Source organism: Salicola sp. AFF1 (assembly GCF_056783195.1).
The window spans coordinates 57,672-113,426 of the sequence record NZ_JBXAYL010000010.1 but is presented as its reverse complement, the minus strand read 5'-3'; the positions used below and the strand labels follow the sequence as shown (position 1 = coordinate 113,426).

The 55,755-nt window shown below is 61.1% G+C and carries 56 protein-coding genes (2 of these 56 running past the window's edge); 35 read left to right on the top strand and 21 right to left on the bottom strand.

The features are described from left to right. Window positions 1-117, bottom strand: partial view of a PAS domain-containing protein gene (locus AC1RQI_RS08975; protein ID WP_481904485.1) — the 5' end (the start) only. The gene continues 3,162 nt to the left of window position 1, outside the view; the window shows 117 of its 3,279 coding nt (coding positions 1-117); the start codon lies at window positions 115-117; the stop codon falls past the left edge of the window. Window positions 118-397: 280 nt separating this feature from the next. On the opposite strand from AC1RQI_RS08975, the gene AC1RQI_RS08970 reads away from it, so the two are divergent. The 3 genes from AC1RQI_RS08970 (at window position 398) to AC1RQI_RS08960 (ending at window position 2,541) form a co-directional block, all read left to right on the top strand. Beyond that, a complete protein-coding gene (locus AC1RQI_RS08970; RefSeq protein WP_481904484.1) occupies window positions 398-724 on the top strand; it encodes a hypothetical protein in 327 nt (108 codons plus the stop codon). A gap of 123 nt (window positions 725-847) precedes the next feature. Next, on the top strand, window positions 848-2,173 hold the full coding sequence (locus AC1RQI_RS08965) for a hypothetical protein (RefSeq protein ID WP_481904483.1): 1,326 nt from the start codon (window positions 848-850) through the stop codon (window positions 2,171-2,173). A gap of 98 nt (window positions 2,174-2,271) precedes the next feature. Further along, a complete protein-coding gene (locus AC1RQI_RS08960; protein ID WP_416634788.1) occupies window positions 2,272-2,541 on the top strand; it encodes a CDGSH iron-sulfur domain-containing protein in 270 nt (89 codons plus the stop codon). Between the two features lie 79 nt (window positions 2,542-2,620). Here AC1RQI_RS08960 and katG read toward each other — a convergent pair whose 3' ends face one another. Both katG and AC1RQI_RS08950 read right to left on the bottom strand, forming a co-directional pair. After that, window positions 2,621-4,798 carry a catalase/peroxidase HPI gene (gene katG, locus AC1RQI_RS08955; protein ID WP_481904482.1) on the bottom strand — a complete coding sequence of 726 codons (2,178 nt, stop codon included), beginning with the start codon at window positions 4,796-4,798 and terminating at the stop codon, window positions 2,621-2,623. 276 nt (window positions 4,799-5,074) lie between these two features. After that, window positions 5,075-5,596 (bottom strand): cytochrome b, encoded by a 522-nt coding sequence (locus AC1RQI_RS08950; RefSeq protein WP_481904481.1) that lies wholly within the window; start codon window positions 5,594-5,596, stop codon window positions 5,075-5,077. A 119-nt stretch (window positions 5,597-5,715) separates the two neighbouring features. Here AC1RQI_RS08950 and AC1RQI_RS08945 point away from each other — a divergent pair, with 119 nt between their 5' ends. Then, on the top strand, window positions 5,716-6,465 hold the full coding sequence (locus AC1RQI_RS08945) for a ZIP family metal transporter (RefSeq protein WP_481904480.1): 750 nt from the start codon (window positions 5,716-5,718) through the stop codon (window positions 6,463-6,465). 83 nt (window positions 6,466-6,548) lie between these two features. Then, complete coding sequence (gene bcp / locus AC1RQI_RS08940; RefSeq protein WP_481904479.1) at window positions 6,549-7,010, top strand: thioredoxin-dependent thiol peroxidase; 462 nt, start codon at window positions 6,549-6,551, stop codon at window positions 7,008-7,010. Window positions 7,011-7,034: 24 nt separating this feature from the next. Here bcp and AC1RQI_RS08935 read toward each other — a convergent pair whose 3' ends face one another. Beyond that, window positions 7,035-7,949 carry a glutathione S-transferase family protein gene (locus tag AC1RQI_RS08935; protein WP_481904478.1) on the bottom strand — a complete coding sequence of 305 codons (915 nt, stop codon included), beginning with the start codon at window positions 7,947-7,949 and terminating at the stop codon, window positions 7,035-7,037. 172 nt (window positions 7,950-8,121) lie between these two features. Between AC1RQI_RS08935 and AC1RQI_RS08930 the strand changes: the two genes are divergently transcribed. From AC1RQI_RS08930 to AC1RQI_RS08915, 4 genes are all read left to right on the top strand, one after another. After that, window positions 8,122-8,589 carry a (2Fe-2S)-binding protein gene (locus AC1RQI_RS08930; protein ID WP_481904477.1) on the top strand — a complete coding sequence of 156 codons (468 nt, stop codon included), beginning with the start codon at window positions 8,122-8,124 and terminating at the stop codon, window positions 8,587-8,589. Between the two features lie 2 nt (window positions 8,590-8,591). Further along, complete coding sequence (locus tag AC1RQI_RS08925; protein ID WP_481904476.1) at window positions 8,592-10,937, top strand: xanthine dehydrogenase family protein molybdopterin-binding subunit; 2,346 nt, start codon at window positions 8,592-8,594, stop codon at window positions 10,935-10,937. Further along, a complete protein-coding gene (locus AC1RQI_RS08920; protein WP_481904475.1) occupies window positions 10,934-11,581 on the top strand; it encodes a nucleotidyltransferase family protein in 648 nt (215 codons plus the stop codon). Before AC1RQI_RS08925 ends, AC1RQI_RS08920 begins: the two co-directional genes overlap by 4 nt. Before the next feature lie 72 nt (window positions 11,582-11,653). Next, the gene (locus AC1RQI_RS08915) at window positions 11,654-12,904 is read left to right on the top strand and encodes a M20/M25/M40 family metallo-hydrolase (RefSeq protein ID WP_481904474.1); all 1,251 of its coding nucleotides are present in this window, start codon (window positions 11,654-11,656) and stop codon (window positions 12,902-12,904) included. An 8-nt stretch (window positions 12,905-12,912) separates the two neighbouring features. Here the strand turns inward: AC1RQI_RS08915 and AC1RQI_RS08910 are convergent, their stop codons facing one another. Continuing rightward, window positions 12,913-14,550: a methyl-accepting chemotaxis protein gene (locus AC1RQI_RS08910; RefSeq protein ID WP_481904473.1), complete on the bottom strand. Its 1,638-nt coding sequence runs from the start codon at window positions 14,548-14,550 to the stop codon at window positions 12,913-12,915. Window positions 14,551-14,834: 284 nt separating this feature from the next. Here AC1RQI_RS08910 and AC1RQI_RS08905 point away from each other — a divergent pair, with 284 nt between their 5' ends. Next, complete coding sequence (locus tag AC1RQI_RS08905; protein WP_481904472.1) at window positions 14,835-16,034, top strand: bifunctional alpha/beta hydrolase/OsmC family protein; 1,200 nt, start codon at window positions 14,835-14,837, stop codon at window positions 16,032-16,034. A 24-nt stretch (window positions 16,035-16,058) separates the two neighbouring features. Here AC1RQI_RS08905 and amrS read toward each other — a convergent pair whose 3' ends face one another. After that, the gene (gene amrS / locus AC1RQI_RS08900) at window positions 16,059-16,820 is read right to left on the bottom strand and encodes an AmmeMemoRadiSam system radical SAM enzyme (RefSeq protein WP_481904512.1); all 762 of its coding nucleotides are present in this window, start codon (window positions 16,818-16,820) and stop codon (window positions 16,059-16,061) included. On the opposite strand from amrS, the gene amrB reads away from it, so the two are divergent. After that, window positions 16,769-17,227, top strand: a complete 459-nt coding sequence (gene amrB, locus AC1RQI_RS08895; RefSeq protein WP_481904511.1) for an AmmeMemoRadiSam system protein B — start codon at window positions 16,769-16,771, stop codon at window positions 17,225-17,227. The genes amrS and amrB overlap by 52 nt on opposite strands. Then, a complete protein-coding gene (gene amrA / locus AC1RQI_RS08890) occupies window positions 17,214-17,801 on the top strand; it encodes an AmmeMemoRadiSam system protein A (protein ID WP_416634802.1) in 588 nt (195 codons plus the stop codon). The genes amrB and amrA overlap by 14 nt, the downstream gene beginning before the upstream one ends. 2 nt (window positions 17,802-17,803) lie before the next feature. On the opposite strand, the gene modC is transcribed toward amrA, so the two are convergent. From modC to modA, 3 genes are read right to left on the bottom strand one after another with little or no spacing between them, the layout of a single operon-like run. Beyond that, window positions 17,804-18,865 carry a molybdenum ABC transporter ATP-binding protein gene (modC, locus tag AC1RQI_RS08885; protein ID WP_481904510.1) on the bottom strand — a complete coding sequence of 354 codons (1,062 nt, stop codon included), beginning with the start codon at window positions 18,863-18,865 and terminating at the stop codon, window positions 17,804-17,806. A gap of 2 nt (window positions 18,866-18,867) precedes the next feature. After that, entirely contained in the window at window positions 18,868-19,551 is a 684-nt protein-coding gene (modB, locus tag AC1RQI_RS08880; RefSeq protein WP_481904471.1) for a molybdate ABC transporter permease subunit, read from the bottom strand. Continuing rightward, entirely contained in the window at window positions 19,548-20,303 is a 756-nt protein-coding gene (gene modA / locus AC1RQI_RS08875; protein WP_481904470.1) for a molybdate ABC transporter substrate-binding protein, read from the bottom strand. The genes modB and modA overlap by 4 nt, the downstream gene beginning before the upstream one ends. 128 nt (window positions 20,304-20,431) lie before the next feature. Here modA and AC1RQI_RS08870 point away from each other — a divergent pair, with 128 nt between their 5' ends. After that, the gene (locus AC1RQI_RS08870) at window positions 20,432-20,830 is read left to right on the top strand and encodes a glutaredoxin family protein (protein ID WP_416634805.1); all 399 of its coding nucleotides are present in this window, start codon (window positions 20,432-20,434) and stop codon (window positions 20,828-20,830) included. Between the two features lie 48 nt (window positions 20,831-20,878). Here AC1RQI_RS08870 and AC1RQI_RS08865 read toward each other — a convergent pair whose 3' ends face one another. The 4 genes from AC1RQI_RS08865 to AC1RQI_RS08850 form a co-directional block, all read right to left on the bottom strand. Beyond that, on the bottom strand, window positions 20,879-21,451 hold the full coding sequence (locus AC1RQI_RS08865) for an NnrU family protein (protein WP_481904469.1): 573 nt from the start codon (window positions 21,449-21,451) through the stop codon (window positions 20,879-20,881). A 98-nt stretch (window positions 21,452-21,549) separates the two neighbouring features. Next, a complete protein-coding gene (locus tag AC1RQI_RS08860) occupies window positions 21,550-21,708 on the bottom strand; it encodes a YqaE/Pmp3 family membrane protein (protein ID WP_416634807.1) in 159 nt (52 codons plus the stop codon). Between the two features lie 51 nt (window positions 21,709-21,759). Beyond that, the gene (gene ycaO, locus AC1RQI_RS08855) at window positions 21,760-23,502 is read right to left on the bottom strand and encodes a 30S ribosomal protein S12 methylthiotransferase accessory factor YcaO (protein WP_481904468.1); all 1,743 of its coding nucleotides are present in this window, start codon (window positions 23,500-23,502) and stop codon (window positions 21,760-21,762) included. 63 nt (window positions 23,503-23,565) lie between these two features. Further along, entirely contained in the window at window positions 23,566-24,096 is a 531-nt protein-coding gene (locus tag AC1RQI_RS08850; protein WP_481904467.1) for a DUF2244 domain-containing protein, read from the bottom strand. Window positions 24,097-24,233: 137 nt separating this feature from the next. On the opposite strand from AC1RQI_RS08850, the gene AC1RQI_RS08845 reads away from it, so the two are divergent. The 5 genes from AC1RQI_RS08845 to AC1RQI_RS08825 all read left to right on the top strand — a co-directional run bounded on the left by AC1RQI_RS08845 (window position 24,234) and on the right by AC1RQI_RS08825 (window position 32,857). Further along, window positions 24,234-25,604: a hypothetical protein gene (locus AC1RQI_RS08845; RefSeq protein WP_481904466.1), complete on the top strand. Its 1,371-nt coding sequence runs from the start codon at window positions 24,234-24,236 to the stop codon at window positions 25,602-25,604. A 95-nt stretch (window positions 25,605-25,699) separates the two neighbouring features. Continuing rightward, a complete protein-coding gene (mltF, locus tag AC1RQI_RS08840) occupies window positions 25,700-27,052 on the top strand; it encodes a membrane-bound lytic murein transglycosylase MltF (protein ID WP_481904465.1) in 1,353 nt (450 codons plus the stop codon). 92 nt (window positions 27,053-27,144) lie between these two features. Beyond that, entirely contained in the window at window positions 27,145-28,524 is a 1,380-nt protein-coding gene (locus AC1RQI_RS08835) for an efflux transporter outer membrane subunit (protein ID WP_481904464.1), read from the top strand. Then, complete coding sequence (locus tag AC1RQI_RS08830) at window positions 28,521-29,741, top strand: efflux RND transporter periplasmic adaptor subunit (RefSeq protein ID WP_481904463.1); 1,221 nt, start codon at window positions 28,521-28,523, stop codon at window positions 29,739-29,741. The genes AC1RQI_RS08835 and AC1RQI_RS08830 overlap by 4 nt, the downstream gene beginning before the upstream one ends. Next, the gene (locus tag AC1RQI_RS08825) at window positions 29,738-32,857 is read left to right on the top strand and encodes an efflux RND transporter permease subunit (RefSeq protein WP_481904462.1); all 3,120 of its coding nucleotides are present in this window, start codon (window positions 29,738-29,740) and stop codon (window positions 32,855-32,857) included. Before AC1RQI_RS08830 ends, AC1RQI_RS08825 begins: the two co-directional genes overlap by 4 nt. A 60-nt stretch (window positions 32,858-32,917) precedes the next feature. Here the strand turns inward: AC1RQI_RS08825 and AC1RQI_RS08820 are convergent, their stop codons facing one another. After that, window positions 32,918-34,063 (bottom strand): M50 family metallopeptidase, encoded by a 1,146-nt coding sequence (locus tag AC1RQI_RS08820; protein WP_481904461.1) that lies wholly within the window; start codon window positions 34,061-34,063, stop codon window positions 32,918-32,920. Next, the gene (locus AC1RQI_RS08815; RefSeq protein ID WP_481904460.1) at window positions 34,060-34,245 is read right to left on the bottom strand and encodes a DUF2339 domain-containing protein; all 186 of its coding nucleotides are present in this window, start codon (window positions 34,243-34,245) and stop codon (window positions 34,060-34,062) included. Before AC1RQI_RS08815 ends, AC1RQI_RS08820 begins: the two co-directional genes overlap by 4 nt. Before the next feature lie 90 nt (window positions 34,246-34,335). On the opposite strand from AC1RQI_RS08815, the gene AC1RQI_RS08810 reads away from it, so the two are divergent. Beyond that, window positions 34,336-34,524: a YgaP family membrane protein gene (locus tag AC1RQI_RS08810; RefSeq protein WP_416634817.1), complete on the top strand. Its 189-nt coding sequence runs from the start codon at window positions 34,336-34,338 to the stop codon at window positions 34,522-34,524. Window positions 34,525-34,544: 20 nt separating this feature from the next. Here the strand turns inward: AC1RQI_RS08810 and AC1RQI_RS08805 are convergent, their stop codons facing one another. Further along, a complete protein-coding gene (locus tag AC1RQI_RS08805) occupies window positions 34,545-35,639 on the bottom strand; it encodes a GGDEF domain-containing protein (RefSeq protein ID WP_481904459.1) in 1,095 nt (364 codons plus the stop codon). Window positions 35,640-35,808: 169 nt separating this feature from the next. On the opposite strand from AC1RQI_RS08805, the gene AC1RQI_RS08800 reads away from it, so the two are divergent. Next, window positions 35,809-36,318: a ferric reductase-like transmembrane domain-containing protein gene (locus tag AC1RQI_RS08800; protein ID WP_481904458.1), complete on the top strand. Its 510-nt coding sequence runs from the start codon at window positions 35,809-35,811 to the stop codon at window positions 36,316-36,318. Continuing rightward, window positions 36,302-36,973, top strand: a complete 672-nt coding sequence (locus tag AC1RQI_RS08795; RefSeq protein ID WP_481904457.1) for a ferredoxin reductase family protein — start codon at window positions 36,302-36,304, stop codon at window positions 36,971-36,973. Before AC1RQI_RS08800 ends, AC1RQI_RS08795 begins: the two co-directional genes overlap by 17 nt. Here AC1RQI_RS08795 and AC1RQI_RS08790 read toward each other — a convergent pair. Then, window positions 36,956-37,243, bottom strand: a complete 288-nt coding sequence (locus tag AC1RQI_RS08790) for a hypothetical protein (protein WP_481904456.1) — start codon at window positions 37,241-37,243, stop codon at window positions 36,956-36,958. The two genes, AC1RQI_RS08795 and AC1RQI_RS08790, sit on opposite strands and share 18 nt — an antisense overlap. 224 nt (window positions 37,244-37,467) lie before the next feature. Here AC1RQI_RS08790 and AC1RQI_RS08785 point away from each other — a divergent pair, with 224 nt between their 5' ends. Next, entirely contained in the window at window positions 37,468-38,487 is a 1,020-nt protein-coding gene (locus AC1RQI_RS08785) for a fatty acid desaturase (RefSeq protein WP_481904455.1), read from the top strand. A gap of 17 nt (window positions 38,488-38,504) precedes the next feature. Here AC1RQI_RS08785 and AC1RQI_RS08780 read toward each other — a convergent pair whose 3' ends face one another. Further along, complete coding sequence (locus AC1RQI_RS08780) at window positions 38,505-39,101, bottom strand: LysE family translocator (RefSeq protein ID WP_481904454.1); 597 nt, start codon at window positions 39,099-39,101, stop codon at window positions 38,505-38,507. A gap of 355 nt (window positions 39,102-39,456) precedes the next feature. Here AC1RQI_RS08780 and AC1RQI_RS08775 point away from each other — a divergent pair, with 355 nt between their 5' ends. Together AC1RQI_RS08775 and AC1RQI_RS08770 are read left to right on the top strand one after the other, a co-directional pair. Further along, window positions 39,457-41,106, top strand: a complete 1,650-nt coding sequence (locus tag AC1RQI_RS08775; protein ID WP_481904453.1) for a putative bifunctional diguanylate cyclase/phosphodiesterase — start codon at window positions 39,457-39,459, stop codon at window positions 41,104-41,106. 64 nt (window positions 41,107-41,170) lie between these two features. Beyond that, window positions 41,171-42,025 carry a M90 family metallopeptidase gene (locus AC1RQI_RS08770; protein WP_481904452.1) on the top strand — a complete coding sequence of 285 codons (855 nt, stop codon included), beginning with the start codon at window positions 41,171-41,173 and terminating at the stop codon, window positions 42,023-42,025. On the opposite strand, the gene AC1RQI_RS08765 is transcribed toward AC1RQI_RS08770, so the two are convergent. Then, window positions 41,970-42,194 carry a hypothetical protein gene (locus AC1RQI_RS08765; protein ID WP_481904451.1) on the bottom strand — a complete coding sequence of 75 codons (225 nt, stop codon included), beginning with the start codon at window positions 42,192-42,194 and terminating at the stop codon, window positions 41,970-41,972. The genes AC1RQI_RS08770 and AC1RQI_RS08765 overlap by 56 nt on opposite strands. Window positions 42,195-42,471: 277 nt before the next feature. Here AC1RQI_RS08765 and AC1RQI_RS08760 point away from each other — a divergent pair, with 277 nt between their 5' ends. The 8 genes from AC1RQI_RS08760 to AC1RQI_RS08725 all read left to right on the top strand — a co-directional run bounded on the left by AC1RQI_RS08760 (window position 42,472) and on the right by AC1RQI_RS08725 (window position 50,655). Continuing rightward, window positions 42,472-44,424, top strand: a complete 1,953-nt coding sequence (locus AC1RQI_RS08760; RefSeq protein ID WP_481904509.1) for a TonB-dependent receptor domain-containing protein — start codon at window positions 42,472-42,474, stop codon at window positions 44,422-44,424. An 86-nt stretch (window positions 44,425-44,510) separates the two neighbouring features. Then, window positions 44,511-45,341 carry a siderophore-interacting protein gene (locus tag AC1RQI_RS08755; protein ID WP_481904450.1) on the top strand — a complete coding sequence of 277 codons (831 nt, stop codon included), beginning with the start codon at window positions 44,511-44,513 and terminating at the stop codon, window positions 45,339-45,341. 15 nt (window positions 45,342-45,356) lie between these two features. Next, a complete protein-coding gene (locus AC1RQI_RS08750; RefSeq protein WP_481904449.1) occupies window positions 45,357-46,271 on the top strand; it encodes an ABC transporter substrate-binding protein in 915 nt (304 codons plus the stop codon). Beyond that, the gene (locus AC1RQI_RS08745) at window positions 46,271-47,293 is read left to right on the top strand and encodes a FecCD family ABC transporter permease (RefSeq protein WP_481904448.1); all 1,023 of its coding nucleotides are present in this window, start codon (window positions 46,271-46,273) and stop codon (window positions 47,291-47,293) included. Before AC1RQI_RS08750 ends, AC1RQI_RS08745 begins: the two co-directional genes overlap by 1 nt. Beyond that, window positions 47,290-48,369, top strand: a complete 1,080-nt coding sequence (locus AC1RQI_RS08740) for a FecCD family ABC transporter permease (protein WP_481904447.1) — start codon at window positions 47,290-47,292, stop codon at window positions 48,367-48,369. The genes AC1RQI_RS08745 and AC1RQI_RS08740 overlap by 4 nt, the downstream gene beginning before the upstream one ends. After that, window positions 48,366-49,187: an ABC transporter ATP-binding protein gene (locus AC1RQI_RS08735; protein WP_481904446.1), complete on the top strand. Its 822-nt coding sequence runs from the start codon at window positions 48,366-48,368 to the stop codon at window positions 49,185-49,187. Before AC1RQI_RS08740 ends, AC1RQI_RS08735 begins: the two co-directional genes overlap by 4 nt. Before the next feature lie 10 nt (window positions 49,188-49,197). Further along, a complete protein-coding gene (locus AC1RQI_RS08730) occupies window positions 49,198-49,971 on the top strand; it encodes a 2,3-dihydro-2,3-dihydroxybenzoate dehydrogenase (RefSeq protein WP_481904445.1) in 774 nt (257 codons plus the stop codon). A gap of 27 nt (window positions 49,972-49,998) precedes the next feature. Further along, entirely contained in the window at window positions 49,999-50,655 is a 657-nt protein-coding gene (locus AC1RQI_RS08725; protein WP_481904444.1) for a 4'-phosphopantetheinyl transferase family protein, read from the top strand. Window positions 50,656-50,712: 57 nt separating this feature from the next. On the opposite strand, the gene AC1RQI_RS08720 is transcribed toward AC1RQI_RS08725, so the two are convergent. Then, window positions 50,713-50,988, bottom strand: coding sequence for a hypothetical protein (locus tag AC1RQI_RS08720; RefSeq protein ID WP_481904443.1), 276 nt, complete (start codon window positions 50,986-50,988; stop codon window positions 50,713-50,715). Window positions 50,989-51,182: 194 nt separating this feature from the next. Here AC1RQI_RS08720 and recQ point away from each other — a divergent pair, with 194 nt between their 5' ends. Both recQ and AC1RQI_RS08710 read left to right on the top strand, forming a co-directional pair. Then, window positions 51,183-53,042, top strand: coding sequence for a DNA helicase RecQ (recQ, locus tag AC1RQI_RS08715; protein ID WP_481904442.1), 1,860 nt, complete (start codon window positions 51,183-51,185; stop codon window positions 53,040-53,042). Window positions 53,043-53,045: 3 nt separating this feature from the next. Continuing rightward, entirely contained in the window at window positions 53,046-53,309 is a 264-nt protein-coding gene (locus AC1RQI_RS08710) for a hypothetical protein (protein ID WP_481904441.1), read from the top strand. Here the strand turns inward: AC1RQI_RS08710 and AC1RQI_RS08705 are convergent. Next, window positions 53,306-54,652, bottom strand: coding sequence for a DUF445 family protein (locus tag AC1RQI_RS08705; RefSeq protein WP_481904440.1), 1,347 nt, complete (start codon window positions 54,650-54,652; stop codon window positions 53,306-53,308). The two genes, AC1RQI_RS08710 and AC1RQI_RS08705, sit on opposite strands and share 4 nt — an antisense overlap. 322 nt (window positions 54,653-54,974) lie before the next feature. On the opposite strand from AC1RQI_RS08705, the gene hmpA reads away from it, so the two are divergent. Next, window positions 54,975-55,755, top strand: partial view of an NO-inducible flavohemoprotein gene (gene hmpA, locus AC1RQI_RS08700; protein WP_481904439.1) — the 5' portion only. Its footprint extends 398 nt past the window's final position; 781 of the gene's 1,179 nt are visible here — the first part of the coding sequence; it begins with the start codon at window positions 54,975-54,977; the stop codon falls past the right edge of the window.

The following is a 55,755-nucleotide window of genomic DNA, read 5'->3' as shown; positions in this document are numbered from 1 at the left end:
TTTTGCAAGACGGGTTATACGATCAAACCGCTCTTCTCTGCCCTGATCAAGCAGCCCTGTACTCAAGAGCGCCTTTTGCCGCTCATTTTCACCCTCTGGGAAAGGCGCTTGTTTCATGCCACGGCTCCTATTAGAAGGGAATGCTTTGAGGCGGCTTTCGGAACAGGCTCTTCAACGACAGTCCGGTCCCCGGGACACTGGCGCTATTAACAAAGAGTCTGGTGCACTTTGGCGCTGCTTTGATAGAGGCTAGCAGCATTTCAGCGGCGCGACTACTTGGTACGAGTTGATGCCCCGGGGTGGTTTGGTGGTTACCCTGAGCCTTCTGGTCAGGACTGGGAACGGATCGCCCGGGTTTTCTGCTACCCTCCCCCTGAATCATGCTCAAGGAGTTCCCATGGCCGAAGACCCCCTGCAATCACTGTCCGACCTGGCCAGCGAGGCCCATGCCCGCATCCAGCAGACCCACGAACACATCAATCCGGTCATAGAAGTACGCCAGGGAATGCGCAATAGCGGCATTCCAGCGGACGTGATGACCATTGACTGTCTGCGCACAAGACGCCGCATCGTACTGATCCTGCACGATGAGGACCCCGGCACCCTGCTGTTCGAGTTTATCGGCCTGGATGAGGAAGCGGGTGGTCCCTTCCGCCGCATGCCCCTGACCGAGGTGGGCTCGGATACACTGTTCTCCTGGATGGAAGATTACTTTTCCGATTGAGCACCGGGATGACCGTCTGTATCGGATTGTATTTTGTAATCAACGCTTTCCGGGATTTCCTTTATACTGCGTCCAACTCTGCTGGTCCCAAACCAGCCCATGGTCCAGTATGCTTGCGCTCTCATGACACCAAGACCTGCTCCCACATCGCTGGCACTGTTCCTTCTGGCTGCCGCATCGCTCTGCCAGGCGGGAGCCCCCCGGGAACTGAACCTGGTCGCTTCCAAAGGCGACCTGGGGTTGGGCGGCATCAAGGCGTGGGATTTACGCTTACGGATGGACGCGGTGGCCGAACCCGCCGAGGCTCCGGAATCAATACTTGCGAACGCTCACTCCAGCGATGAACTGAACCTGGATCACTTCCTGCTGTCTGGCCAGACGGACACCATCAGCGTTCAGCTCGGCCACCATCAGGCTGCCCGTGAAGGCCTTCTGTTTGACGGCGAGACCGATTGGGGTCTCTCCGCCTCCAGCAAGCTTGATCCACTGAACAGTAGTGTGTCCGTATTCGCCGTCAACACAGGTGACCTCTCCAGTACCGAGCGGGCTTTGCAGGACGCCGGGCGCACCCCCTATTACACGGGAGGTATCTGGGAATCAACGCTGCCTATTGGCGCCACTGATGCCACCCTGTGGGCGGGCTATGTCAATGGTGATCAGGATTCCTTGCAGTACCGGCAAGGCTATTCGGTTGGAATGAGCAGCACCTGGCTTGACGAACGGCTGGGCCTGGAACTGGAACAGGCGACCAGCCTGCTGTCCGCGAACAGCGAGCGCCCAGGACTGGGGGCCTCGGATACGGCGTACAACGCCTCACTGCTTTACCGCCCCCGCGCTCAGCTGCCCTTTCTGCAATGGGAGATCGGGGCCGAAACCCGTTACGCTGGCAGTGGCTTTCACTCCCCGGGGAACCCATCGGTGAACCAGGGCTATTCGTCAGAGCGGATCTACCTGGACCTGGAACCCTTTGAGGTGGGCTCCCTGGGTTACAGTTACCGCGAGCTCAAACACCTGCATGGCCAGAACCGGCTCAACAGCCATGGCAACAGGATTGTGGCCGACCTGACCGTCTCGCCCTGGGGATGGCTGAGTCTCCAACCCTACGGAGAGTTCGAGTATCGCCAATACGAGGACCTGGACGTGACCGGCTACCAGAGCCTCTTCCGGCTTACCGCCGACACCTGGCTGATCCCGGACGAGCTCGCCTACCGCAACACCTTCAAGGTCAGCCGCACCTACGGGCCGGGCGACTCGCTTCGGATAAGGGATGAGAACCGGCAGTCCATCAGTGGCGAACTGCAATGGCAGCCGCTTACGCCCACCCAAAACCGCACGGGGCTGGACATCAACCTCAGTTTCAGCGCGGACCGCCACAGATCCCGCCTCGACTCCAACGCCGGCCTGGATGACTACCAGGTGCTGCTGTCCATCAGCTCCGGCAACGACTGAACAAGCCGCGTCTGGTGAACCCTGGACCCAATTCAACCGTAAGCGTTAAACAGGGAGTGCAGGAAGCAGCCCATCATTCAACAAATGGGAGGATGACCATGACCCAACCTGTTGTAGCCGATAACAAACCCGCCAAGGTGAGCCTGACGGCAGGCGAAAGCTATTCATTCTGTGCCTGCGGACGTTCACGGAATCAACCTCTGTGCGACGGTTCCCACAAGGGGACGGGGCTGGCGCCCCAGCGCTTCACACCTGAACAAAGCGGCGATGCCGTTCTGTGCTGCTGCAAGCACACCAATAACCCGCCCTACTGTGACGGTACGCACAAGCGCTTCAGTGCCGAGGACGTGGGCGTTGAGGCGAGCTGAACCAGGCTCCTGAAACGAAAAAACCGGGTGCGGCTCTCGCCACACCCGGTTTTTTTCATCTCGCCTCAGGCTCTGAGGATCACGCCAGATCGAACCGATCCGCGTTCATCATCTTGTTCCAGGCCTTCACGAAGTCGTGAACGAACTTCTCCTGGTTATCGTCCTGGGCATAGACTTCCGCATAGGAGCGCAGGATCGAATTGGAACCGAACACCAGATCCACCCGCGTTGCGGTCCACTTCGTCTGGTCCGTCTTGCGGTCACGGATCTCGTACAGGTTGTCGTCGGTGGGCACCCAGCGGTAGTCCATGTCGGTCAGGTTCACGAAAAAGTCGTTTGTCAGCTGACCTTCTCGGTCGGTGAAAACACCATGCCGGGTGCCACCATGGTTAGTGCCAAGCACGCGCATGCCGCCAACCAGAACCGTCATTTCAGGTGCCGTAAGCCCCATCAGCTGGGTGCGATCCAGCATCAGGTCTTCCGGCTTAACGTCATAATCCTTCTTGAGGAAATTCCGGTAAGCGTCAGACAACGGCTCCAACCAACCGAAGGAGTGCTCATCGGTCATCTCCTGGCTGGCATCACCGCGACCAGGCTTGAATGGCACGATGATGTCATGGCCTGCTGCCTTGGCAGCTTTTTCAATCCCCACATTACCGGCCAGAACAATCACGTCGGCTACACTGATGCCGTTCTGCTCGGCAATCGGCTCAAGCACCTTGAGGACACGCTGCAGACGTTCCGGTTCGTTAGCAATCCAGTCCTTCTGGGGCGCCAGGCGGATGTGCGCGCCGTTGGCACCGCCACGCTTATCGGACTGGCGGAAGGTGCGGGCACTGTCCCAGGCGGTGGCCACCATGTCACTGATGCCAAGACCACTCTCGGCGATCTGCTTCTTCACCACCTCAACGTTGTAATTCCTGTTGCCCTCGGGAACCGGATCCTGCCAGATGAGGTCTTCGGTGGGCGCCTCAGGGCCGATATAGCGGTCTTTCGGGCCCAGATCACGGTGGATCAGCTTGAACCATGCCCGTGCAAAGGCATCGTCCAGCAGCTCAGGGTTCTGACGGAACTTTTCGCAGATCTTGCGGAACTCCGGGTCCACCTTGAGCGCCATATCGGCGTCGGTCATCATCGGTTTGCGCCGGATGGAGGGATCCTCCACATCCACCGGCATGTCCTCTTCCTTGATATCAACCGGCTCCCACTGATTGGCGCCAGCGGGGCTCTGCACCACCTGCCATTCGTGGTCCAGGAGCATCTCCAGGTAACCATGGTCCCACTGCGTGGGGTTGCTGGTCCACGCGCCTTCAAGACCACTGGTCACCGCATCACGGCCAACACCCCGCGTCACCTTGTTGTTGAAGCCCAGGCCCTGCTCTTCCACATCAGCGCCTTCGGGAGCCTCACCAACGTTGTTGGGGTCACCATTGCCATGGCACTTGCCGACTGTGTGCCCACCGATTGTGAGCGCGACCGTTTCTTCGTCGTTCATCGCCATCCGCTGGAACGTCACACGAACGTCCTCGGCGGTCTGAGCCGGATCCGGCTTGCCGTCCGGCCCCTCGGGGTTCACATAGATGAGGCCCATCATCACGGCGGCTAGCGGATCCTCCAGTGAATCGGGGTTACGCTCCTCATCGTAGCGGCTGTTTTCGTTGTCACTGGTCGCAAGCCACTCTTTCTCACTGCCCCAGTAGGTTTCCTTTTCCGGATGCCAGATGTCCTCGCGGCCGAAAGAAAAGCCAAAGGTCCTGAAACCCATGGACTCATAGGCAACATTGCCGGCAAACGCGATCAGGTCAGCCCAGCTGAGCTTGTTGCCGTACTTTTTCTTGATCGGCCAAAGCAGCCGGCGTGCCTTGTCCAGGTTGCCGTTATCCGGCCAGCTGTTGATCGGCGCGAACCGCTGGTTGCCAGTCCCAGCACCACCTCGGCCATCAAACACCCGGTAGCTGCCTGCCGCATGCCAGGTCATCCGGATCATCAGGCCGCCGTAATGACCCCAGTCAGCGGGCCACCAGTCCTGACTGTCGGTCATCAGGTCCATGACGTCCTGCTTGAGTTGGTCGAAATCGAGCTTGCGGACTTCCTGCTGATAGTCAAAGTCCTCGCCCATCGGGTCTGTCTTGCGGTCATGCTGGTGGAGAATGTCCAGATTGAGGCTGTTAGGCCACCACTCCATCACATCATTGCCGACTTCGGTATTGCCACCGTGCACGACGGGGCACTTGCCAGCACCTTGGTTTGCACTCATAAAGATCTCCGGTGATGCCTGTTTTGTTGATTCACGGGTCTGCAAAAGCAAGCAGCGACGCCCCCCTCAGCAGGAAGACGCGACGCCATTGCTGATTGAGACACTATAAGACATACAGCATAGGGATTGCCTAAGACTATTCAGTTGCATTTGTTCACCACCCTCATAGTCTTTATGCATGAGCAAATGCCAGAACAAGGACTTTTCCCCACCATCAGCCGTTTACGCACGCCACCTCAATATACCGCGATTATTGCCCTGTGGTCGTAAACGCAACTAGGCCATACGCTTCAGGGTTCCATCACGCCGCACGAACTGGTGAAAGAAGGCCATGGCAATATGGGCTAGAGTCAGCGCCAGTAGTGTCCATGCGAGGATCCCATGCAGCTCGCCCAGCGTGTGCATCCAGGCGACCTCGTCACCTTCGCCGACCAGCGTGAGACCAAAGGCCTCCACGCCATACCCCTCGCCAACCATATAGAGCATGCCCGTGATTGGCATCAGAACGAGCACCCCATAGATCAGAATATGGCCTGCCCGCGCGAGGTACTTGATGGGCGGCTCATGAGTGGGCCGTTGCGAAGCCTGCGACAGGGCCCAGGCCACGCGCACGACAATCAGCACCAATAGCAGAACGCCGATCGAAACATGCCAGGGCACCAGCGTCTCGCCGATCCAGTGCTCCCCTTCCGCGATACGATCAAAGAACTTCATGAACTGCCAAAGCACCAGAACAGCGAAAAGCCAGTGCAACGCACGGGTTATCACACCATAGCGTTCAGGATTATCCTTGATCATCCGCTTCCTCCTACATAACTTGCTGTTTATCATCCTAGGATTGATGATGGTTGAGCAGAACGCAACCAACAATATCAATACTTGGAAACCCTGGACCCAACCATGATCGGAGATCCCCCATGAACAGCCTCTGGCCGGTCCTCGTCATGTCGACCCTGGCCGGCGCCGCCATTCCCGCCGGTGCCTTTCTGGGCCAACTTGAGCCCCTTTTTCAGCGGTGGTTGCATACCGAATTCCGCCACAGCGTCATCGCCTTTGGGGGTGGTGCGTTGCTCGCGGCTGTGGCACTGGTACTGGTGCCCAAGGGCCTGGAACCCCTTGGCGTGCTCATGGTGACGCTGAGCATCATGGGCGGTGGAGTGGCCTTCGGGTTTCTGGATGCGGTACTGAGCCGGACCAAGGGGTCAGCCTCCCAGCTCATCGCCATGCTGGCCGATTTTCTCCCTGAGGCCATGGCGCTGGGCGCGCTTTTCGCAGCCAATGGCAACGGGGCCTATGTTCTGGCATTGCTGATCGCGCTTCAGAACCTGCCCGAAGGTTTCAACGCGTTCCGTGAATTGACCGCCGAGGAACGACCTACCCGCGAACACCGTGGCCGCACCGCCCAGGGCATGGCGCATTGGCCGGTACTGGTTGCGTTCCTGTTGCTGGTGCCGCTGGGCCCCCTGGCAGGCCTAACCGGGCATATCTGGCTGGCGGATCACCCATCGGTGCTTGGTTTCATCATGTTGTTCGCCAGCGGCGGCATCCTCTACCTGGTCTTCCAGGACATTGCCCCCCAGGCGCGCCTTGAACGACACTGGGCTCCATCACTGGGCGCCGTCGCCGGCTTCCTGTTCGGCGTTGTGGGGCATATGACCGTGGCGTGAGGGGATGATCCATTGGCCGGTTTTATCGTAGCCTTTCCGCACTACCCACTGACCGACCACTAATACCGAAGGAGGAACCAGCCATGAGTTGGGAAGGACAACAGGCTCCGGATTTCCGGCTTGAAGATCAGGACGGCAACGAGCATTCTCTCGCGGATTACCGCGGGCACAAGGTTCTGCTCTATTTCTACCCCCGCGACAACACGCCGGGCTGCACAACCGAGGCCCAGCAATTCCGTGACCGTCTTGAGGAACTGCGGGCCCATGACGTACAAGTGCTCGGCGTCAGCCGCGACACCGTCAAGTCCCATCGCAAGTTTGCGGACAAGGAAGCGCTCAACTTCCCCATCCTCGCGGATCCGGAACACGAGGTCCTTAAGGCCTACAACCTGCTCAAGGAAAAGACCATGTTCGGCAAGCCAGCCCTGGGCGTAAACCGGGAGTCATTCCTGATCGATGAAGAGGGCGTCATCCGCAAACACTACGCCAAGGTCAAGCCGCAAGAGCACGTTGACGAGATCCTGGCAGACCTCCAGAGCGAGTGAGCCGGAACTCGGCGGATCCGTTGTTCAGGCTTGCCGCAACTGGAACCCCGCCCTCGGGAAATGGACGTGGAACCGACCAAGGTCACCGCTTTCCCGGGACAGGATGAGCTTATGCTCACTGGCCGCAACCAGGGTTCCCGTCACGGGATCCCGGGCATAATCATCCGGCGCCACCGAAACCATCCTGCCCAGCAGTGGATCTTCCCCCGGTGCGTCGATTTCCTTTGGTTCGGCCTGACGGGCCTGCTCCAGGGCGCCCTCCTCGCTGAGGTCGCGCCTTGTTCCGTGACCAAACGCCTGGATCCGATCCATCCAGCCATTCACTTTCGGGTAGTCCCGTATGACGGCACGCTCAGCAAGTTCCCTGACGTACCAGAGACCGTGATACGCCGAAAAATCCGCAACACAGGGTTCTTCCCCAAATAGAAAATCTCTTTCCAGCATGTCTTCAAGCCGTTCCAGATGCTGCTCGATCCGGGTACGGGCCTGTTTGGGCGACATAGCGGACACCTTGGCCGTACGGCCAATGGATGCCCGGTCCCACAGGAAGCGCAGCGCATTGGTCACAGACGTCTCTTTTGCCAGCTTGGCCAGCATCCCGGGCCCGCTGGCACCAATAACGCAGGCAAGAAAAAGCTCCAGGTCCGCCTCCCGCACAAAGGTTTGAACTGCGTCGCTGTTGTTTTCCAGAGCCAGCTCTGGTCGCTCCGCCCGGGCAGCAATCTCACGGGCAATCTCACGCGTATCGCAATGAATATCGGCCCCATCCTGTGCGACCGGAATCTTGCGGTAACCGCCTGTGAGGGCCTCCAGCTTCGGGCGTGGCGCCATCTCGCGCACTGTGACGGACTGCCAGTCCAGTCCTGTATAACCCAGCATCGCGCGGATTTTTTCAGAGAACGGCGACATCGGATAGTTGTGCAGAATAAGATCAGCCATTAAGAGCCCATCCAGTCCATGAGTGTGCTCAGGACGCTACCGGAGATGAGGTGGCCTCGCCATGACTGAATCGGCAAAAGCTAATAGACTGCTTAATTTGACCCTTATCAAACAATAACGGGGCAGCCGCCCTGTGGGGCTGGCGCACGGGCTATCAGCAGAGAGGAACACCATGGCAACACTGACCATCAACGGCCAGAAACACGAACTCAGCATCCCGGATAACATGCCACTGCTCTGGGCCCTGCGGGATATCGTCCAGCTTACCGGTACCAAGTTCGGCTGCGGCATGGCCCTGTGTGGCGCCTGCACCGTGCACCTGGATGGTGAGGCGATCCGCTCCTGCACCACCACCGTGGGCCACGCTGACGGGGGCAACGTTACCACCATTGAGGCCATGAGTGAGGATGCCGTTGGGCACAAAGTACAGACGGCCTGGCTGGAGCTGGGAGTGGCCCAGTGCGGCTACTGCCAGGCGGGCCAGATCATGAGCGCCACGGCCCTGCTCAAGCAGAACAGCACCCCTTCGGAGGCCGAGATCCAGGACGCCATGAACGGCAACATCTGTCGTTGCGGCACCTATAACCGCATCCGCAACGCCATCCATAACGCCGCCGAGTCGGTGCAGGAGGAGGCCTGACCATGACACACGACAATGACCCCCTCCTGGTCGCGAACGTCAGCCGGCGGCGTTTCCTTGGTGGCCTCGCCGGTGCCTCGGCGCTGGTTGTGGCCGCACGCTGGGACATGGCGCTGGCCAGTGGCGATGAACAACAGTATGGCGCTGCGGGCATGCCCGGCGGCTGGGTTGATAACCCGAACGTCTTTATCCAGGTTGATCCCGATGGATCAGTAACCATCGTCAACCATCGTTCCGAAATGGGTCAGGGCATCCGGACCAGCCTCGTCATGGTGGCGGCGGACGAGCTCGGCGCGGACTGGGATCGTGTGGCCGTCCAGCAGGCGACGGCCGACCAGGACCGCTACGGCAACCAGAACACAGACGGCTCGCGCAGCATGCGTCACTGGTACGACCCCATGCGCCGGGCGGCGGCCGCCGCCCGCATGATGCTGGAACAAGCTGCCGCCAATGAGTGGGGCGTGCCGGTTTCGGAATGCGAAACAGGCGTGCATGAAGTCACGCATACCCCCTCTGGCCGCACCCTCGGCTTTGGCGCCCTGGCCAACAAGGCGCGGGAACTGGATGTCCCCGAGCGCCGCGTTATCCAGCTCAAACCCATCAATGAACACCGCTACATCGGCCAGCAAGCCGATCCCCTCCGCAAGCAGGAACCCCGTACCACCAACCGCCCCATGGCGATTGATGGATCAGACATCGTTGAGGGCAACGCCACTTTCGGGGCAGACATCCAGTTCGATGACATGATCTATGCGGTCATCGCCCGGCCTCCGGTGCTCGGGGCGACCATCGCGAGCGTCGACGACACCGAGGCCCTGAAGGTGGCCGGTGTTGAAAAGGTGGTCACTCTCGATACCAACAGTCAGCCGGCGGGCTTCAAGCCGCTGGGGGGCGTAGCGGTGATCGCGAGCAACACCTGGTCCGCCATGCAGGGGCGCGAGGCCCTGGTCATTGACTGGGATACCGAAGCAGTCGGCGATAATGCCCAGTACGACACCGAGGCGTACCGCGAGGCCCTGGAGGAAGCTGCCCAGGATCCAGGCAAGGTTATCCGGAGCCATGGTGATATCCAGAAGGCACTGGCCAATGCCGAACACACTCTGGAAGCAACCTATTACATGCCGCACATGGCCCAGGCTCCCATGGAGCCGCCGGTGGCAGTGGTCCAGGCCAGGGATGGCAAGGCACAAGCCTGGGCACCGGTCCAGCACCCGCGAGCTGCGCGTGAGGGGCTGGCCAGCGTGCTTGGCCTGGACAAAGAAGCGGTCACCGTGAACGTCACCCTTCTCGGTGGCGGCTTCGGCCGCAAATCCAAGCCGGATTACGTCCTGGAAGCCGGCCTTCTAGCGAACGAGGCAGGGGGGCGGCCCATCAAGGTACAGTGGAGCCGCGAGGACGACGTCCACCACGCCTACTTTCATGCCCTGTCCGTGGACCGGCTGGAAGGCGGTCTGGACGCGGACGGCAGTGCTACCGGATGGCGTCACCGCACGCTATCGCCAACCATCACATCACTGTTCCGGGAAGACCCTGAACACAAGGGCGGCTTTGAGCTGGGCATGGGCTTCAACACCATGCCCTTTGATGTTCCCGCCATCCAGCTGGAAAACCCGGAAGCGACCACCCATGCGCGGATCGGCTGGTTCCGTTCGGTCTACAACCTGCCCCATGCCTTCGCCATCCAAAGTTTTGCAGCCGAGATGGCTGAAGCGGCCGGCAAAGACCACCGGGACTTCCTGCTGGAACTGCTGGGCCCCGCCCGCCAGATCGATCCTCGCGACATTGGTGAGCAATGGAATTACGGTGAGGATCCGTCCGTCTACACCATCGATACCGGCCGCATGCGAAACGTGATTGAGCACGTAACGGCCAAGGCGGACTGGGGCCGTGACAGGCCCAAAGGCCGGGGGCTTGGCCTGGCGTTCCACCACAGCTTCCAGTCCTATACCGCCATCGTGATCGACGCGGAAGTGGCCGAGGACGGTAGTGTGACCATCCATAACGCGGATATTGCCTTTGACTGCGGCTTCCAGGTCAACCCGGAACGCATCCGCTCGCAACTCGAGGGCGCCTGCGTGATGGGCATCGGCATCGCGCTTCATAGTGAGATCACCTTCCGTGACGGAGAGGTACAGCAGAACAACTTTCACCAGTACAGGGTCCCGCGCATGGAACATGCGCCCAGGCAGGTACGCACCCACCTGGTGAACAACAACCCTGAACTCCCCATGGGAGGTGCGGGAGAACCCGGGCTGCCGCCCGTAGCGCCTGCGGTCTGTAACGCGATCCATGCCGCCACGGGCAAGCGGATCCGCCGCCTCCCTGTAGCGGACCAGCTGGCCGGATGACGCTGACGGTGGCTTCGCCGATAGAGGGCCCCGCACCCAGCAGGGTAACCGCCCTGGTGCTGGCAGCTGGCGCATCCCGGCGTTTTGGTGGCATGGATAAACGCCTTGCCCGCCTTCCCGGGGGTGGCCCCCTTCTGGCAACAACCGTGGAGACCCTGCGTACAGGGTTCAGTGATGTGCGGGTCGTGATCGGTACCGGGGACTGCCCAGCCACCCTCAAACTGCCCGCTGGCATAACGGTGATCCGGGCCCCTAACGCCGGCCTTGGCATGGGCCACAGTATCGCGGACGCCGTTCGGGCTCTGGATGGCGAACCAGTGGACGCATTCGCCATCTGCCTGGGCGATATGGCCTGGGTTGGTGCGGACACCCTGGCCCAGCTGACCCGAGAGGCAACGCCGACTGGGATCGTACGCCCGGTCCACTGCGGAACCCCCGGCCACCCGGTGCTCTTCGGCCGTACCTATGCACCGGAACTGATGCAGCTCAATGGCGACCAGGGGGGCCGACGGATTATCCAGAGACACCAACGTTACTACCAGCCGGTTCACCTCGACGACCCCGGTGTCCTCGCCGATCTGGACCACCCAACAGGTTTTGCGAACCCGCTCACCCCGGACCACGACCGTGGCACGGGTGTATAGCCAGAGCCCGGGCTCAGCGGGTATCCTTTCCGGCTGATGAACCGAAACCCGGAACAGAGGACAGAGACCCCGATGACCGACTCGAATCAGCCCTGGAACAACCCCATGCCCGATGACCAGTTTGAGCTGATGCGCGAAATCCTGGCCGCGCCCAGCCCGATCGGCATCGAAGCCGCCATGACCTATGGTGTTCTCAAACCCTATCTTGAGCGTGTCACTCCAGAGAACTGGCATATCCACCAGTTCAAGGGTCATGCGGGCATTGTGCTGGACAGCCATCCGGGGCGGGACGACCTGTTCAAGGTCATGATTATTGGCCACGCGGATAAGATCCGGATGCAGGTGCGCAGCATTGGTGATGACGGCAAGATCTGGATCAACAGCGATTCCTTCCTGCCCACCACGCTCATCGGCCATGAAGTCAAGCTGTTCAGCGAGGACCCCGAAAACCCTGGCAGCTACAGGGTCATTGAAGGCGGTACGGTAGAGGCGCTGGGTGCCATCCACTTCGCGGACCCGAATGTGCGCAGTGGTGACAAGGGCATCAAGAAGGAACAGCTTTACCTGGAGCTTCAGGTCCACGGCGACAACAAGAAGCAGCAGATCGAAAACCTCGGTGTGCGCCCGGGCGACTCCATCCTGCTCGACCGCCCGATCCGCAAGGGCTTCAGCCCCAACACCTTCTACGGCGCCTATCTGGACAACGGGTTGGGCTGCTTCACGACTGCGGAAGTGGCACGCCTGATGGCCGAAGCCGGCGGCACCGAGAACATCCGTGTGCTGTACACCATGACGACCTATGAGGAAATCGGGCGCCTGGGCAGCCGTGTTATGGCGGGCGAGCTCAAGCCCGATGCGCTGATTGGCGTTGACGTAAACCACGATTACAAGGCCGCACCTGGCATTGGCGACCGGCGCATGAACCCCCAGGAAATGGGCAAGGGCTTTACCATGTCCGTGGGCGCCATTGCCAGCGAGCAGCTCAACCGCTTCTTTGAGACCACTGCCCGCGAGCAGGCGATTCCTTTCCAGCGTGACGTGGTCGGCCCCGATACCGGTACTGACGGCATGGCCGGTGTGCTGGCAAGCGTTGACTGCGCAGCCACCTCCATTGGTTTCCCGATCCGGAACATGCACACCATTTCCGAATCCGGCAATACCCAGGATGTGCTGGCCGCCATTCATGCCATTAAAGGCACGCTCCAGAAGCTCGATACGCTGGATAACCCTCACCGCGAGTTCATGGATAACCATCCGCGCCTGGATCAGGCAAGCCCGCTCTCTCACCAGGGCAGCGACAAGCCTGACGACTCAAGCGCCTGAGGCGCCAGTCACACGCGGAAGAAACGGACCTTTTCGGTAAGATTGTCCGCAAGAGTGGCAAGATCCCGACTGGATTTTGCCACTTCTTCCGAGCCGGAAGCGGTTTCGCCAGTGGCGTCCCGGATGCGGGTGATGTTGCGGTTGACCTCTTCGGCCGCCGTACTCTGTTGCTCGGCCGCGCTGGCGATCTGGGCGTTCATGTCGTTGATCGACCCCATCTCCTGGCGGATGCGCGCCAACGCTGACTCCGCCTCGCTGGTCTGCTCGGCCGTATTCTGGGCCAGTTCCCGGCTGGTCTGCATGACCTGTGTGGCATTCGTTGCGCCTTCCTGAAGCTTGTTGATCATGCCCCGGATCTCCTGGGTAGACTCCTGGGTACGCGACGCCAGAGAGCGGACTTCATCAGCCACCACCGCGAACCCTCTGCCGTGCTCACCTGCCCTGGCTGCTTCAATGGCCGCATTCAGGGCGAGCAGGTTGGTCTGGTCCGCAATGTCGTTGATCACCTGCGTTACCTTCTCGATTTCGGCGCTGTCATTGGACACCGCTTCCACCGTCTGCCCGGCATTTTCCAGTGTTTCCGCCAGATTATTCATGCTCGACGCTGTTGCCTGGACCACACTGTTGCCGCTTTCCACCTCGTGATCCGCGTTCTGGGTCGCCCCCGCCGCATTGGAGGCATTGCTGGCCACTTCTTCCACCGAGGCAGCCATTTCATTGACCGCGGCCGCCATCTGCTCAGCCTCATGGGACTGGACCTGGATCTGTTCGTTGTTGCGGTCCGACGTTTCACGCAGGTCCGCCGAGGACTGAGTCAGCTGGTCAGCGGTGGCCCGCACATCACTGATGATTTCGGCAATGCGTTGCAGCGTGGTGCTCAGCGTCCCCATCACGCTGTTGGGGTAATCCGTAACAATCGTCTGATCCAGCTTACCGTCCGCAAGCCCCTGAATGGCCTGCGAGACCTCAGTCGGCTCACCACCGAGCGTCGACTTGAGGTTGCGGATGATCATCACTGCCACCAGCACACTCACCACCAGCGCCAGCCCGGTTACAGCGAAAATGAAAAACTGGAATCCATGCGCTGTCTCTCGTACCGCGCCAACATCCTCGCGAATGAGTTCTTCCTGGTGGTCAATGAAGGCGTTAACCCGTTTAAGCCACTCTGAATAAGCGGGCGACACCTCATCGAGCAGGAACTGCCGCGCCTGCTCCAGGTTGCCCGATTGGCGTTGCGCCAGCACTGTGTCCGTGGCGTCCAGAGCCCGCTCCTGAATTGCCTCGATCCGCTCCAAGAGCGCACGTTCACGGTCTGTCGTTTCCGTTTCCGCAAACAGCTTTTCCATGGCGTTGGCGGATTCGGCATAGTAATTCTTGAGTTCACGGATATCGGCCAGGTGTTTTTCCAGCCCCGAATCATTCCGGACGAGCACCGCATCCCGAATCGCGATCGCCCGGTCATGAACGCTGCCCCGGAAGTTGATCGCCTGACGCTGTTTCGGGGAAGCCCCCTCGTTGACGGCGGTCAGGGTCCGGTCAATGAAGTTCACCCGCATCACGCCTGTTACGGCAATGAGCAACATGAGAACGGCGACGGCCCCAAATCCCAGACTGAGGCGCTGAGCCATGGACAGATTGAAGGTCATTGAACAGTCTCCAGAGTGACACGGTTTGTTGTTGTACCAGTCAAGGGATACGACGCCTTTCCACAAACCGATTCCACAACCACGTAAAGCTTTGTAGCCCCAGAACAGCATCCGGCCATCAACGCGGGCCCGGCCTGAGGCAATAATCACGGTCATGCTCTTGCGCGAGACTCTGTTAACCTTGTAGGACGTCAATACAACCTGGGGCGGGGTCAACACCACCTGCCCCATCAGACGGACACGTCGTGCTGCGGCCTCATTCCGGATCTGCCAGGAGTTCCACCATGCCCACCACCGAATTCCAGTCACGCAACGGCCTCACTCTCAAGGGCACCGTCGAGTTACCGCCAGGCGGTATCTGGCAAGCCACCGCCATCTTTGCCCATTGCTTCACCTGTGGCAGCCAGGTACGCGCCGCGCGCACCATCACCACCGCCCTTGCTGGCGCGGGCTTCGCGGTTCTCCGGTTCGACTTTACCGGCCTGGGAGAAAGCGAAGGCGAGTTCGCGGATACGAACTTTTCCAGTAACCTGGACGATCTCGAAGACGCTGCGGCCTGGCTTAGCGAACACTACGCGGCGCCCCAGCTGCTGGTTGGGCACTCACTGGGCGGCTCGGCAGCCCTGGCCGTGTCCGAGCGACTGGATAGTGTCCGGGCTATTGCCACCATTGGCGCGCCCGCAAGCCCGGATCATGTGCTCAAGCAATTCGGCAACGACCTGGACCGTATCGAGGAAAACGGCAGCGCAGAGGTGGACCTTGCCGGCCGTCCCTTCCGGATCCGTAAGGACTTCATAGACGATGCCCGCAACCACGACCTCACCGACAGGCTCCACAGCCTGAGACGCGCCCTGCTGGTAATGCATGCCCCGCATGACCGCACTGTGAGCATCGACAACGCTGAACAGATCTACACTGCCGCCCTGCACCCCAAGAGCTTCATCAGCCTGGACGATGCGGACCACCTGCTGTCGCGCCGCTCGGACGCCCAATACGCAGCCCAGGTTGTCTCCGCCTGGGCTGCCCGCTTCCTGGAGCCCGAAACCACGCCGGTCCCGGAAGGCGCGCGCGTTACCGGTCGCACCGACGACGGGTTCCTGTGCCGTGTCCAGGCGGGCCTACACGAAATGGTCGCCGACGAACCCAGAGACAACGGCGGCACCGACAGTGGACCCGATCCGTACGGGCTTCTGGCGTCATCACTGGGTGCCTGCACGGTCATGACCCTTAATAGGTACGCACGCCACAAGCAGCTGCCCGTCGAGCGCGTCACCTGCGACGTCAGCCACCGCAAGATTCATGCTGAAGACTGCGAGGCGTGTGAGACGGCCTCCGGAAAGGTGGACGAACTGGTGCGCCACATCACCATTGAAGGGGACCTGACCGAAGAACAACGCCAGCGCATGCTCCAGATCGCCGAGCGTTGCCCCGTGCACCAGACCCTGAAGAATGAGATCCGGATGCACGACGAGTTGGTGGAATAAGTCCGGATTTGGCCCCGGGTACCGCTAGCGCCACTCGGCAAGCCGCACAGGCACCCGCCGCGCTCCCCAGCGCCCGGGATCGCCATCAAACACTCCGGCGCACTGTGTACCACAATTCGTGCAGTGCCCATCCGGTGTCAGATTCCAGTCACTGAGCACGAACCAGTCGCGGCCAATCAACTTCTGGCCGCAATGGTGACAGTAGGTGCTGCCCCCTTGCTCGTCGTGCACATTCCCCGTATAGGCATACCGTACCCCATTGTTCATCGCGATTTCCCGTGCCCGTGTCAGGGTCTCGGGAGGCGTTGACGGGTAATCCATCATCTTGAAATCCGGATGGAATGCCGTGAAATGCATGGGCACATCGGGCCCCAGGTGTTCCACCACCCACTGGCTCAGCTGCTCAAGCTCCTCGTCGGAATCGTTCTCCCCTGGAATCAGCAGCGTGGTGAGCTCGAACCAGATATCAGTCTCATTGCGCACATATTCCAGGGTATCCAGAACCGGCTGGAGCTGACTGCCGGTGATTTTGCGGTAGAAACGCTCCGTGAACGCCTTGAGGTCGAAATTGACCGCATCCATGTAACGGAAGAACTCGCGGCGCGGCTCCTCGCAGATGTAGCCCGCTGTCACCGCAACCGCCTTGATGCCACGCTCATGGCAGGCCTGGGCCACATCAATGGCGTATTCATGAAAAATGATCGGATCATTGTAAGTGAAGGCGATGCTGCTGCATCCAAGATCCTCAGCGGCCCGACGTTGTCTTCCGCGACGATGCCCATCAATGGGAACATGGGCTTGAGGTCCACCTCCCCTTCCTGCAGGCCCTGTTGGATGATTTCAGGGTTGTCCCCCTGGTGGTGGGCGACGCCTCCCCCGAAGAGGTCGGTACGCTGCTGGATGAGCTCTGGGGCGGGCCGGAAACATTGATCGCGATCAGCTCGGACCTAAGTCACTTCATGGATTACGACAGCGCCGTCCGCCGGGATCGGCGCACGTCCGAAGCCATTGAAACTCTCGCGTACGAGAAGGTCCGGGATGGTGACGCCTGTGGCCGCCATCCCATCAACGGACTTCTATGGCTGGCCCGGCAGAAAGGCATGGAAGGCCGTATTCTGGATCTGCGTAATTCCGGCGATGCAGGCGCCTCGAAAGACAGTGTAGTTGGGTATGGTGCCTATGTTTTCCACTGACACACAGCTCGCCGCGGAACACCAGCGGATGCTTTTGAAGCTGGCGCGGGACAGCATCCGGGAAGGGATTGAAAACGGCCGTACCGGCGCTGTTGACCCCCTGCAATGGCCCGAGGAACTGCAGCGCCATGGGGCAAGCTTTGTCACGCTCAAGCGCCGGGATGGAAGCCTGAGAGGCTGTATCGGGACGCTGGAAGCGCGCCAGCCACTGGTGGCGGATGTTGCGGAGCACGCTTACGCCGCCGCTTTCCGGGACCCCCGCTTTCCGCCGCTGACAGCCCAGGAGCTGGACGCTGTCACGGTGGAGCTGTCCATCCTCTCCATCCCGGAGCCTCTTGCCGTCACGTCCGAGGCGGAGCTTCTGGCAACTGTTCAGCCTGGCGAGGACGGGCTCATCCTTGAGGAACGTGGGCATCGCGGAACCTTCCTGCCCAGCGTTTGGGAGTCCCTTCCCGAACCCCGGGATTTTGTGCGCGAACTCAAGGGCAAGGCGGGCCTGCCCGCGGATTACTGGTCCCCAACGCTGACCGTCAAGCGTTACCGCACCCAATGCTTCAGCGAGCATGAGGACTGACCCTACCCCAGCAACGCCACGCTCTTGACCTGGGCATGAACATCCAGTCCCGGTGCCAGCCCCAATTGTCGCATTGAACGGTGACTGACCCTGGCCAGGAGCACCGTCGTGCCCACCCGTAACCGGAGCATGACGTGGCCACCCTCCTGATGGGCGATCGCCTCGATCCGTGCCGGCATTACATTCAGGATACTGCTGTCGCGGGGCGCACTGAGGGCCACACTGACATCCCGGGCCTGGACCTGGAGGCGCACCGGTTGCCCCACCGCCAGATCGCCCAGAACCGCGTACATAGGCCCCGCATCCGAGGCCACGCGTACCACGCCGTCCTGCGTGTCGCAGTCGTCCACAACACCCTCAATCACGGTTTCCGCCCCCGGTTGCGCTGCCATGGGCAGGTCCAGTCGTGTGAACAACTCTGCCAGGCTTCCCTCCGCCTGCACGCGGCCGGCTTCCATCAGTACCAGGTGATCCGCCAACCGCGCCACTTCTTCCCGGGAATGGCTGACATAAAGCATGGGCAGCGCCAGTTCCCGGTGCAGACGCTCCAGGTAGGGCAGGATTTCCTGGCGCCGATCATCATCCAGCCCCGCCAGGGGCTCATCCAGGAGCAAAAGAGCGGGCTCGACAGCAAGCGCCCGGGCAATGGCCACCCGTTGTTGCTCCCCACCCGAAAGCTGGTGTGGACGCCGGTCCAGGAGGTGGCGAATCGCCAGCAACTCAATGGCCTGCTCCAGGCGGGTACTGGCTGCATTACCCTGGCTCCGGCGCAGCCCGTAATGCAGGTTGCCTTCCACGCTCCGGTGGGGGAACAGGCTGGGCTCCTGGAACACATAACCAACGGCACGCCTGTGGGGAGGCAGGAACCGGTTGGCGTCCTGCCATACCTGGCCATCCACCCACAGGTGGCCCATCGCAGAGCGCTCCAGCCCCGCGATGATCCGCAGCAGCGTGGTCTTGCCACAGCCGGAGGGGCCGAAAATGGCGCTCACGCCGGCAGCTGGCAGCTCCAGGGCAAGGTCCAGACTGAAGCCGTCCCGGTCCAGCCGGAATGCCAGCTCCATGCTCACAGTCGCACCACCCGGAAGCGTCTATTAAGGGCGTAAACCGCCATCAACATCAACAGCGACATCAGAAGCAGCCCGCCCGAGAGCCAGTGGGCACTGGTGTAATCCAGCGCCTCGACATGATCATAGACGGCGATGGACACGACTTGGGTGCTGCCGGGGATATTGCCGCCAATCATCAGCACTACGCCAAACTCGCCCAGCGTATGGGCGAATCCCAGTACCGCCGCGGTCAGGAACCCGGGCGCCGCCAACGGCACCGCTACCGTGAAGAACCGGTCCAGGGGAGAGGCCCGCAGCGTGGCAGCCACTTCCAGAGGCCGGTAACCGACCGCCGAGAAGGCATTCTGCAAGGGCTGGACCACGAATGGCAGCGAGTAGACCACCGAACCGATCACCAGCCCGGAGAACGTGAAGGCAAGAGGCCGCCCACCGATCATCGCCATTAATCCCCCAATGGGCCCTTCCGGGCCCAGCGCGATCAACAGGTAAAAGCCAAGCACCGTGGGCGGCAGAACCAGGGGCAACGCCACCATGGCTTCCACCACAAACCGGAAGCGCCATTGCGTACGCGCCAGCCACCAGGCAAGGGGGGTGCCCAGAACCAGCAGTATCACAGTGGTTAGGGTGGCCAGCTTGAGGGTTACCCAAAGCGCCGTCAGGTCAGCCTCGGTCAGGATCATGGCACCTCATACCCGAAATCCCTCAGAACAGCGCGCCCCTTGTCACTGGCAATAAATGACAGGAAAGCCCTGGCGGCCTGATTCTCCTGGAGAAGTACCGCCTGCTGCTCAATCGGTTCATGGAACGACTCTGGCACCCGCCACTGGGAGCCCCCGGCTGAAGACCCCATCGCCTTCAGCTGGGAAGCGGCCACGAATCCAAGCTGGGCGTTCCCCGTCTGGACAAAGTGGAACGCCTGGGCAATGTTCTCGCCCATGACGCGGCGCCCTTGGGTGGCCGCCCATAGGCCCCGTGCTTCCAGAACCTGGCGCGCGGCCCGCCCATAGGGCGCCAGCCTGGGATTCGCCAGCGCCAGATGGCGATAATCGCCTGTTTCCAGAACCCGCCCCTTGGGGTCCACATAACCGGCTTCCGGACTCCAGAGCACGAGCGCCCCCTGTGCATACGTAAACCGGCTGCCCGCAACGGCAATCCCCTGGTCTTCCAGCTTCCGGGGCCTTTCAACGTCCGCCGCCAGGAAGGCCTGGAACGGCGCGCCATTGCGGATCTGGGCGTAGTGCTTGCCGGTTGAACCGGTCGCCAGGATCACGCTGTGCTCAGTAGCCGCTTCAAACCGCTCTACCAGCACCCTGGCTGCTCCCGCGACATTGCTGGCCACGGCCACCCGGATCTCGGCAGCCCCGACGGATACGGAACCAGCGACAAGCAACAGAATACACAACCACAGCGGCGCACGAGCAGCACGATGCAACGCGAATTCTCCCAACAATCCCGATGACGGGCCGAGTCTACCAGACGCGACCCTTACGCAGGGTCCCAGACATGGTAGGCTGAGAGCCATCCCGGAAGCGATCATCCCCGCAATCAATAAGGCTGTCTATGCGCGTTATTATCCGTTATTTCTTCCGTACATTGCGTCTGGTTCTTACCCCGGTCGTGCTGATCAACGAGAAGTTGAGCACGCCACGAGCGGTCAGCCGCGGCGCCGAAGAGCAGGCAAGGGTGGAACAGGCCACAAGCAATCTGGCGCTCTACCAGTTCAAGGCATGCCCATTCTGCATCAAGGTGCGCAAGGAAATGGCGCGCCTGGGGCTGCCCATTGAAACACGGGATGCCCAGAACGACCCGCAACACAGGGCCGATCTGGAAGCCGGCGGCGGCCGCGTCAAGGTGCCCTGCCTGTTGATTGAACATGACAATGGCACCCAGCAGTGGCTGTACGAGTCCGATGACATCAACGCTTGGCTGCGCGAGCAGTTCGAACCCGCGTCAAGCTGATGGTTCCGGTGCAGGTGGTGCAGGTGGCCCACCTGCACCGCCCGCTCCTCACCCGACCACGGGAACCCCGATCCAGGCTGGATGCAGCCAGATGGCGAAGACCCCATAGAGGGCCAGCCCGACCAGGACCACGATCGCATCATTGAAGCGCGTGGCCGGCAGGCGCGGGATAGCCCGCGGCGTACGGCGTTTGAGCGATATGCGGTCGGCCACCGCCCATGCCAGAAAGCCCCCGAAAAGAAGCACATCCGCCAGCATGCCATTGGCCAGAAGGTGGCCGAGTGCCCATGCCTTCACCGCCACCAGCATGGGGTGCTTCAGCGTGCTGCTGATCTTCCCCGGGAAATAGGTTGCGATCAGCATCGGGAACGCGATCAGAACCAGAAGCATGGTGATGTGGGAGGTCCAGGCCGGCGTTGTGTAAAGCACCACCGGATCCATGCGCGCGGCGCCGTACCCCTTGATGATGAGTACAAGGCCAATGGCGGCTATAACCGAGTACAGGCCCTTGAAGGGCCATTCCCCGAGGCGCCGCGCCATGGCATTGCGCTGTGCCGGCGCCACGATGGACAGCGAATGGATGCCCAGAAAAAGCACCAGGCCGAGCAGAAGCAGCGTCATGACTCCAATCCTTTTTGTTGTTCATTCATTGATGGTCGTCACCACCCTACCCCCAAATACAGCATCGACAACCCCTCGGCCTGGCTCCGAGCTGAGCGTTACCGGCGAGCTATGATATAGACCGCGTGGATGATGCCCGGCAGATAGCCGAAAAGCGTCAACACGATGTTGATCCAGAACTGCAGTCCCAACCCGACCTGGAAGAAGACTCCCAGCGGTGGCAACAGTATGGAAAGAATGAGGCGAACAACGTCCATGGGCAATCACTCCTGTCAACAGTCACCGAAACGACGATCGGACCAGCTCTTCTAGGCCATGGCGGCCTGCTGTCCGTCCAGAACCTTACGATAGGCCTCCATCAGGCGACAGTGGCCCTCGGTGGGCGCCTCCGGGTCCAGCTTCTCCAGTCCCGGGAAGCGCGCCTCGCCGCGAGCCCAGCGCCGTGCCCGGCTCACCAGTTCCGGGCCATGATAAAACTGCAGGGCCCGCTCGTAAGGCGTTGCATCGTCCGTGCAAAGATCCAGCTCCAGAGCCTGATACAGCGCCGCAAAAGCAGCCCGCTCCTCATCACTCAGGTCACCAGAGGCGAGAATCGAAGGCAGTGCTTCCAGTGCCTGCTCGCGCTCGCCGAGCGCCAGCAACAGCCATACCCGGAACTCCCCCATCCTTAACCGTCCCCAGGGCCCGGTTTTACCGACAATGCCGGCCCATTCAAAGACCCGGATCTGGTCATTCACATGCTGGCCATCAATCACGTCCAGAATCCGTTGCCATCCTTCCTCACCAGCGGCTTCCAGATCAAACAGCAGGGGCCGGATGGGAAGGCAGGCGTTGTTATTCTGCAGCAGGAGTTCGTCCGGCAGGTAGATGTCCGAGAACCCGGGCACCAGGATGCGGCAGGCATAGGCACCGAGCTGGGTGTGCTCGGCAATGTACACCTCGTAGCCCTCCTCCGCGAACTGCGCCAGCATCTGCTGGTGGGCCGTAGCGTTATCATGGGCCCAGGGACTGTTGGCATCCCAGTCGTAGAAGGCCACGTCCGGCTCATCACCGACCATGGCCCAGGACACATAGCCACTGGAGTCAATGAAATGCAGTTCCAGGTTATGGGGTTCGTTCACCAGCTCCATATCCGCCGTTGGCGCCGGGAAGCCTTCAAGTTCATCCAGGGCCCGCCCCTGCAGAAGCTCCGTCAACGAACGCTCCAGCGCCACCTGGAAGGTCGGGTGGGCACCGAATGAGGCATAGACACCACCGTCAGGGTGTTTCAGAAGGACGCACATCACCGGATACTGCCCGCCGAGGGAGCCGTCCAGGGCCCGGATGCCAAAGCCCTCGTTGCGCAGCGCCTCAATCCCCTCCCGGATATGCGGGTAGCGGTCGATCACCTCCGCCGGGACTTCCGGCAGCGTGATCGCCTGACTGATGATGCGCTCCTTGATGCCGCGCTCAAACAGCTCGGAAAGCCCCTGGACGATTGCCTCATCCCGATTGTTCCCGGCGCTCATCCCATTGGACACAAACAGATTCGCGATCATGTTCACCGGCACGTAGACCGTTTCCCCATCGCTCTGGCGCGTATAGGGGAGCGCACACAGGCCCCAGCCGGTACCGCCACCATTCAGGTCCTGCAGCTGGGCTGGTGTAACCCCCTGGGGGCGGATGTAACGCGCCAGCCAGGTCTCATCCAGCAGCCCCTCGGGCCATTGTTCAGTGTCCACCGGGAACCAGCGTTCCTCCGCCTGATGCACGAATCCATACTCCGGCCCCGCCGCGTCGAGCATGAAATCCGCCCACAGATAACGGGTCGACAGGCGCTCTATGAGCTCGCCATAGGCGCTGGCCAGGGCCGCTTCACGGTTGGCGCCCTTGCCATTGGCGAATACCTGGGGGCAGTCACGGTCACGGATGTGCACGGACCAGATGTAAGGCGCCGGGTTCAGCCAGCGGGCCTGTTCAATCGTGAAGCCGAGGCTGGCAACGGCGTCGCCGATACGCTGGATGGAGTCTTCCAGGGCACGGTCCTTGCCGGGAATATAGGTCTTGCTCATGGGATGGGCTCGGATGGTGGTTTTACAAAGGGGGTTATTATCGCACGCCGCGCTTCCCCGGGACTACCAGACCTTGCTGGGGTAATGACGCTCAATCCGGATACCGGACGCTTCCAGGAACGCCATGAATTCCTGAAGATCCTCTGGATTGAGGAAACGGGCCACCGGTACACGGGTATCGTGGTAGGCCAACACCAGCCTGGGCACCTCAAAGCCATGGCGGGGCATTTCCATGATCACGCGCACCCAGTACCGGGGCACGGTCCACTCGGATTCCTTGCGGTTAATCCCCTTCTCGAGCCGTACTATATCCGGCGTCACCACCAGCACCTCCTGGCGGTGACACTGCCGCGATGTGTAGTACAACCCGTAGGCAACCACCGCCAGCTCCAGGCCCGCGAACGGCAGGATCATCCAGGCGCCAGCCAGGGACCAGCCAATGGCTACGATCAGGGTCACCACGGCGATGAGACCAAAGAAGGCAATGTTGCCGTACCAGCTCAGGGAGCGGTTGGGTGTCAGGCGCAGGGCCCTCCCCTCTTCGTGGTCCAGGTACTCAAGCATCAGGGAAACCCGCTTGTTGCAGACAGCCATAAAACAACAACGCCCCCATACTACCCACCCAGACCAAAGCCATCACGGATCCGTCACCGAATAACACCATTCAGGCTAAAGTTCTCCCACTACCTGCCGTTCAAATAATATACAACCCATGCCTTGGTGCCTGAATCATGATCAGTGGAAGCAGCATCCAATTAAGCCAAGCCAATGCCCAGAGCATGACCCGGATCCACCACCAGAACGCGCAGCTGCAAGCCCATAGCCAAGGCTCAAGCGCTCAGGATCCGACCCGAAGCGGCGAAGATCGGGAAATCGTTCTCAGCCGGGATGCCCGCTACCAATACCAGAACAGCGAGCAACGCCAATACGTCAGCACCAGCACCGTCCAGGGGCCCCATGGTGACAGGTCGGTATCCGCCAGCGCGCAGCTGGCACAGACCGCCTCCAACGTAATGCTCGAAGGCCAGGAAGCACTCAGGGTCGGCCTATCGGCCATGAACACCAGTGCCGACCAGAGGGTGAGCACCAACGGTTCCGTTCGGATGCAGGCAAACCGCTTCACCTTTGTTTCCGAAACCCAGAACCGCCAGGTGGCCGCCACTGGCTCCATCGAACTGGATGACGGCCGGCATGTGGATTTTACGCTCGGTATCAACCAACAACAGTCCCAGCAGTATGCGTTCAGCGAAAGCGTACGCATTGAAGAGCGGGCGATGACGGACCCACTGGTCATCAACTTTGACAGCCCTTCAGCAACCCTGGGCGACACCGTTTTCGAATTTGACCTCAACGGTAACGGCGATCCATCCGAATACGCCACCCTGAGCGCCGGCAGTGGTTACCTGGCCCTCGACCGCAACGATAACGGCAAGGTGGATGATGGCAGCGAGCTTTTTGGTCCCGCCTCCGGATCCGGTTTCAAGGAGCTGGCAAGCCTGGACAAGGACGGCAACAAATGGCTCGACCGGAATGACCCGGCCTTCGATCGGCTCCAGGTGATGGTTCAGGGCCGGGATGGCGAGCAGCAACTGCGTACGCTATCGGAGGTGGGGGTGGAAGCCCTCTACACCGGCAGCACCCAGGACCGTTTCAGCCTGACCAGCAGCCAGGGCGTTCCCCTGGGGGAAATCCGGGCCACAGGCCTCTACCTGAGTGAGGGCGGAGAGGTGCGAACGCTTGAGGAACTCGATCTGGCGCGTCAGGAAGAGTCCGAAACGCCGGAACAGGAAACAGTGCTTGCTGAGGGAATGCCAACCCCAAGCGACACTGGCAGCAACACGGCGCCCCGGATGGCTGTGAGCGACTCGGTGCAGGAACGGGTCCAGAGCATCCGTGAGGCACTGGGCAAGCTTGATGCCATCCACAGCCAGCAGCAAGCGTTCATCGACCAGAGCCAATCTCCGGAGGACGCCAGCAAGACGGACCTGGATCGCTTCATGGAACAAATGGACCAACTGCGCGTCCGCCTCCTTGAGGATACGATGAAACGACGCGAGGCGGCTAACGAATACGCCCGGGGACTGGCGCTCAACGCCGAATGATCGGCCCGGGCCACGCGCACGTATCTACCTCGGTAGAATACGAGCATGGCTTTCCTGTGTCATGCTTGCGCCGGTTCCCCCCTAAGGACGTTGACATGCAAATGCGCGACACCCTGACCCTGTTGCTGGCAACGGTTTTACTGACCGCATGCGGCGACAGTCCCAGGGCACCGGTTTCCATGGACTCCGTGGAAAGCGACGGAGTGCTCAAGGTGGCTACCCGCAACGGGGCCACGACCTACTACCTTAACCGCCACAAACAGCCGTCAGGCCCAGAGTATGAGCTGGTGATGGAATTCGCGGACGCCCAGGGATGGGAGGTGGAATGGACCATGCACGACTCAACGGCCAACGTTATCCAGGCCCTGAAGCGAGGCACCGCCCACCTGGCCGCCTCCGGGCTGACGCACCGACCGTCCCGTAATGCCCGTTTTACCCGGGGCCCAGCCCACAGCGAGGTCACCGAACAGCTGGTATGCCACCGTGAGGGCCGCCCATTACCGCGCCTGCCGGAAGACATGGCGGATCTCGATATCCGTGTGACCGCCAGCTCCAGCTATGTCGAGACGCTCAACGGACTGGCCGCCGAGCACGAAGGCATCACGTTCAGTACCAGTGAGCTGACCACGGAAGTCCTGCTCTCCCATGTTGCCGAGCAACGTTTCGACTGCACTGTTGCCGATGCCAACATCGTCCAGGTCACGCGCCGGCACTGGCCGCACCTGGAAGTCGCCATGAACCTGACCCGTGGCCAGAACCTGGGCTGGTACTTGCCGGAGGGAGCGGAAAAGCTGGCGGGGACGGCCCGCGAGTGGATGAACAGCCGCGCCGGCGATGAAGCCATCAGGGCCATGGAACGCACGTATTACGCCTACATCGGGGAGTTCGACTTCGTGGACCTGCGGGCCCTGAACCGTCGCATTGATGAGCGGCTTCCCAGGTACCGGCAGGCTTTCATCCAGGCGGAAAACAAAACCGGCATGCCAGCCGAGCTGCTTGCCGCCCTCGCCTATCAGGAATCGCATTGGGATCCCAAAGCCGTTTCACCCACCGGGGTTCGTGGCATCATGATGCTGACCCAACGCACCGCCAGGTCACTGGGTGTAAAGGACCGACTTGATCCGGAACAGGCTATTGATGGCGGCGCCCGCTACCTGGCGGACCGCCACGCGCGATTGCCGGAAACCATCCCCGAACCCGACCGGACCTTCCTGGCCCTGGCCAGCTACAACATCGGGCGAGGTCATCTTCTGGATGCCCGCCAGCTGGCGAGAAATCTGAAGCGTGATCCCAACTCATGGGAGGACATGCGTCAGGTCCTCCCCCTCAAGGCGGATAAACGCTATTACCCCAGCACCCGCTATGGCTACGCCAGAGGGTACGAGCCCGTGCATTACGTCCAGCGAATCCGGAATTACAAAGACATAATCAGCAAGGAATTTGAATGACCCCCATAGCCAGCGCTGGAATGGTCATACCCATGCCAGCCTGATAGGCTTGCCGAGGTTACTAACGACCCCTGAAAAAGATGTTGGGATTCATGCCTGAACGCCTGATGGCACTGATGCTGGCCGTTCTTGTAACCGGATGCGCGTCGCAACCGGAAGACAGGCCGCAACCCCCGGTTACCATCCCTGATAGCTTCTCCAGTTCCGGGGATGAGCCAACCCCCAAACGATGGTGGCAAAGCTTTGGCGATGAACAGCTCAACCAGCTCGTCAAGGAGGGCCTTAATGCCAACCCGGATGTGCTCAGCGCCTGGCAACGCTTGCGGCAATCCCGCGCAGCCGTGAATCAGCAAGCCGCGGATCGCTTCCCCAACCTGGATGCCACTGCCAATGGCGAGCTCAGCAAAAGCGACAACAGTAACACCACGGAAAGCCTGAACCTTGGACTCAGTTCCGAGTATGAGGTGGACCTGTGGGGCCGGATAAACTCCCGGGTGGAAGCGGAACAATTCCGGGCCCGCGCCAGCCGGGCGGACTACCAGACCGCCGCCCTCACACTGAGCGCTGAACTCGCGCGCACCTGGTACCAGCTGCGCGCCCAGCGGGCCAAACTTGAGCTCACGGACGCCCAGATCGAAACCAACCGCAACGTGATGACATTGCTGGAGGCCCAGTTTGGCAACGGCCAGACAGGCAGCGCGGATGTACTGCGCCAACGTCAGCTCCTTGAATCCACGGAGGAACAGCGCCTTCAGGTGGCGTCGCAACAACAGGTCCTGGCAAACCAGTTAGCGGTTCTGCTTGGACGCGCGCCGGCCAATAGCCCGCTGCCAAAAGGTCGCGGGCTGCCCACGGAGCTGCCCCCTCTTCCGGAAACAGGTGTACCGGCTGATCTTGTCCAGCGCCGTCCGGATGTCCGCAAGGCGTTCCACCAACTCCAGGCCGCCGATGCGGAACTGGCCGCCGCCATCAGCAACCAGTTCCCGCGCTTGACCCTCTCGGCCTCCGCCTCAACCCGGGAAAACAGCGTCGAGGATCTTTTCGACAACTGGGCCACAGCGCTCGCGGGCAACCTGGTCGCTCCCCTTATCGACGCCGGACAGCGCGATGCCCAGGTTAACCAAGCCCGGGCCAAACGCCGCCAGCGCCTGTACGAGTACGGCCAGACGATTCTTACCGCCTTCGAGGAGGTGGAGAACGCACTGGTTCAGGAGCGCAAGCAGCGCCAGGCCATTAGCCGCCTCCAACGCCAGCTGGAACTGGCCGAAACCACCTATGACCAGCTCCGCCAACAGTATTTTAACGGGCAGGTAGGCTACATCGAGGTACTGAACGCCCTGACCGACCGCCAGGACCTGGAGCGCAGCCTGATCAGCGCGCGGCGCCAGCTGGTGGAATACCGGATCGCGCTGTACCGGGCGCTGGCCGGCGGTTTTGCCCCCCGTGACAACTCTGCGAGTGAGACAGGATGAACGAACCGATCAACGACAGCGCAGCACGCCCGGAGACTGGCCGCGCCGGCCGACTCAAGACGGCGTTCATCACCCTGGTGATACTGGCGTTGGGCGCCGCCCTGATATGGCTGATTTTCCGCACGGAACCAACCGCCACACGCGGCCCTGAAAGTACCCGGGAAACCGCCATGCTGGTGGATGTAATCACCGCCGAGCGCGCTGACTACCACCCCACAATCACCGCCATGGGCCAGGTTCGCGCCGCCCGGGAGCTTACGCTCCGCCCCCGTGTGAGCGGCCAGATTATCAAGCGAGCTCCCGACTTCTCACCGGGAGGCAAGGTCGAGCAAGGCGAGATGCTGGTACGGATCGATCCCGCTGACTACAAGGCCACGCTCCAACAGAGACGCAGCGAATTGCGCCAGAGGCGTTCTGAGCTGGCCATCGAACAGGGCCGCCAGAACGTGGCCCAACAGGAATTTGAGCTGCTTGGGGAAGACCTCGAAAAGCCCAACAAGGCCCTGGTTCTGCGCCAGCCCCAACTCAAGCAGGCCCGGGCCCAGGTTGAATCCGCGCAGGCCGCGCTCAACCAGGCCCAGTTGAACCTGGACCGCACACGCGTGACCGCCCCTTTTGACGCCCGGGTATTGAATCGTGAGATCAGCGTGGGCTCTCAGGTCAGCACTGGCGAAGCGTTGGGGCGCTTGGTGGGTGTGGATAAGTACTGGGTCGAAGCAACAGTACCCCAAAAGCATCTCCCGAGGCTCCGCTTCGAGCAACGCAACGGCGAAGCCGGCGCACCGGCCACCATCCGTAACGACACCGCATGGCCCAATGGCCAGCACCGCAAGGGTCACCTCCAGCGCCTGATCGGCGAGCTGAATGACACGACACGACTGGCCCGGGTACTGATCACGGTCAAAGATCCATTGGCCCTCAAGCCCGAAGCCCAGGGCAAGCCTCGCCTTCTGCTTGGCTCCTTTCTTAACACGAGGATCAAGGGCCGCGAGATCAAGAACGTGGTGCGGGTTAAACGCAACCATATCCGGCGCGACGACACCATCTGGGTTATGGAGGCGGGCAAGCTTGCCATTCGGTCCCCCGAAATCGTCTTCAGGGACAGCCAGTACGCCTACCTCAGAAGCGGCGTTGAGGCAGGCGAATCCGTAATCACCAGTGACCTCGCCACCGTGGTGGAAGGCGCCGACCTGCGCACCGACGAGGATAACGGATGAGTCGCGGCGACCAGGAACCAACTACGTCGGGCTGGACCGGCCCCATCGCCTGGATGGCGCGCAACTCCATCGCCGCCAATCTGCTGATGATCCTGCTTCTGGCGGGCGGTCTCTGGATGGCCTTCGAACTCCAGAAGGAAGTATTTCCCCAGTTTGAGCCGGATATCGTCCAGGTATCGGTCACCTACCCCGGCGCTGCCCCGGAAGAAGTGGAACAGGGCATCCTGTTACCGGTTGAGGAAGCGGTTCAGGGGCTGGAAACCATCAAGGAGATGACCTCCACTGCCCGTGAGGGATCGGGCACTGTCACCCTGGAGCTGATCAACGGCGCTGACCGGATGAAGGCGCTTCAGGACATTGAACAGGAAGTGGACCGCATCCGCACCTTTCCGGACGAGGCCGAAGAACCCCGTGTCCGTCTTCAGGGCCGATCCCACCATGTTATGGAACTGGTACTCTACGGCGACGTCGATCCCTGGACCCTGCGCCAATTGGGCGAGCAGGTTCGCGACCGGTTGCTGTCGGAACCAGGCATCACCCAGGCCACGGTCAGCGATGTGCCAGACTACCTTACTGAGGTAGCCGTGCCCCAGCAAAGGCTCCGGAAATACGACCTGACCCTCCAGCAGATCGCCCAGCGGATTAAGGCATCAGCCAAGGACATCCCGGCGGGCTCGGTGGCCACCGAGGGCGGTGATATTCTCCTGCGCATGGAAGAACGCCGCCTGTGGGCCGATGCCTACAAGGACATCGTCCTGAAAAGCGACGACTCCGGAAGCACGGTCACCCTCGGCGACCTTGCCACGGTTCGGGACGGCTTCGATGAAACCGGCTTCCATTCACGGTTTAACGGCTTGCCCTCCGTTGAAATCGAGATCTTCCGGACCGGCACGCAGTCACCGTTAACAGTCGCCGCCGCGGGCAAGAACGTCATGGCGGAACTGGAAAAGACCCTTCCTGATGGGATCAAGCTGCGCGTTGACAGCAACCGCGCGCGGCACTTCGAGGACCGCATGAGCATGCTCCTCGAAAACGGCCTCCTGGCGATGGTGATCGTGCTGGTTCTGCTCAGCCTCTTCCTCGAATACCGGCTGGCGTTCTGGATCATGATGGGGATGACCATCTCCTTCGTGGGCGGCATGCTGTTCCTGCCGGTGATCGGGGTCAGCATCAACATGATCTCGATGTTCGGCTTCCTGGTGGTGCTCGGGATTGTAGTGGATGACGCCATCGTCGTGGGTGAGAACATCTACGAGTACCGCGAACAGGGCATGGACTTCATGAGTGCCGCGATCCAGGGCACCAGGGACATCGCCGGTCCGGTCACATTCAGCATCCTCACCAACATCGTCGCCTTCCTGCCATTGTTGTTCATCCCTGGGGTCATGGGCAGTTTCTGGTGGCCCATGGGCGCTGTGGTGATTGTCGTGCTTGCCATATCCCTGTTTGAGGCGCTGTTCGTGCTGCCTGCTCACCTCGGCCACAGCGGCCGGGGAACGGTCACTGTCTATGGACACTGGCTCCATGGTCTCCAGCGTGTTTTCTCCCGGGGCTTCGAGAGCGTGATCAACCGACTCTACCGGCCGCTTCTCAATGCCAGCCTGCGGTTTCGCTATGTGACCTTGAGCCTGGCCATCGTTGTGACGGCCGTGGTGGGCGCCTACGCAGCCAGCGATCACATGGGCATGCTCATGATGCCGGAGGTGCCCGCCGATGAAATTGAAGCGGGGGTAACCCTGCCGGTAGGCACAACGACCCGCCGTGCCGGCGAAATCGCCATGGCAATCACGGAGTCCACCCAACGACTTTTTGATGAGCACAACCTTGATGAGCAAGCCGAAGGGATCAAGACCAATGTCCGGGGGCAACGCGCCATCGATGTCGAACTCGTCCTGCGCCCAGAACATGAGCGCAGCATGACGGTCCAGGAGATCGTGGACCTATGGCGGCGGGAAATTGGCGATTTCCGCGGTGTTGACCAGATCACCTTCGAGGCGGAACAGGGGCCTGGCTCATGGCGGGACGACATCGCTGTGGACCTGAGTCACTCCGATATCGATGTGCTCTCCCATGCCAGTGAAACCTTGCTCGAACGCATGGAAGCATTCAGCGCCACTCGGGATGTCTCGGACAGCGACGCCGCCGGCAAACCGCAACTGGACCTCACCCTCAACGCCCAGGGCCGGGCCCTTGGGCTTACCCCGGCGGAAGTGGGCGATCAGGTCCGGGATGCGTTCTATGGCGCCGTGGCGTTGCGTCAACTGCGTGGCACCAACGAGAATGAAATCCGGGTGCGCCTACCGCAGGAGCAGCGCCAGGACTTGCGTCATCTGCAGCAGTTCGTGATCCAGATGCCAGAGGGAGGCGAGGTGTCCTTGCTCGACGTGGCGGACGCCACCATGGGCTCCGCTTTCCGCTCCATCGACCGGCGGAACGGGCGGCGCGTGATCACGGTCGGCATGGACGTGGAACCCAAAAGCAAGATTTCAAGCGTTCTGGCCTCCATCCAGTCCGAGGTGCTTCCCCAGCTTAAGGCGGATTTTCCGGGCATCACCTGGAGCTTCGAGGGTAGCCAGGCGGACCTCCGGCAATCCACCAGCACGCTTTTCGGCGCCTTCATGCTTGCCATGGGGGTCATCTATGCGCTATTGGCCGTTGCTTTCCGGAGCTACATCCAGCCCGTCATTGTCATGCTGGCCATCCCCTTTGGCGCAATTGGCGCCATTATTGGCCACATCATCCTGGGTCTCGATATCTCGCTGGTCAGCATGATGGGGATCGTGGCGCTGTCAGGCGTGGTGGTGAACGACTCGCTGATCATGGTGGACTACGCCAACCGCCAGCGTAGCAACCATTCCGCGTTCCAAGCCATCTATGAGGCCGGTGTGCGCCGTTTCCGCCCCATCCTGCTTACCACCATAACCACATTCGGCGGCCTCACGCCCATCATCCTGGAAACCTCCCTGCAGGCCTCCTACCTGATCCCGATGGCGGTTTCCCTGGGCTTCGGCATCATTTTCGCCACCGCCCTCATCCTGTTCCTGGTGCCGTGTTTCTACCTGGTCCTGGAAGACCTGAAGAGCGCCTTCCGACGGTTTGCCGGGCTTTCCCAATAGCACGGGATTGCGTTGCCCTGCCGGGGAAAGGCGTAGTACTGCTGACCCCTGGCCAGACGGTCAGGCCTTCAGTTCCATGTGCAGGTTAACGGTCTTCAGAAGGCGCTCCCGGTCGATCCAGCCAACCACTTGCTCGCCTTCCATGACCGGCAGCTGATTCAGGCTGTGCTCGGTCATGGTGGCAAGCACTTCCGCCGCTTCTGTATCAGGCGTCACGGACATAACCCGTTCAATGGGCGTCATCAGATCCGCTACCTGGTAGTCAGGCCAGCGTTGCCGGTCGGTCTCGCTGGTATCACTGAGGCTGACCAGCCCCAGGGCCCTTCCGCCGTCAGTGACGATGTAAGCACGCTGGCCTTCCGGCAACACCCGGGTGTGAACCCACTCATCAATGGTGGTGGACGATACCACAGAAGGCACATGCTGATCTGCCAGCTCCCGGGCCCGTATCCCACTGAGCTGTTTCTGCAGGTTGAACGTCTGGCCGTGGCCTTCCGCCACATTGAGCAGGAACCAGGCCAGAAGCATGATCCAGAGACCGCCAATGGCGTTGCCTTCAACCAGCAGCCGCCACAACCCCAGGGCAAAAAGGCCATAGGCTACCAACCGGCCCCCCGCCACGGCGGCACGGTTGCCCTTGGCGGCATCACCAGTAACCTTCCAGACCAGAGCCCGGAAAACGCGGCCCCCATCGAGCGGAAAGCCGGGAATCAGGTTGAAAACGGCTACCATCAGGTTAATCACGGCCAACCAGCCCAGACCAACAGCCCAGGGCTCAGAAGCCGCCATTGTTGACAGCAGCGAGAATCCCACCGCCAGCACAAAGCTGACCACCGGACCCGCAATGGCGATCCAGAATTCATCCACCGCGCTTTCGCTGTCCTTATCCAGCTGGGCGACACCGCCAAAAATGAAAAGGGTGATGGCATTGACCGGTACGCCACGACGGATCGCGACCAGACTGTGGCCCAGCTCATGCGCCACGATGGAGGCGAAGAAAGTGACTGATGTGAACAGGGCCGTTAGCAACGCCTGGCTGAAGGACCAGGACGCGTACTCATTGCGGAGCCCTGTGGTCATGGTGATCATCAACAGAGCAAAGATGATCAGCCAGCTCGCGTGAACCTCGATTCGAATGCCCTGGATATGCCCCAGGGTCAACACGGAACGGAACATGCCCTGCTTTTCACGGGCGGGTTGATTCATCCGGAGCCTCCTGTATGCGTTGACCAATCGCTGTGCCGTTTCCCCGGCATGGGGGCGAACCAGCCCACCAACAACAGCAGACCGCCCACGCCCAGGCACGATACCACACGGGCAAGGGGGACCGTCCCGGCGATACCCATCAGAAACAGCTTCAGCACAACGACGATGGATACCATTGGCATAACAGCGCCCTTGGTTACTCCAATCTGAACCTTTAAGCTCCCAAAAAGCAGATGACGGAGTGTTCATAAGCCGGGACAAGGACTTTGATCATGACCAAACGCGAGCTGCATGACGGCATCATCGGCCTGATCCTGACGGTCACCGTGGGCCTTGGTTTTTACGGGGACCCTCTCTGGCTGCTGATTCCAGCTGTTCTGGGACTGACTCTGCTCCAGAGTGCGTTTACCGGTTTCTGCCCCCTTTACTACACACTGGATAGGCTCTATCCGGGCGAATAACACCGCAACAGGAGCCCCAGTCAGGCGCATTCGTACCGGTTACGCCCATTGTCCTTGGCGGCGTACATGGCAACGTCCGCCCGACGTGCCACCATACTGGCCATATGCTCACCATTGAACACAGCAACGCCAAGGCTGGTGGTTATCGGGATGGAACCCGCAGAAGTCACAAAAGGTTCCTGCGCAACGGCACGACGGAGTTTTGACGCGACGGTGCAGGCGGGACTCTTGCTGGCACCAGGCAGGAGTACCATGAACTCCTCCCCACCCCATCGTCCCACTTCATCTTCGGTACGCAGTCCATCACTCAGCCTCTGCGCCAGCTCCCTGAGCACCTCGTCCCCAACCTCATGGCCATAGGTATCATTAACGTCCTTAAAGTGGTCCAGATCGATCATGATCAGGGCATAGGGGGTACCAAAACGACTGCACCGAGCATGCTCCGCCTCAAGCCGTGAATCAAAGGCGCGCCGGTTACTCAATCCTGTAAGCACATCGGTACTGGCACTCTGAGCCAATTGTTCCCGTGCAACAAAGGCCTCACGCCGAATCCGGTAGAAAAGCTCCGACAGCACCACGCCCATCACCATCATCATCAATGGGTGAACAAACACCAGGAACGCCTTAAAGAGGGATACCGGGGCATAAGCCAAAAAAGCAATCACCGTGATCAGCGGTGGGCCATAAATCAGGAGGAGATCCCGAGCACCCGCTGTCGCCAGTACCGCTACCAAAGCGATAACGACCACCAGACCATTGGTCATCAAGGACTCAATATCGCTTGGCTGCACCAGATGCTCCGCGACCATGCCGGTCACCATGATCATGCCAGACAGCGCGAATGCAATCAGTACAGGCCGGGGCCAGCGTCCCTCCGGCACACGCCAGCGCAGCACCAGAATGCCGATAGCCAACACCATCGGTGGTAGTCGCCATCCCAGATGACTCCACCAGTGGGTGGTTATTCCGGATAACGACCAAACGTCAACCAGTTGGAAGAACGGAATGACAATTAGCGCCATGACGGCACAAACCACGGTCAAACGGCGTGCCACCAGCCGCTGGTATTCCCGGAAATCTTCACGCCACTCGGGCGGCACGGAAACAGTCCTCATCCACTTTGCCATGCTATCCATTACCTTAACGATGGACTAATACACAGGATAACGCACTTTTCCCCTCCAAGACCCTGAACGGATTCAGATTCTACTGATATAACGCATTACGTGCCTGGCGTTTTCGCCTTACGCTGGGGCACTACTTGCCAACCAGGCTTTCTTCCCCATGACGCCCATAAGAATCGCTCTCGCCGCGGCGCTGGCCCTGCCCACCGGGTTGTGGCTTGCCGCGGGATTCATGGCCCCCGCCGTGGCGCGCAGCCTTCACCCCTTGGTGACCCAATACACGGGCAGTATGGCATTGACGCTGATGAGCCTGGCCATGATCCTTGCTACCCGCCCTAAATGGCTTGAACACCCTCTGAATGGGCTGGACAAGATGTATCGCCTGCACCGGTGGCTGGGCATTACCAGCCTGGGGTTCATGATGGTTCACTGGTGGGTCTCCGCCGGTGACCGATTGCGGCTCCGCAAGGGCTGGCAGGAAGAAACACCTGGCGGACTCCAGGGCTGGCTCCAAAAACAGCAAGGCATTGCCGAACCAGTTGGTGAGTGGACTTTCTACGCCGTTGTGGTTCTGCTGGCCCTGGCGTTGCTCCGCTGGTTTCCCTATCACCTCTTCCAGAAAACTCACCGGCCGTATCGGCCACAAACGCAAAGTGACTGGCACCATTGAGTCACTTAATTTCTACTCCCGGCCCCAGGTCCTTGAAGGCACCGTTCACCTCGATGCTGGATGGCCAGGCCACAAGCCCGGTCAGTTCGCATTCATCACCGATGCCAGGCGCGAAGGCGCTCATCCCTATACCATTGCCTGCGACTGGGTTCCCGAGCAACGCCGCCTTATGTTCCTGGTCAAGGAACTTGGCGACCACACCAGCGAGCTCCCCGGAACACTCCAGGAAGGTATGACGGTCACCGTTGAGGGCCCTTACGGCTGCTTTGACTTTGAGGACAACCGCAGCCGCCAGATCTGGATCGCGGGCGGGATCGGGATCACGCCCTTTGTGGCGCGCATGAAATACCTGGCACACAACCCGGGTAACCACCGACGGATTGACCTGTTTTTCTCAACCGAGGAATACGACCAGGAGGCAGCGGATAAACTCATCGCCGATGCCCACGCCGCCGATGTTCAACTGCACCTCTACTATACGCCCAGGGATGGCCTGCTCACTGGCAGCCGAATCCGGTCAGAAGTCCCTGAGTGGCGCGAGGCGAGCATCTGGTTCTGCGGCCCGGCGGGGTTCGGCCACTCCCTCAGGCGCGACTTCATTGCCCATGGTCTCCGGAAACGGGACTTCCACCAGGAGCTATTCAGGATGCGATGAGTGGAAGAAACAGCCTGTATCGAACGAGCCGATCGTCCAACCTTTTACCGGCTTTTCGCAAAGCGCAATCTCGCGGCGGCGCTCGGCTTTGGCGGCGCCCTTGGGCTGATTGTTGTCCTCGGCCTCAATATCGAATCCGATACCGACGGCAATGACTGGACCGGGTTCAAAATAGATAGACACCAGCAGGAACTGCGCGTCAAACCGCACCCAGAGCAAACTGAACGGCCTGCTCTGCGTGTATCCCTGTCGTGTCGTAAAGCGGGACATCTGTATCAGAGCCCAAAACCCATAATGCAGCCGCCTTCACCGGCACCATCAGTGGTTTGGTGCTTTCCCAACGAATGCCGGCCACCGCACATACAAAGCCTGTTTTATCCCTCAGGATGATCGTATCCAGGGCAGATCAGACAACGGATGCCTCACGCCCCTGAAATACCCGGCGCCGCCCCTTCCCCGGTGAAGCGGGTCGCGCCCCGCACGAGAATCGCAGCATGAGCCAAGCCGAGACACAGAACCATACCGCCGAGCCACGCGCGTTGAGCCACCGTTTGAACCACTACCGGAAACCACGCCGCAGCCGCAGTATCATGGAAATCGCTGTCACGGCTGTGCCTTTTGCTCTGACCTGGATCCTGATGTGGGCGACCCTGGGGCTCAGCTACTGGCTGACCCTGTTGCTGTCCGTCCCGGCCGCGGGTTTTCTGGTACGGCTGTTCATGATCCAGCACGATTGCAGCCACATGTCGTTTTTCCACTCCCGCAAGACCAATCACTGGGTGGGCCGTGTCATCGGCGTATTCACACTCACTCCCCATGACCTTTGGCGCTACACCCACATCCAGCATCACGCCAACTCGGGCAACCTGGACCGCCCCTCTATCGGCGGTCTTGAGACCCTCACAGTCCGCGAGTTCCACGCCCTCACATTCTTCCAGCGGCTGCGTTATCGCCTGTATCGCCACCCCATCGTCCTGTTCGGTTTCGGCCCGGCTTATATCTTCCTTCTGAGCTACCGCCTGCCATTCGGCTTCATGCGTAACGGATGGATGCCCTGGATGAGCACCATGGGCACCAACCTGGGCATCGCGACGCTCGTCGCCATCCTGATCGGCTCGGTTGGCCTCGGCCCCTTCCTGCTCATACAACTTCCCATCACGCTGGTAGCGTCCACCATCGGTGTATGGCTGTTTTACGTGCAACACCAGTTCGAGACAACCTACTGGGAACACGACGACCAGTGGACCTCTCAGGAAGCAGCACTGCACGGCAGCTCCCACTATGTTTTGCCCGGGGTTCTGCGCTGGTTCAGCGCCAATATCGGCGTACACCATGTGCATCACCTGTGCAGCCGCATCCCGTGCTACCGCCTGCCCGAAGTCCTGCGCGACTTCCCCGAGCTGCAAGAGGTCAGCCGCATCACACTGTGGCAAAGCATCGAGTCGGTTCGCCTGGCGCTGTGGGACGAGAACAAGAGGCGGCTGGTTTCCTTCAGCGAGGCAAACGCCTGCTGAGCCGGCTTGCCTCAGCCTCAGTGCATCATGGGGTACAAACAACCGATCAGCAGTAGCGCCATCAAGCGGTTGAACCACAACAACCGCTTGCCTTGCTGGAGCCAATACTTCAGCACCTGGCCGCTTACATTCCAGGTTACGATCAGGGGTAAACTCACCACTGCCAATACCAGACTGGTCCAGAAGGCTGTCATCGCCAGTTGCTCTGGATCCGTGTAAGCAGCCACGATTGCCATGCATATCATCCACGCCTTGGGGTTGATCCACTGGAAGAGCAACGCCTGCCAGAAGCTGATGGGCCGCTCGGGCCGGCCCGAGGTGTCCCCCAACCGGCCACTACCCGCAAGCAACCAGGCGATGTAAACCAGGAAGAAGGCGCTGAGGATCTGCAGGAGGGTCTGCACCAGAGGGTACGTCTTCAGGAGCTGACCAAGGCCCAGCATCATGGCCAGGAGAAGCGTCTGGCAGCCGGCAATAATGCCAGCCACATGAGGCAGCGAACGCACAACGCCGAAATTAACGCCGGAAGCCATCAGCATCAGGTTGTTGGGACCAGGGGTGCCAACCATCACCAGCACTAATCCTGTTAACGATATCAGCTGCTCGGTCTGCATGAGTCCATCTCCTTTGTGGTGACTCCATGCTAGAGCGGCGGGGCGCAAAGGCACAGACTCAGAAAGCCAGTCCTGAACCGGTACAGTTGAAGGTACACCTATTCTGTGCCGATTGATGTCAGTCCATCTGTACCGAAACCCGGAGGCCACTGAGGGCCGGGCTCAGGTCTTGTCATTGGCTGGGTTCCGGCATGCTTTTCACCGTATTGCCCCTGCTGCAACAGCACACGTATCGAGTTCCGCCAGATTGAATTGGAAAGATCACCAGAACCTGACAGCGACATGAACAACTACAAATCAAGCAATCCTCCGCTACACTTCAGGTCAGGCCATCCCCTGTTCAATGAGGCGCTCCATGCGAGCTCAAAGGATCCTGAACGCCACCCCTTTCGGCTCTCTGCAGTCACTGCTTTCCCATGCCCTGCGTAGCGGTATAACGCTTGGCCTGTTTGGCGTCACTGCGGCGTTGGTGTTTACAACAGGCGGCGCTGACGGCGCCTATACCTACATCATGGTGCTCCCCATTCTTGCCGGCGCCTACACGTATGGCCTGGCAGGTGGCATCGGGACAGGCGCGGCGGCAACATTACTATTGACCCCCTGGATGCCATTCAGTGCCTTCTCCGGCGTCGCTCCAACCACGGAGCAATGGGTGATTGGCGGCTTCACGTTTCTCCTGGTGGGTGGTGTCGCGGGTGGCCTGCATTCCGCACTGTACCGCCACAACACCATCAGACTCAGCATGGCGCGTACCGATCCAGAAACAGGGCTTCCCAACCGGGGCGCGCTCAAGCAGGACCTTGAGAGCCGTCTAGCCGCATTCTCCGAAGACGCCCCCACCCGTCTGGGCGTCGTGCTCGTCCGGGCTACCGACCTCGAGGATCTGGTGGACGTGGTCGGCATTGATGGCGGCGACGAGGTCATACAGGAATTGGGCAGCCACCTCAGTACTGTCTCGCCCAAGGTCATCGGCCCCTATCGTTTTTCAAGCGCAGAAGTGGCACTGATCCTGGCCATTGACGACGATTCCGCGGTCCGCCATCTGGCCCGCAGCATCCACAAGGCCGCGAGCGCGGCATTCACGGTTGACGGGGCGCCCCTTCGCATCGAGCCGGCCATCGGGGTGGGACATGCTCACGTCGACACACCGGTGGACGCGTGCGAGCTCATCCGTCGTGCCCGGATTGCCCTTCGCCGCGCCCTGATCCTGGAGCAAAACTGGGTCGACTATGAACCCACGCTGGATAGCGATAACAAACAAACGATCCAGCTGATCAGCCGCGCCGAAGACGCCCTGGAAGGGGGCGAATTCGAGCTTTTCTACCAACCCAAGATCCGCCTCAGAACCCGTGAACCCCATGGAGTCGAAGCGCTTATCCGATGGCGTACCGCGGATGGCGGGTTCATCGCGCCGGCCACCTTCATGCCCAAGCTTGAGCAAACCAGCCTGATCGAGCCCTTCAGCCGATTCGTGATCCGCGAAGCCATCGAATTCGCCCGTTCCGGGATCTCACTGCCGGTCAGTATCAATCTTGCCCCCCGCAATCTTGCCGATTCGGCCGTAACCAGTTTCCTCATCAATACATTGCTCACCACTGGTATTCCCGGCTCCAGCATCCAGGTCGAGATGACCGAAGGCGCCCTGATGCGCGACCCGGACACCACGATTGGTCTGCTTGTTCAGCTGCGCGAGCACGGCGTAGGCGTTAGCATCGATGACTTTGGTACCGGGTATGCCTCCTTCGCCTACCTGCGCCGACTGCCCTGCACCGAGCTCAAGATCGACCGGGCCTTCATCGCCCCCATCGTGGGCGACGAACGGGCTCGGCGCTTGGTGCTCGCAATGGTGGAGGTTGGCGAAGCGCTGGGGCTTACGGTCACGGCCGAAGGGGTCGAAACCGAAGGCCAGGCTGCCATTTTGTCGGAACTGGGGTGTCACCTGGGACAGGGCTTTCTCTGGAGCCCGGCATTACCGGCGGAAAACCTGCGCAACTGGTTGGCCTAACCCAGGGCCAATGCCCCAAGATAATCCAGTTACCCAGGATCGCTCCGTTTGCTGAGATGCATCAATGCTGATCTATGCCCTCTGTGCGCTGGCGGGAATTACCGCCTTCATCTTCTACCTGTTCTTCTATCAAGACTGGCGCCGGAACCGGCAACTGCGACACCCATTCCCAAGCCACTGGCGGGCATTACTCAATACCCAGGTGCCCCTATACCGCCAATTACCCCCTCAACTCAGGAACCAGCTTGAACAGCGTGTACAGATATTCCTTGCGGAAAAAACCTTCTACGGCTGTGATGGATTTGAGGTGGACGAGACCGTACGCCTGACCATCGCCGGCCATGCCTGCCTGTTGATTGTTGCCCGTAACATCTCGGATTTCGATGCAATCCACAGCATATTGGTTTATCCGGACCAGTATTACGTCAGGAGCGTTGAAAGCGACGGCATCACGGTAAGCGCCAGCAACCAAATCCGTGCCGGCGAAGCCTCAAACCGCGGCCAGGTCGTACTCGCCTGGACGGACTGTGAGGAAGGCGCCATCCATCCGGATGGGGCCCATAACGTAATCCTTCACGAGTTTGCCCACCAACTGGATTACCTGGACGGTACCGCCGATGGCGCGCCACCTCTGAGTGGCGAGCAGGCCCGTCATTGGCAGGAAACCATGAGCCATGCCTACCAGGACCTGCGCCGGTCAATCCGCTTCCACCGAAAACCCTGGCTGGACGCCTACGGCGCAACCGAGCCGGCAGAATTTTTCGCCGTTCTGACGGAAACCTTCTTCCAGCAGCCAGGTCACCTGAACGCCAAACAGCCCGACGTCTATCAAACGCTGTGTGGTTTCTTCCGGTTGGACCCGCTCAAGCTCTCGCTACACCCAGCCGATCCAGGTAGAGGTAAAGCTCCGCCTCACTGAACTGAACGTATTCCAACACGCGTCCATAGAGCATAACCGTCGGCACAGCTCCCCCATTGAGTTCACGCCGGCTCTGCTCCAGCACATGGAGAATGAGCCGTTCCGTTCTTGTGAGCCCATCCCGGGCATCGGGCATGCCATCAGTCTGTGCATCCACCCCCTCCACCATGGCGATCTCCAAACCTCCTTCAGCGGCCAAAAGCTACGGTCAATATCGTGGACCAGCGTATAAGGGCTCATCCAACGATAGCCAGCATCCTTGGGCCATTGTCTGTTTCATCTTGACACAGCTCTCAGAAACAACGTAACTTCTACCACGAAACGAGATTGATTTGCATCTGCTTTTGCAATTATCAATTCAAACCATTGGGAGAAGCCAATTGAAAGACGCAACGACCCAGGGCGTTCGTACACGTCCCGCCCCGTTTCAGCGACACACGTTGACGATGATGCTCGCACTGGCCGCAAGCCCCGGATTGCAAGCGGAAACCAGTGAGACCATCTCTTTGGAGCCCATCACGATCTGGAGCACGAGCGTCTCCAGTGACTCGCTTTATGTGGGCGATGGCGAGATCAGCATCGCCCAGCCGGATCACTTGAGCGACCTTCTGCGCGACCAGCCGGGCATTGAGGTGGGAGGCACCCACTCCACCAACCAGCGCATCAACATGCGTGGCATGGGCGACACGGACCTGGACATCACCATTGATGGGGCCCGGCAAACAGGGTTTATGTACCACCATATGGGAAACCTGCTGATCAATCCGGATATCCTCAAGTCCGTGGACCTTCAGGTTGGGCGCAACTCGGTGGCGAATGGAGGCCTTGGCGGCTCGGCGGCATTCGAGACCAAGGATCCGGATGACCTTCTGCGAGCCGGGTCTGAGACCGGGGCACGCGCCTCCACCTCCTATTTCACGAACGACGAGCGCCGCGGATCGCTGACCGCTTATGGTCGTCTGGGTGGTGGCTTCGACATCATGGGCTACGGTTATTTCACGGACCGCGACAACCCCGAGGACGGCTCCGGCACCAAGGCCATTGGTAACGATGGCGAGATCTACAACGCCCTGTTCAAGGCCGGCTGGAACGCCGACGCCGCCAACCGCCTGGAACTGACGGTCGACACCTACCAGGATGAAGGCGATTACACCTACCGTCCCGACGTGGGCCGGGCCACCAACGAGTCAATCCCCAACAGCGATCTGGAATACCCTACCGAATTTGGTCGCACAACCTATGCCCTCAACTATTCGCGCGACCCCCAATCGGGAACCCGTGTTGACGCCACCTTATACCGTAACGACCTGGAGCTTGAACGAGATGAAACCCGGGTCGACCGACCGATAGTACAAGGGGAACTGATCAACGAGGGCGCCCGGGCACGTGCCCGTACCCCCATTGAAAGCGCCGGCATGAGCCATCAACTCACTTACGGCGTCACCGCCAACCGCGAGAGCAGCGCTTATGGGGAGAATGGCGCAACACTGGTCGAAGAGGACGCTTTCAGCGGCGCCGCCTACCTGGAGGACCGGGTCTCGCTCACCGACGCCTTTACCCTTACCCCGGGCGTCCGCTACAACCATTATCAACTGGACTCCGCAACCGCGGATGAAACGTACGACGACTGGACTGGCGCACTGGCTGCCCAATACCGGGTCATCCAGCCACTGACACTGCATGCGAGCAGCACCCAGCTGTTCAAGGGGCCGGAACTGGCGCAAGCGTTCATCAACGAACCCGGCACCTACGTCCCCAACCCGGCGATCCGTCCGGAAACCGGGCGTAACGACGAATTGGGCTTGCGACTGGCGCAGAACGACCTGCTGAGCGCAGACGAGATCACCTTCAGCGTGACCGGCTTCCGCACCCGCATCGACGACAAGATCGAGAGTACCCGCGCCAGCGGCGGATCACGCCAGCTTAAGAATGTTGGCGATGTGACCATTGATGGCCTTGAGTCCAGCTTCAACTATCGCAGGGGCAACCTGGACATGATGCTGACCCATGCCATCCAGGACTCGGAATTCGATGACACAGGCGATCCACTGGACCGGGAAATCGGGGACACCACCACCCTCAATATTGATTACTACCTCACCGGTCTGGACCTCGCCGTCACCTGGACCTCCCGTTACGTTGCCGAAGAAACCAATGTTCCCTCCGGCTCCGACCCGAAAGCCTCCTACGACACCCACGATGTCTCCGTACAGTGGCTCCCTCGGGGCAGCCTGGAAGGCCTGACCGTGACCTTTGGCGTGGATAACGTCTTTGACGAATTCTACACATCACACGCCTCGCGCACCGGCAGCACGAACCATCCGGTCTTTGGCCCGCTGGAACTCAGCGACTACGAGCCAGGCCGTAACATCAAGCTTACGACCGCCTATCGGTTCTGAGCCCAAGAACGTACCAGCCCAACTCACTCGTTTTGCACCGTTTCAGGTTTCACTGTAAACGACCATACCCTTGAAGGTGAGCCAACATGAGTGAAAACCGTCACGCCAAGAAAACCCCACCGCGCATGCTGGAGGTCCAATGGGTACATTGGCTATCACCCAACCTGTTGCGGGTAGCCCTGGGCGGGCCGGATCTGGAAGGGTTCCCGGCAAACCGCAATGGCGCCCACATCAAGGTTTTCCTTCCCCAGCAAGGCCAATCAGAGCCTGAGCTTCCCGAGCTGGGGGCTAACGGCCCTATCTGGCCCCCGCGCGACCGGCGCCCCATAACCCGTACGTACTCGGTACGCCGTCTGGATACCGAAGCCAGGATTCTGGAGATCGACTTCGTCGTCCACGGCGATGAAGGGCCGGCCTCAGCCTGGGCCCGGCGTGCCGCACCGGGCCAACGCATCGGCATCGCCGGACCCGGCGGTCCCGACCCGTTGCTCGGCAGCGCCAACTGGTACCTGCTCGCTGGCGACATCACGGCGCTACCGGCCATCAGCGCGCTCCTGGAAGAATGCCCCGCTTCGGCACAGGGTCAGGCCATCATCGAGGTCCCCACAGCCGACGATTGCCAGGAGCTGACCTGTCAGGCCGACATCGCCATTCACTGGCTCGTGCGCGAACGACCCGCCGGCCAGGATCGCCAGTTGATCGATGCCGTGGAAGCCATAGACTGGCCGGCGCAGAGGTGTTTCGCCTGGATCGCCGGGGAAAACGCGACCGTTGTCCATATCCGCAACCTGCTGCGCCGTTCCCACGGACTACAGCGCCAACAGATGTACGCCGTTCCGTACTGGAAAGCCTCGCTTTCCGAGGAGCGCTATCACGAAGAACGCCACCACATCATGGATACCTTCGACAATGACTGATGACAGGAGCAGGCAATGAAGCCGAACAATCTTCTTGTTGTAGCGCTACTGGCACTATGGCTGGCCGCCGGTGCTCAAGCCGACGAACGCCGCCTGACCGATGCCAGCGGCAAGACGGTTTCCGTGCCGGAAACACCCGAGCGCATCATCACCCTCAGCGAACCGGACCTTGATGCCGCCCTGGCGCTGGGCGCGGAACCGGTCGCCACCGTCGCCGGGCGAGGTCAGAAAGGGCCACCACGCTATCTGGGCAAACGGGCTGCGACTATCGAGGTCATTGGCCAGTTCATGCAGCCTTCCATGGGCCGCATCATTGAATTGCAACCCGACCTCATCCTGGCCGGCGGCGTCCCCAATCCCCAGCTCATCACCCAACTCCGCCGGGTTGCCCCCACTGTGGTCACCTACACCATTGGTGACAGCTGGCGTAAAACGCTCCACGCCACGGCCGAAACCCTGGGGCGTGAAGACGAGGCCCAAGCCTTTCTGGAACGCTACCGTTCGCGCGCCAATGCCCTGCGCGAGATCCTGGGAGAGAACGCGGGAGCAAGCGTCAGCATCGTCCGCTGGAACCCGCGTGGCCCAGCCTATATGCGCCGGGACGCGTTCGCCAGCCGCGTGATCCGCGACGCCGGCCTGAGCCGCCCGGAACACCAGCAGGAAACGGGAGGAGGCCATACACCCCCCTTGAGCCTGGAAGCACTGGATCGCATTGATGCCGACTGGCTCTTTATCGGCACGCTGCAGCGGGAAGGTGAAGGGGCACGGGCACTCGAGCTAGTCCGGGACAGGCCCGCCTACCAGGCCCTGAACGCGGTCCAGAAGGGACATGTTGTGAACGTGGACGGTTCTCTCTGGACCGGGCCTGGTGGCGCGCTGGCGGCCCTGGCCGTCCTGGAAGACATTGAACAGGCCATGGTCGACCATTGATGCCGCCGTCCCCACAACAGCGCGCCTTGAAGCGCTCATTTGCCCTTCTCGCCTCTGCGGCCGCTTTAGGGGTGATTTCCGTGACGATCGGAAGCGGCCCGGTATCACCACTGCAAAGCCTGAACTATCTGCTCGGCGGTACCGATCCTCAGGCAGCAACGACCATTCAATCGTTACGCTTGCCGCGCACCCTTGCCGCCTTGCTGGTGGGCACGGCACTGGGTGCGTCTGGCTGCCTGCTCCAGGCTATAACCCGTAACCCGCTCGCTGATACCGGACTTCTCGGGATCAACGCGGGGGCCGCCCTGGCCGTGGTGGTGGGCATAACCTTCGCCGGAGCCAACACGGGTGGAGCTTACCTGATCTGGGCCTTCATGGGCGCGCTGGCGGGCAGCAGCCTGGTTCTGCTGCTCAGCCACATCGGCGGCACCAACACCCCCCTTCGCCTAATCCTGGCTGGCGTCGCACTGGGCGCCACCTTTCACGGACTAAGCGCCAGCATTCTGCTGGCCAACCAACAGAGTTACGACCAGTACCGTTACTGGACGATGGGAGCCCTTTCCGGTGCCTCCAGTGACCTAGTCTGGCAGATCTTCCCCGCTGTTGCACTCGCCATGGGGGTGGCTCTGATGCTGCTGCGGCCTTTGGCCGCCCTGATGCTCGGCGATGATAGCGCGCGCGCCCTAGGCCACCGGCCCGGTCTGATTCGTCTGGGCGTCGCTACGGCGGTGACGCTCGCTACCGGCGCCGCCGTGGCCCTGGCTGGCCCCATCGCGTTTCTGGGGCTCCTGTCCGCTCATATTGGGCGTGGCATCGCGGGTCCCGACCTTAAAACCCGGTTCCTGCTGGCCGGCCTGGCCGGTGCCGCCATCCTGCTCGCGGCGGACATCAGCGCCCGCATCGTGGTGCAGCCCTTTGAAGCGCCAGCCAGCGTCCTGGTGGCACTTATCGGGGCTCCCTTTATGGTATGGCTTGTGCACGCCGGTCGCGGCCCAGCAGGGGCGGAGGGTCCGGACCGATGAGTGGCGCCCCCTCCCGGAATCATTATGCGGATGCAGGCGTCTGGCGCCTCGGCTCGCTCTCACTCCGGATGCCACTGCGGCCCCAACTGGTAGTGCTGGGACTGGTAGGCCTACTCATGCTTGCCGTGATCCTCGCCCTGATTACCGGGCCTGGCGGAGTCACCCCAGCAACCGCGCTTAACGCCCTGGCGGGCAAGGGGCCTACGCCGCAGCTGCTGCTGGTACGCGAGATCCGGCTGCCCCGCATTGGGGCCGGAGTGCTGGCCGGTGCCGGCCTGGGCGCTGCGGGCTGTCTACTGCAGACCGTGGCCCGTAACCACCTGGCAACACCAGCAATACTCGGCATCAACGAAGGCGCCACCTTTGCCATGATGCTGGCCCTTATCCTCAGCGCCAGCGGCCAGCTCGGGGGCTGGTGGGTGGCACCAGCAGGGGCCGGGCTCACGGCTGTTGTCCTGCTATTGCTGGCCGGCAGGATGGGCTCACGCGGTTACCGCGTATTGATCGTCGGTCTCGGCGTCTCAGCGGCACTGCGAGCGGCAACGGAGCTGGGCCTCGCCTGGTCCAGCCTACAGCATGCCAGCGCCGTCTATGCCTGGAGTATCGGCAGCCTGGTCGGGCGGGGTGAAGCCCTTTCCCCCGCCCTGGGCGCCACAGTCCTGGCCTTGATACTGATCGCACTGATCCTTGGCAGAAGCCTGGCACTGCTCCAGCTCAATGTCGCCACGGCAACGACCCTTGGACTGAACGTGAATCGCTGCCAACTCCAGGCGTTTACGCTGGCCGTGGCCCTTTCGGGCATGGCCGTGGGCATTGGCGGACCAGTGGGCGGGCCTGTCGGATTGCTGGCCCTGGCGTCCCCCATCATTGCCCGCAAACTCGAAGGCCCGGAGCGGGTTCCTACCCTGTCCTCCGCGCTCGTGGGAGCAATACTGCTGATACTGGCCGACACGCTGGGACGTGTTATTGCCGCGCCAGCCGAGATCCCGGCTGGCGTCATTGCAAGCATCTTTGGGGGCCCGTTTCTGCTGTGGATATTGATCACCGACGGACGGCGAGGCAACGCAACGCCATGATACTGCACATCGAAACGCTCACCAGCGCCTACCCTGGGCATGTAGCTGTGGTAGACGCTAACGCCAGCATCCAGACGGGAGAAGTGGTGGCCATTGTCGGACCCAATGGATGCGGCAAGTCCACGCTTCTGAGAACCATCGCGAGATTGCACCGACCGGAAAGGGGGCGGGTCATGGTGGATGGCCAGGACGTCTGGCAAATGCCCCCCCGACAGGTTGCCCGGTACCTGTCGCTTTTGCCCCAACAACCCGAGGTGCCCGAAGGCATGACCGTGACCGCCCTGGTCCGTTTCGGCCGGCATCCCCATCAGGGGCTTTTCCGGCAATGGTCCGCTGCGGATGAGCAGGCCGTAACCCAGGCCCTGGCCGCCACTGGTACGTCCGGGCTGGCGGGCCAACGGGTAGACCGGCTCTCCGGAGGCCAGCGCCAACGTTGTTGGCTCGCCATGGCACTGGCTCAGCAGGCCCCCCTCATGCTCCTGGACGAACCCACGAGTATGCTGGATATGGGGCATCAACTGGAGGTCTTACAACTCGTCCGGGAATTGGCTGCCTATGGGCGCACTGTGGTTATGGTCATTCACGACATCAACGCCGCCCTGCGCTTCGGCGATCGCATCCTGGCCATGGAAGGCGGCCACCTGGTCGCCGACGGCAGCCCGAAAGAGGTGGTGGATCCCGCACTCATGCGCCGGCTTTACGGCATTGAAGCCGATATTCTTACCGCCCCACGCAGCGGCCACCCCGTGGTGGTGCCCGACAGCCTGACCCAGGACACCATGGACATAACCCACCACCAGGAAATAACGGAATGTTGAAATCATGGGCATGAAGGCGAATACAGCCGTGGTCACTGGTGCTGCCCAGGGAATCGGGGCTGCGCTCACCCGCCTGCTCGTCCAGCGCGGCTGCGCTGTGGGCATGATCGACCAGCAGAAAGCGCCGCTGGCATCCCTGGCCGCCGAATTGGAGGCTCAGGGAGCAAACGTAAGAACTGTGACGCTGGATCTCTCCGATGCCAATGCGGTCGAGCAGGCCATCAGGGAGCTGGAGGGCTCCCTAGGCCCTATCGACTACCTGGCAAGCGTGGCGGGCATACTCCGTCCAGGACGGCTCCTCGATTGCAGCAACGAGGACTGGGAACAGTCCCTGGCCGTGAATGCCACTGGCGCATTCAACATTACCCGCGCCGTTGGTGGTCGCATGGCCGAACGACGCCAGGGTGCCATTGTGACCGTGAGCTCAAACGCGGCCACCACTCCTCGGATCGGCATGGGTGCCTACGCGGCCTCCAAGGCCGCCCTCACACAAATGACCAAGTGCCTGGGGCTGGAACTGGCGGCCTATGGCGTGCGTTGCAATATCGTCTCGCCAGGCTCCACGGACACCCCCATGCAACGCAGCCTTTGGACCAATGAGCACGGCGAGGCAGCCACAATCGCTGGCAATCCGGAATGCCACCGGCTGGGCATTCCTCTGGGTCGCATGGCGCAGCCCGAGGACGTGGCGGAAGCCGTAATGTTCCTGTTCTCGGACAAGGCCGCCCAGATCACGCTTGAAGACCTACAGGTGGATGGCGGGGCAACCCTCGGCCAACACTGATCGGCGGCGAGGGGAGCCTGAGCGTTAATGCTGGATATCTGGATCTCGCAAGGGCTTGCTGCAACCCCGGACTGCCTCAGCGCCGAGGAAAAAGCGCGCGGGCAGCGCTTGATTCATGAGCATGACCGCCGGACCTTTACGCAAGCGCACGGATTAAAGCGCCTGCTCTGCAGCCATTACTGCCCGCATCTGCCACCACACCACTGGCGCTTTCAGCGCCATAACGCCGGCAAGCCCTACGCACTGTCGCCATTTCCCTATGCGTTCAACCTGAGCCATAGCAGCCCTTTTATTGCGGTGGCCATAGCGGGTGACGAGGTAGGGGTGGATATTGAGGCAAACAGGGAACTGGACGACTTCGAACGGCTGGCGAATGCCACCCTCCTCCCAAGGGAGCAACGGTGGTTATCGCACCAGGATGATGTTGAACGGGCGTTTTTCCGTCTCTGGACCATGAAGGAAGCCATCCTGAAGGCCGCCGCCACCGGATTTGCCGTCCACCCTATCCAGGTTGAATGCCGGGAGCTGGACGCCCCATCCGCCACAGCCCGCTTGCACGGTCAACAATGGCGCTGCTGGACACACTCAGAAGCGTTATGTCTGTGCAGTGTCGCCATTCCAGACAAGGGGGGCCGCCGCCCAAGGTTTCTGGAAGCTGACAGGGCAATCTTTGCCCCCTGGTAGGGCGCCAGCGCCCCCATCACGTCCGCTAAGTACCGCCAGGACCAAACGCTGAGGTCTCTACCTGAAAAGCGGAATACCAAGGCGGCGCGCCAGAACGGCGAGGCCAAACCCGAGACCGAGTCCAATGAGATTCCATGGAAACAGATCCCCAACGGCGTAATACCCCAGATGGCTGCCCAAAGCCAAACCGAACAGGCCTATATGCTCCTTTTGTTGATGGGCTTGCCAGAATGCCTCACGTTGGCGCTTGCGTTCCTGCTTTCTGGCCAACCGCCGGCGCTCGGGCTCAAGAACGGCTTCCGAGGCCCATTCCGCCTGATCCCGTGATAACATTGCACAATTTCCTTTACCGAATGGGGGACGCTGCTCAAGATAACCGATAAAGAGACAGTCTCAAGGTAATGAATCCACCCCCGAAAGGGCCCGCCGCCTCTTCAACCTGAAGCTGAGCCCCGTGCCCTTTAACCCTCCCACCGAACCAAGTACCCTTTCCTGATCCAACCCCACCAAATGGAGTCACGCACCCCATGCGCGATGACAGCGCCGCCCCTGAAACGGATTTCGAACAGGCCGCGCACCGTATCCTGCGGGACGTGTTTGGTTACGAGCATTTCCGCGGTCGTCAGCTGGCAATCATCCAATCACTGGTTGAAGGGCGTAATGCCTTGGTGCTGATGCCAACCGGCGGTGGCAAATCGCTATGCTACCAGATCCCCGCACTGCTGCGACCAGGGCTGGCGGTGGTGGTGTCACCACTGATCGCCCTCATGCGGGACCAGGTTGAGGCACTGCAGCACAACGGGGTGCGCGCAGCCTGCCTGAACTCCAGCCTGGATCCCATCATCCAGCGTGATATTGAGCAGTCCGCGCTCGCCGGGGAGCTGGACCTGCTGTACGTGGCACCGGAACGATTGCTGAGCGACAGCATGCTCGGCCTCCTGGAACGAGCGGAGCTGGGCCTGTTCGCCATTGATGAAGCCCACTGCGTTTCCCAGTGGGGGCATGACTTCCGTCCGGAATACATGAAGCTGGATGTGCTGCGCCAGCGCTTCCCGGGGGTTCCGCGCATTGCCCTTACCGCCACGGCGGACCAGCGCACCCGTGAGGAAATCGGCCACCAGCTGCTGCCCGACGGCGGCGATACCTACGTCGCCAGTTTTGACCGGCCCAACATCCATTACCGGGTCGGCCTCAAGGGCAATGCCCGCCAGCAACTGCTGACCTTCATCCAGCAGCGCCACCAGGGCCATTCCGGCATTGTCTACTGCATGAGCCGCAAGCGCACCGAATCCACGGCCGAGTACCTGAGCAACCAGGGGGTACCAGCTGTCCCCTACCACGCCGGATTGGACGGAGAAACCCGACAGCACCACCAGCAACGGTTCCTGCACGAAGAAGGGCTGGTGGTGGTGGCAACCGTCGCCTTTGGCATGGGCATCGACAAGCCGGACGTGCGCTTTGTGGCGCACCTGGATCTGCCCAAGAGCATTGAGGCCTATTACCAGGAAACCGGCCGCGCCGGGCGGGACAACGAACCGGCCGAGGCCTGGATGGTCTACGGTCTGCAGGACGTTTACCAGGTGCGGCAGATGCTGGCAGAGTCCAACGCCGGGGAGCTCCAGCAGAAGGCGGAGCGCGAACGGCTGGAAGCCCTGCTGGCGTTCTGTGAGGCCACCGGCTGTCGCCGGAAAGTTCTACTGGAATACTTCGGCGAACCCCACGAGGGCAATTGCGGGAACTGCGACAACTGTCTGCAACCTCCCAGGACCTGGGATGCCACCGAGCCCGCACGCAAGGCACTCTCCTGCGTCTACCGCACGGGCCAGCGCTTCGGGGCGGCCCATGTCACGGACGTGCTCATGGGCAAGACCGGCGACCGCCTGAGCCGCCTCGGTCACGACCAGCTCAGCACCTTTGGAATTGGCACGGATCTCTCCAAACAGGCCTGGCACTCAATCCTGCGCCAGCTCCTGGCTCATGGCCACCTGCAGAGTGATCCCGAGGGCCACGGCGGCCTACAACTGGCCCCACGCTGCCGGGAGCTGCTGCGCGGGGAGGCCTCACTGGCGCTCAGGGAAGACATACTGCCCGCTTCCAGCAAACGCAAGACCGCCTCCGGATCGGCAAGCAATGCCCCGCCGGATGTGGCGGACAGCGCTCAATGGGAACAGCTGCGCCAGTTCCGCAAGGAGCTGGCGGATGCCGAAGGTGTACCGCCCTACATCATTTTCCACGATGCCACCCTCAAGGAGATGCTCCACGCCCGTCCGAAAACACTCGATGAGATGGCAATGGTGCCGGGCATCGGGCAGGCGAAGCTGGAACGATACGGGCAGCAGTTCCTGGACCTGCTGAAGGAGCTTGAGACCACAGCCGAGGCGACCTGAGCCATGGATCCGATTGATTACAACGGCACCCCAACACTGAGTTTTCGTCAGATCGATGAGCTGAACGGGTTCACCAAGGGCACGACCTTCCGCCTGTTCAAGCGCGCTGGCGATGCCCTCCAGCAAGACCGGGACTTCTTCTACCTGCCCGCGTCCACGCACGGTGGGTGGATTGAAACACTGCGTGCCGAGGGCCGGATCTACCCCTCCTCCCGGCACCTTGTGCTGCTGACCCGGGAGGGCTACGAACGGCTGCAACGCCTCTAACCGGAGGCGTCGGGCGCATTACGGCGCTCGTTCAGCCGCCAAGCGATCCAAACCACCACCAGCAGGCCGGCAATCGGCACCGCGAAGGCCAGGTGCACCTGAACAGTGCCCAGGATTACGCCCAGGCAGCCCCCGAGAAGCTGGATCACGGTCAGGTTGCCCCCAGTGTTGTCCAGGACCATCTTCTCCAGCTCATCGGTATCAAGCCGACGCACCTGCTGCTCAACCACATTGGTCACATCCAGGCGCTTGACCGCCAGCTCAATTCCCTGGCTGACCCAGGCATGCCCCTTCTCGGACTGCAGCAGGTTCAGGCCCTGCCTTTTCAGCCACTGGATGGCGCCCATCAGTGATTCCTCAATGCGCGTCCAGTTGGATTCGTCGCTAAGGTACTGATCCGTCTGCTCAACAAGCGTTGGCAGGATACGGTCCCTGACGCTTGTCCCCAGCGTCTCGATCCACTCTGCAAGCCGCTCCTGGATCAGCGCCTGCACCTCGGGCTTTTCCATTTCCTGTTGAATCCCATCCACTACGGCATCCAGAGTCCGCATGAAATCATCGGAAACCTCGGCGTCATTGATGAAGCGCTCCAGGATCTGGCTGATGGCCTCCTGGTCGAATGAGAAGATGTTCTTGATCCCCAACCCCACCGAGCCCATGCGGCGCCGCTGTTTCAGGTAATCCTCGATCGCCCTGTTAAGCCAATCCGAGATCTGGGGAATCTCCTGCTGAAGCCAGTGGCGGATCTTCCCGGCAAGCCATTCCCGGTTTTCCCGGGACTGCAGGAAGGTGTTCAGGCTGCCCCGTATCTGAGTCCACCACTGCTCAATATTGTCCGGGTCCTGCGCAAGGTCCTGAAGGGCGGCTTCAATGAAATCCAGCGAATGGGTCAGCGCCTCCGGCCCGCGCTCGCGCATCAGCTCCACCACCATCCCTGTGATGCGGGTACGCACTTCGGGATCCTGCAGGTGGTTATCGAGCCACCCGGCCATCGCCTCGGTGCCGGTTTCGATTAACTGCCGCTCCCGGATGTAAGCCAGGATGATATCCGGTGACAGCAGCTGCTCCTGCACACTCTCGGCCAGGCTGCGCGCAATCTGGTCCTTGTTCTTGGGCACCAGCCCCTGCCAGCCCAGAACCTGCCCCTGCTTGGGCTGAAAAAGCATCTTGATGGCAAGGAAGTTGGTGAAATACCCCACCAGCCCCGCAACGGTTATCACGAATCCGGCCCGCACCCAGATATTATCGCCCGCGAACCAGTAATCCAGAAGACCAAACACCAGCGCCAGCGCCAGAAGCGCGCGCCGGAAACGCCGATCCCATTGGGTCAGATCCAAATCCATAGAGAGACTCCCTCTTTTTCTGTAGGGGCTGGGCCATCAGCCTTGGCCCGGATTCCAGTCGGCTGAACCCCACGGACACCCGCGGACTATTGACTCAGGATACAGACAGGCCCGTTGATGTGCATGGGCATGCCGAGCGCGCTGGCCATGATTGGCAGGTCAGTCCAGATTCCGGCCAGGGTGGCGACCCGCGCTGTCTGTTCCAGGTCTACCAGCGCGCCCCTGAGCGCAATTTCATGTATATTTTTTACATCCATCAAGTAACATGTATTATGGATACTGTTTTGTCAGAAACCGACTTGCTCACTTCAAAGGAGGACACATGCTGAGCCCAGAGCAGGAACAGATCATCCAGGACACCGCCCCTGTGGTGGCGGAGCATCTCGAAACCATTACCGCGCGGTTCTATCCACTGATGTTCGAGCGGTACCCGGACGTCAACGCCCTATTCAACGCAAGCCACCAGGCCAGCGGCAATCAGGCGCGGGCGCTTGCCGGGGCGGTGCTGCAATACGTACAGCTGCGCGGCAACCCGGCGCAAGCCCGGGCCGCGCTCTCCACGGCCATAAGCAAGCATATCTCACTCGGTATCCAGCCCGAGCACTACCCCATTGTTGGCGAATGCCTGATGGAAGCCATTGGTGATGTCCTGGGTGATGCGATCACACCAGACGTCGCCGACGCCTGGCAGGCTTTGTACGACGAACTGGCTGGGCTGTTGATTGACGTTGAACAGCAGCACTACCACGACTTTGCAAACCGACCGGGTGGCTGGCAGGGCCGGCGGACCTTCCGCATCCGCAGCCGACGCCGGGAAAGCGAGGTCATCACCTCCTTCGAGCTGGAGCCCGTGGATGGCGAACCGGTCGCGGACTTCCAGCCGGGCCAGTACATCGGCCTCCGGCTCCAGATCAACGACGAGCCCACTTATCGCCACTACAGCCTGTCCGATGTACCCAACGGTCGTACCTATCGCATTTCGGTCAAACGCGAACCGGACGGGCATGCCAGCCGCTTCCTTCACGACGAGGCGGGCGTGGGCCATGAACTGGACCTGCTGCCACCGTCCGGAGACCTCACCCTGAGCGGCCAGGAGCCCCTAT

Excerpts from the sequence above, each read along its gene's own strand:
- AC1RQI_RS08865 (WP_481904469.1), bottom strand. The coding sequence starts at position 21,451 with ATGACGCTGCTTCTGCTCGGCCTGGTGCTTTTTCTGGGCATCCATTCG.
- AC1RQI_RS08960 (WP_416634788.1), top strand. The coding sequence starts at position 2,272 with ATGACCCAACCTGTTGTAGCCGATAACAAACCCGCCAAGGTGAGCCTG.
- AC1RQI_RS08780 (WP_481904454.1), bottom strand. The coding sequence starts at position 39,101 with ATGCAGACCGAGCAGCTGATATCGTTAACAGGATTAGTGCTGGTGATG.
- AC1RQI_RS08970 (WP_481904484.1), top strand. The coding sequence starts at position 398 with ATGGCCGAAGACCCCCTGCAATCACTGTCCGACCTGGCCAGCGAGGCC.
- AC1RQI_RS08755 (WP_481904450.1), top strand. The coding sequence starts at position 44,511 with ATGAGTGAAAACCGTCACGCCAAGAAAACCCCACCGCGCATGCTGGAG.
- modC (WP_481904510.1), bottom strand. The coding sequence starts at position 18,865 with ATGGAGCTGGCATTCCGGCTGGACCGGGACGGCTTCAGTCTGGACCTT.
- AC1RQI_RS08735 (WP_481904446.1), top strand. The coding sequence starts at position 48,366 with ATGATACTGCACATCGAAACGCTCACCAGCGCCTACCCTGGGCATGTA.
- AC1RQI_RS08810 (WP_416634817.1), top strand. The coding sequence starts at position 34,336 with ATGACCAAACGCGAGCTGCATGACGGCATCATCGGCCTGATCCTGACG.
- AC1RQI_RS08805 (WP_481904459.1), bottom strand. The coding sequence starts at position 35,639 with ATGAGGACTGTTTCCGTGCCGCCCGAGTGGCGTGAAGATTTCCGGGAA.
- AC1RQI_RS08710 (WP_481904441.1), top strand. The coding sequence starts at position 53,046 with ATGGATCCGATTGATTACAACGGCACCCCAACACTGAGTTTTCGTCAG.
- amrA (WP_416634802.1), top strand. The coding sequence starts at position 17,214 with ATGTTTTCCACTGACACACAGCTCGCCGCGGAACACCAGCGGATGCTT.
- AC1RQI_RS08770 (WP_481904452.1), top strand. The coding sequence starts at position 41,171 with ATGCTGATCTATGCCCTCTGTGCGCTGGCGGGAATTACCGCCTTCATC.
- bcp (WP_481904479.1), top strand. The coding sequence starts at position 6,549 with ATGAGTTGGGAAGGACAACAGGCTCCGGATTTCCGGCTTGAAGATCAG.
- recQ (WP_481904442.1), top strand. The coding sequence starts at position 51,183 with ATGCGCGATGACAGCGCCGCCCCTGAAACGGATTTCGAACAGGCCGCG.
- AC1RQI_RS08925 (WP_481904476.1), top strand. The coding sequence starts at position 8,592 with ATGACACACGACAATGACCCCCTCCTGGTCGCGAACGTCAGCCGGCGG.
- AC1RQI_RS08775 (WP_481904453.1), top strand. The coding sequence starts at position 39,457 with ATGCGAGCTCAAAGGATCCTGAACGCCACCCCTTTCGGCTCTCTGCAG.
- AC1RQI_RS08740 (WP_481904447.1), top strand. The coding sequence starts at position 47,290 with ATGAGTGGCGCCCCCTCCCGGAATCATTATGCGGATGCAGGCGTCTGG.
- AC1RQI_RS08815 (WP_481904460.1), bottom strand. The coding sequence starts at position 34,245 with ATGCCAATGGTATCCATCGTCGTTGTGCTGAAGCTGTTTCTGATGGGT.
- AC1RQI_RS08920 (WP_481904475.1), top strand. The coding sequence starts at position 10,934 with ATGACGCTGACGGTGGCTTCGCCGATAGAGGGCCCCGCACCCAGCAGG.
- AC1RQI_RS08705 (WP_481904440.1), bottom strand. The coding sequence starts at position 54,652 with ATGGATTTGGATCTGACCCAATGGGATCGGCGTTTCCGGCGCGCGCTT.
- AC1RQI_RS08820 (WP_481904461.1), bottom strand. The coding sequence starts at position 34,063 with ATGAATCAACCCGCCCGTGAAAAGCAGGGCATGTTCCGTTCCGTGTTG.
- AC1RQI_RS08945 (WP_481904480.1), top strand. The coding sequence starts at position 5,716 with ATGAACAGCCTCTGGCCGGTCCTCGTCATGTCGACCCTGGCCGGCGCC.
- modB (WP_481904471.1), bottom strand. The coding sequence starts at position 19,551 with ATGATCCTGACCGAGGCTGACCTGACGGCGCTTTGGGTAACCCTCAAG.
- mltF (WP_481904465.1), top strand. The coding sequence starts at position 25,700 with ATGCAAATGCGCGACACCCTGACCCTGTTGCTGGCAACGGTTTTACTG.
- ycaO (WP_481904468.1), bottom strand. The coding sequence starts at position 23,502 with ATGAGCAAGACCTATATTCCCGGCAAGGACCGTGCCCTGGAAGACTCC.
- AC1RQI_RS08850 (WP_481904467.1), bottom strand. The coding sequence starts at position 24,096 with ATGGCTGTCTGCAACAAGCGGGTTTCCCTGATGCTTGAGTACCTGGAC.
- AC1RQI_RS08860 (WP_416634807.1), bottom strand. The coding sequence starts at position 21,708 with ATGGACGTTGTTCGCCTCATTCTTTCCATACTGTTGCCACCGCTGGGA.
- AC1RQI_RS08950 (WP_481904481.1), bottom strand. The coding sequence starts at position 5,596 with ATGATCAAGGATAATCCTGAACGCTATGGTGTGATAACCCGTGCGTTG.
- AC1RQI_RS08825 (WP_481904462.1), top strand. The coding sequence starts at position 29,738 with ATGAGTCGCGGCGACCAGGAACCAACTACGTCGGGCTGGACCGGCCCC.
- katG (WP_481904482.1), bottom strand. The coding sequence starts at position 4,798 with ATGAGTGCAAACCAAGGTGCTGGCAAGTGCCCCGTCGTGCACGGTGGC.
- AC1RQI_RS08910 (WP_481904473.1), bottom strand. The coding sequence starts at position 14,550 with ATGACCTTCAATCTGTCCATGGCTCAGCGCCTCAGTCTGGGATTTGGG.
- AC1RQI_RS08720 (WP_481904443.1), bottom strand. The coding sequence starts at position 50,988 with ATGTTATCACGGGATCAGGCGGAATGGGCCTCGGAAGCCGTTCTTGAG.
- AC1RQI_RS08965 (WP_481904483.1), top strand. The coding sequence starts at position 848 with ATGACACCAAGACCTGCTCCCACATCGCTGGCACTGTTCCTTCTGGCT.
- AC1RQI_RS08765 (WP_481904451.1), bottom strand. The coding sequence starts at position 42,194 with ATGGTGGAGGGGGTGGATGCACAGACTGATGGCATGCCCGATGCCCGG.
- AC1RQI_RS08870 (WP_416634805.1), top strand. The coding sequence starts at position 20,432 with ATGCGCGTTATTATCCGTTATTTCTTCCGTACATTGCGTCTGGTTCTT.
- AC1RQI_RS08745 (WP_481904448.1), top strand. The coding sequence starts at position 46,271 with ATGCCGCCGTCCCCACAACAGCGCGCCTTGAAGCGCTCATTTGCCCTT.
- AC1RQI_RS08725 (WP_481904444.1), top strand. The coding sequence starts at position 49,999 with ATGCTGGATATCTGGATCTCGCAAGGGCTTGCTGCAACCCCGGACTGC.
- AC1RQI_RS08730 (WP_481904445.1), top strand. The coding sequence starts at position 49,198 with ATGAAGGCGAATACAGCCGTGGTCACTGGTGCTGCCCAGGGAATCGGG.
- AC1RQI_RS08785 (WP_481904455.1), top strand. The coding sequence starts at position 37,468 with ATGAGCCAAGCCGAGACACAGAACCATACCGCCGAGCCACGCGCGTTG.
- AC1RQI_RS08915 (WP_481904474.1), top strand. The coding sequence starts at position 11,654 with ATGACCGACTCGAATCAGCCCTGGAACAACCCCATGCCCGATGACCAG.
- AC1RQI_RS08760 (WP_481904509.1), top strand. The coding sequence starts at position 42,472 with ATGATGCTCGCACTGGCCGCAAGCCCCGGATTGCAAGCGGAAACCAGT.
- AC1RQI_RS08750 (WP_481904449.1), top strand. The coding sequence starts at position 45,357 with ATGAAGCCGAACAATCTTCTTGTTGTAGCGCTACTGGCACTATGGCTG.
- AC1RQI_RS08845 (WP_481904466.1), top strand. The coding sequence starts at position 24,234 with ATGATCAGTGGAAGCAGCATCCAATTAAGCCAAGCCAATGCCCAGAGC.
- AC1RQI_RS08790 (WP_481904456.1), bottom strand. The coding sequence starts at position 37,243 with ATGTCCCGCTTTACGACACGACAGGGATACACGCAGAGCAGGCCGTTC.
- AC1RQI_RS08935 (WP_481904478.1), bottom strand. The coding sequence starts at position 7,949 with ATGGCTGATCTTATTCTGCACAACTATCCGATGTCGCCGTTCTCTGAA.
- AC1RQI_RS08835 (WP_481904464.1), top strand. The coding sequence starts at position 27,145 with ATGCCTGAACGCCTGATGGCACTGATGCTGGCCGTTCTTGTAACCGGA.
- AC1RQI_RS08800 (WP_481904458.1), top strand. The coding sequence starts at position 35,809 with ATGACGCCCATAAGAATCGCTCTCGCCGCGGCGCTGGCCCTGCCCACC.
- AC1RQI_RS08830 (WP_481904463.1), top strand. The coding sequence starts at position 28,521 with ATGAACGAACCGATCAACGACAGCGCAGCACGCCCGGAGACTGGCCGC.
- AC1RQI_RS08905 (WP_481904472.1), top strand. The coding sequence starts at position 14,835 with ATGCCCACCACCGAATTCCAGTCACGCAACGGCCTCACTCTCAAGGGC.
- AC1RQI_RS08930 (WP_481904477.1), top strand. The coding sequence starts at position 8,122 with ATGGCAACACTGACCATCAACGGCCAGAAACACGAACTCAGCATCCCG.